General features: G+C 37.9%; 28 protein-coding genes and 3 pseudogenes. 17 read left to right on the top strand and 14 right to left on the bottom strand.

Going from position 1 to position 47,660, the window contains the following annotated elements; translation table 11 throughout:
* Window positions 1-17 precede the first annotated feature (17 nt).
* The 6 genes from RTL34_RS10210 to RTL34_RS10185 all read right to left on the bottom strand — a co-directional run bounded on the left by RTL34_RS10210 (window position 18) and on the right by RTL34_RS10185 (window position 17,333).
* On the bottom strand, window positions 18-3,194 hold the full coding sequence (locus tag RTL34_RS10210) for an NACHT domain-containing protein (RefSeq protein ID WP_312116680.1): 3,177 nt from the start codon (window positions 3,192-3,194) through the stop codon (window positions 18-20).
* 117 nt (window positions 3,195-3,311) lie between these two features.
* Entirely contained in the window at window positions 3,312-6,947 is a 3,636-nt protein-coding gene (locus tag RTL34_RS10205) for an NACHT domain-containing protein (protein WP_312116677.1), read from the bottom strand.
* 359 nt (window positions 6,948-7,306) lie between these two features.
* Window positions 7,307-8,469, bottom strand: a protein-coding gene (locus RTL34_RS10200; RefSeq protein WP_101965291.1) for an IS3 family transposase whose coding sequence is annotated in 2 segments (ribosomal slippage) — window positions 7,307-8,196 and window positions 8,196-8,469 — 1,164 coding nt in all. Because the reading frame shifts where the segments join, the coding sequence is not laid out codon by codon here.
* Between the two features lie 56 nt (window positions 8,470-8,525).
* On the bottom strand, window positions 8,526-9,608 hold the full coding sequence (locus RTL34_RS10195; protein ID WP_203172757.1) for an McrC family protein: 1,083 nt from the start codon (window positions 9,606-9,608) through the stop codon (window positions 8,526-8,528).
* A gap of 23 nt (window positions 9,609-9,631) precedes the next feature.
* Entirely contained in the window at window positions 9,632-11,842 is a 2,211-nt protein-coding gene (locus RTL34_RS10190) for an AAA family ATPase (protein ID WP_159772966.1), read from the bottom strand.
* A 16-nt stretch (window positions 11,843-11,858) separates the two neighbouring features.
* Window positions 11,859-17,333: a UvrD-helicase domain-containing protein gene (locus RTL34_RS10185; RefSeq protein WP_203172758.1), complete on the bottom strand. Its 5,475-nt coding sequence runs from the start codon at window positions 17,331-17,333 to the stop codon at window positions 11,859-11,861.
* Window positions 17,334-17,478: 145 nt separating this feature from the next.
* Here RTL34_RS10185 and RTL34_RS10180 point away from each other — a divergent pair, with 145 nt between their 5' ends.
* Window positions 17,479-18,765 (top strand): hypothetical protein, encoded by a 1,287-nt coding sequence (locus RTL34_RS10180; RefSeq protein WP_203172759.1) that lies wholly within the window; start codon window positions 17,479-17,481, stop codon window positions 18,763-18,765.
* Window positions 18,766-19,060: 295 nt separating this feature from the next.
* Window positions 19,061-20,068 carry a RepB family plasmid replication initiator protein gene (locus RTL34_RS10175; protein ID WP_203172760.1) on the top strand — a complete coding sequence of 336 codons (1,008 nt, stop codon included), beginning with the start codon at window positions 19,061-19,063 and terminating at the stop codon, window positions 20,066-20,068.
* Window positions 20,069-20,083: 15 nt separating this feature from the next.
* On the opposite strand, the gene RTL34_RS10170 is transcribed toward RTL34_RS10175, so the two are convergent.
* Both RTL34_RS10170 and RTL34_RS10165 read right to left on the bottom strand, forming a co-directional pair.
* Window positions 20,084-20,302 carry a helix-turn-helix domain-containing protein gene (locus RTL34_RS10170; protein WP_159773002.1) on the bottom strand — a complete coding sequence of 73 codons (219 nt, stop codon included), beginning with the start codon at window positions 20,300-20,302 and terminating at the stop codon, window positions 20,084-20,086.
* Entirely contained in the window at window positions 20,292-20,540 is a 249-nt protein-coding gene (locus RTL34_RS10165; RefSeq protein ID WP_159772978.1) for a helix-turn-helix domain-containing protein, read from the bottom strand. The genes RTL34_RS10170 and RTL34_RS10165 overlap by 11 nt, the downstream gene beginning before the upstream one ends.
* 114 nt (window positions 20,541-20,654) lie before the next feature.
* Between RTL34_RS10165 and RTL34_RS10160 the strand changes: the two genes are divergently transcribed.
* The 6 genes from RTL34_RS10160 (at window position 20,655) to RTL34_RS10135 (ending at window position 24,671) form a co-directional block, all read left to right on the top strand.
* Window positions 20,655-20,870, top strand: a complete 216-nt coding sequence (locus tag RTL34_RS10160; RefSeq protein WP_100274233.1) for a hypothetical protein — start codon at window positions 20,655-20,657, stop codon at window positions 20,868-20,870.
* Between the two features lie 11 nt (window positions 20,871-20,881).
* Window positions 20,882-22,102, top strand: coding sequence for a tyrosine-type recombinase/integrase (locus RTL34_RS10155; RefSeq protein ID WP_312116668.1), 1,221 nt, complete (start codon window positions 20,882-20,884; stop codon window positions 22,100-22,102).
* Window positions 22,102-22,404, top strand: a complete 303-nt coding sequence (locus RTL34_RS10150) for a hypothetical protein (RefSeq protein WP_159772984.1) — start codon at window positions 22,102-22,104, stop codon at window positions 22,402-22,404. Before RTL34_RS10155 ends, RTL34_RS10150 begins: the two co-directional genes overlap by 1 nt.
* Window positions 22,397-22,822, top strand: a complete 426-nt coding sequence (locus RTL34_RS10145; RefSeq protein WP_159772987.1) for a hypothetical protein — start codon at window positions 22,397-22,399, stop codon at window positions 22,820-22,822. Before RTL34_RS10150 ends, RTL34_RS10145 begins: the two co-directional genes overlap by 8 nt.
* Window positions 22,823-22,989: 167 nt before the next feature.
* Window positions 22,990-24,063: an HNH endonuclease family protein gene (locus RTL34_RS10140; protein ID WP_203172762.1), complete on the top strand. Its 1,074-nt coding sequence runs from the start codon at window positions 22,990-22,992 to the stop codon at window positions 24,061-24,063.
* The gene (locus tag RTL34_RS10135; RefSeq protein WP_203172763.1) at window positions 24,063-24,671 is read left to right on the top strand and encodes a class I SAM-dependent methyltransferase; all 609 of its coding nucleotides are present in this window, start codon (window positions 24,063-24,065) and stop codon (window positions 24,669-24,671) included. Before RTL34_RS10140 ends, RTL34_RS10135 begins: the two co-directional genes overlap by 1 nt.
* Before the next feature lie 35 nt (window positions 24,672-24,706).
* Here the strand turns inward: RTL34_RS10135 and RTL34_RS10130 are convergent, their stop codons facing one another.
* The 5 genes and pseudogenes from RTL34_RS10130 to RTL34_RS11545 form a co-directional block, all read right to left on the bottom strand.
* A complete protein-coding gene (locus RTL34_RS10130; RefSeq protein ID WP_203172764.1) occupies window positions 24,707-27,931 on the bottom strand; it encodes a tyrosine-type recombinase/integrase in 3,225 nt (1,074 codons plus the stop codon).
* A gap of 379 nt (window positions 27,932-28,310) precedes the next feature.
* Window positions 28,311-30,536 (bottom strand): hypothetical protein, encoded by a 2,226-nt coding sequence (locus tag RTL34_RS10125; RefSeq protein WP_203172765.1) that lies wholly within the window; start codon window positions 30,534-30,536, stop codon window positions 28,311-28,313.
* A complete protein-coding gene (locus RTL34_RS10120) occupies window positions 30,526-31,107 on the bottom strand; it encodes a hypothetical protein (RefSeq protein ID WP_203172766.1) in 582 nt (193 codons plus the stop codon). Before RTL34_RS10120 ends, RTL34_RS10125 begins: the two co-directional genes overlap by 11 nt.
* Window positions 31,108-31,949: 842 nt before the next feature.
* Window positions 31,950-32,159: pseudogene (locus RTL34_RS11550) on the bottom strand (transposase); the annotation flags it as partial.
* Window positions 32,152-32,316, bottom strand: a complete 165-nt coding sequence (locus RTL34_RS11545) for a hypothetical protein (protein WP_409034785.1) — start codon at window positions 32,314-32,316, stop codon at window positions 32,152-32,154. The pseudogene RTL34_RS11550 and the gene RTL34_RS11545, both read right to left, overlap by 8 nt.
* A gap of 462 nt (window positions 32,317-32,778) precedes the next feature.
* Here RTL34_RS11545 and RTL34_RS10110 point away from each other — a divergent pair, with 462 nt between their 5' ends.
* The 4 genes and pseudogenes from RTL34_RS10110 to RTL34_RS10095 form a co-directional block, all read left to right on the top strand.
* Window positions 32,779-36,054, top strand: a complete 3,276-nt coding sequence (locus tag RTL34_RS10110) for a helicase-related protein (protein WP_312116657.1) — start codon at window positions 32,779-32,781, stop codon at window positions 36,052-36,054.
* A 131-nt stretch (window positions 36,055-36,185) separates the two neighbouring features.
* Entirely contained in the window at window positions 36,186-36,911 is a 726-nt protein-coding gene (locus tag RTL34_RS10105; RefSeq protein ID WP_312116656.1) for a DUF4391 domain-containing protein, read from the top strand.
* Between the two features lie 11 nt (window positions 36,912-36,922).
* Window positions 36,923-37,657 carry a hypothetical protein gene (locus RTL34_RS10100; protein ID WP_312116653.1) on the top strand — a complete coding sequence of 245 codons (735 nt, stop codon included), beginning with the start codon at window positions 36,923-36,925 and terminating at the stop codon, window positions 37,655-37,657.
* Window positions 37,658-37,693: 36 nt separating this feature from the next.
* Window positions 37,694-38,119: pseudogene (locus tag RTL34_RS10095) on the top strand (site-specific DNA-methyltransferase); the annotation flags it as partial.
* Between the two features lie 31 nt (window positions 38,120-38,150).
* Here the strand turns inward: RTL34_RS10095 and RTL34_RS10090 are convergent.
* A protein-coding gene (locus tag RTL34_RS10090) for an IS3 family transposase (protein WP_101965291.1) occupies window positions 38,151-39,313 on the bottom strand; the annotation gives its coding sequence in 2 pieces (ribosomal slippage) (window positions 38,151-39,040 and window positions 39,040-39,313; 1,164 coding nt in all).
* Between the two features lie 78 nt (window positions 39,314-39,391).
* Between RTL34_RS10090 and RTL34_RS10085 the strand changes: the two are divergent.
* The 5 genes and pseudogenes from RTL34_RS10085 to RTL34_RS10065 form a co-directional block, all read left to right on the top strand.
* Window positions 39,392-40,984: pseudogene (locus RTL34_RS10085) on the top strand (site-specific DNA-methyltransferase); the annotation flags it as partial.
* Window positions 40,985-41,002: 18 nt separating this feature from the next.
* Window positions 41,003-44,284 carry a type III restriction-modification system endonuclease gene (locus tag RTL34_RS10080; protein WP_312116649.1) on the top strand — a complete coding sequence of 1,094 codons (3,282 nt, stop codon included), beginning with the start codon at window positions 41,003-41,005 and terminating at the stop codon, window positions 44,282-44,284.
* A gap of 53 nt (window positions 44,285-44,337) precedes the next feature.
* Window positions 44,338-45,810, top strand: a complete 1,473-nt coding sequence (locus RTL34_RS10075) for a DUF3375 domain-containing protein (protein ID WP_076775510.1) — start codon at window positions 44,338-44,340, stop codon at window positions 45,808-45,810.
* Between the two features lie 33 nt (window positions 45,811-45,843).
* Entirely contained in the window at window positions 45,844-46,836 is a 993-nt protein-coding gene (locus RTL34_RS10070) for a DUF4194 domain-containing protein (protein ID WP_312116646.1), read from the top strand.
* Between the two features lie 225 nt (window positions 46,837-47,061).
* Window positions 47,062-47,610 (top strand): hypothetical protein, encoded by a 549-nt coding sequence (locus RTL34_RS10065; protein WP_312116644.1) that lies wholly within the window; start codon window positions 47,062-47,064, stop codon window positions 47,608-47,610.
* Window positions 47,611-47,660: the final 50 nt, after the last annotated feature.

Here is a 47,660-nt window from a genome sequence, read left to right as displayed (position 1 = left end):
TTAATTGATTATGTAGCTTATCCTAGCATATTTTTTAATCGTGAACAGGTTCTAAAGTATAAGTCAGCCTTTACGTCATCAAATCTTCTATACAAAACGGTTATAAGTTTCTCCGTTTTCTGACTTCTCCTAGATTTTGATAAGGCAGGCAGTAAAAAATATTGGGCTTCTCCCCAGTAACTTTTTCCGAAATATCCATATTCTTTTCTGACTTGTAAACAGTATTTTATTTCATCAATTGGTCTAGAAACCCCAATTTCGATAATATTGTTTTCCAGTTCTTCGAAGTTTGAATCAGAACAATGTTTTGAGAATTTCTCGATTAACTTACTTGGTAAAATCCATTCAGGTTCGATTGAATCAATTCCACAGGCTAAGCGTGTTTGATTATTATTTAACAGCCAGTCTATTACTTTATCACTGTAATCAATATCAAGATTCAACATCAAAGTGGCGATGATATGCTCTACTACAATATGAGTATGGTCTAAGAATGGACTAAGATTTTCCCATAATTCACAGTTATTGGATTTTAACTGTTCACCCGCCTCAAATATTAATTTTTTTAAACCTTCAGTAAGGGAATATTTTTCATCACTTAACCTGTAAGAAAACTGATTAAACCAAATATTTTCTGCCATTCTCTCATCAGTATCATTAATAATTTCTATTGCTTTAGGTAAAAGACGAGTTAAAACTACCTTGGGCTGGTTTAAAGAAATTTCTTCTAAAGTATCTATTTGACTACCTTGCCAGACATTATATTTTTTTTGGCTTAATTTATTCGCTTCAAAATTATCATCCTTTAAAAAATCAGTGAATAAATCGATGAGGATTTCAATATAATCAATTGCCCAAATTGGCTTAGCTGTGACAAAATCAGCCCAACTCATGTATTGATTACAATAGCCCTGCCTTAGTAATGCTTTTCTTATTTCGAAAATTTCAACACTATCTTTGCTTGGTGATTGCCAAATAGCGTTAAGATAGCGATAATTCCATTCATCAGATTGATTGAAATATGGATTCATATTTTGTATCAATAAATCTGACCTTGCTTCAATCACAGAACGTAAAAGTCTAATAGCAAGGTCGATATTTTTCTCATCGCCACTGGCAAGCCATTTGGAAATGTAGTTTTGATTGCTCAAAAACTCTACTAATATCGGTGAACCAAAACAACAATTATCGATAAAGTTTTTTTCTAGAGTAGCGTCTTGTAATATATTGTTTATAAGTTTTTCAGTAGGTTTTTTAATCTCAGTAACTTCTTTGAGCATTTTTAAAGCTAAATATTTTAGATGAAACCTTATATTTTCACTGGTAAGTAATGACCAAATTACATCGGCAAATCTTTTTTGCTCAGTTTGTAGTATTAGACTTAAAGCATATTTAATGTGCTCACGTCTGGTCAGTAACTGTTGTGATTTATCTCCAAATGCATAAAGAAACTGTTCAGTTGATACAAGTGCATATTCATAAAGCTTCTTACCTAACTGATAATCATAAAGGGCTTGATGAAAAAAGCTAATTTTGCCATCCTGTTTTGCCAGTATACTTGCAGAAATCATAGCTTGATAAATTTTAGAATATTGGCTGTCGAGTAAGTTTTCAGGTATACCATTTTGCATGACGTGACTACCAGTCGTAACTAAGTGTTCAACGGCTGAATTAATCTCGGGTTGAGAAAATCCTAATTGGTTTAAGGCTTGTATTCGGTCTTCCCAATATTTTTTGATAAGCTCTAATTTGTTAACAAAAACAGGTGCCTGTTTGTTCTCATTTGCAATAGCTAAATATATGCTTAACCATAATGGAATAGTTAGAATTTTTTGTTTTTCTAATGAAAGTATTTTAAAGCTTTCATAAGGCTCAATCAGCTTTTCTACTATATCATCGCTAAGATTGGATAGCTTAAATTGTGAAATATCCTTATCATCAATGCTATCCAGCCATGTTTTTAACCCTATATCTTCATTTAGGTCAAAATCTCGAGAAACTAATATTAAATGAATTTTCTTTCCTGCTCTTTGATAGGCTAGAACTTCTCTAACAATATCTTTGCATACTTGTAATGCAGTATGCGAATGATTTGCTGTCCATCTGATAGCGTCTAATTGGTCTAAAATGATAACCGCTTTGTTGTCTTCAATAGTCAAGTTTCGTAGTGCATGAACAGGAGACCCACTAAAACCTAAACTTTCACCAAAATGCTTGGAATTATTTTCAGCCTTATTGCGATCTAGTCGAATAGGCAGTGTTAGAATATTATCATCTACAAGTTTCTGCTGAACCTGCAAAAGAAAGGCACTTTTTCCCATACCTGCTTCTGCTTTTATCATAATAATTGGATGAGTGTTCAAAGCTTGTAAGCACGCATCTATTTCAGGTCGAGGTATTAATTGTTGACCTATCAAATAAGGCTCAATGGAATCAATAAAATTTGTTTGTAGAGTTTTGACTATAGGTAAGATTCTGGGGTCATTCTCAAATGACCTAAGTGTAAAATTTTCTGCTTCAAGGTCTGATTTAAGTTCATTACAAGTGATGAATTTTCGATATTTATTGAAGCCCGAGCAATAATTTTTTAGAAAATCAATAACTTGATTTGCTCTGTCTATAAATAATAGGTTTGAAGTATCATTTAGAAAATCACGTTGGGGTTTATCACTGACAAACTGTGATACTTCAAATTTTCGTAAAAAAAGTAGAATATCTCGCTTACCATCTAAATCTCTCAAATCAAGTTTTAATTTTTTAGCTAAGTCAACGATAAATTTCTTATCTTCTTCACTAGTGACTTGATGTTCAAAAAAATCATCAATATTAATTGTTGTGTTTTTGGCTTTCCAGCTAATGTCAGAAAGCACTTTAAAAGACAAAGGGGAAACGATACGAAACGAATTGTTGGTACGTTTAATTTGATTAGAAGCTTTGCTTAGTACACCAGCTTCATTAAGCCTTGATAAAGTCCAAACTTCATCATTACCATTACCTGCTTTACACTGTTGATATTCCTGAGTTCCATCTAAATTTCGAATAATGATATCTACACCAATTTCGTCATCACCTAACGGTTCAACTTGAACAGCTAGGATTTTTTCTTGAATCAAATTTAAAAATTGTTTAGTAACCCATGATTTTTCATAGTCATTCCCTAATTTTTCCGCAATACCACCAGCTTCAAGTGCCATGATTTCCTCTATTCATCCCATATCGTAATGAGGTGGTTAAAAATAATCTTCAATATTTAGCTTTCTAATGTCACTAAACTGGGTATAGATTATTCTTTCAAATAAATAATGTCATATTCAGACTAAAGAGCGACTAAAAATACTAAATTTAATAGATTCAATAATTTCAGCCTTATTGGATACTTCATTTAAATCAGTTAATAAACTTATTAATGCTTCAAAATCTTGGCGTGTGCCATTTTCTGACAAGACTATATCGACTATTTCTAAAGCTTGCTCGCTTTGTTGATTAGCATACCAATCAAATAAAGTTAGTAGCAATTCATCATGTTTCCAACCTAAATCCATATTTTGCTTGAACCAATAATATTCAAATGAACTTCGTCTTTTATTTACTGCCTCATCCAAATCTTTAGTACTAATTTGAGCGTACCTAACACGACTTTCTTGAGGTAATCGCGGTAATAGATAAGTCACTAAGAAATCTCGCCAATCATTTTTTAAGCACGTTTGACAAAGATTTTCTAAGAAAAAGCCATCAAAATATGGCAAATAATCTTTTAATGCTTCTAATTGCTGTAAACTTTGAAGGAAGTTGATACTTGTATAGTTTCTGCTCAAAGTAAATTTAGCTTGCTCAAGGATAAGAGATTTATCAGATTCGGATTGTGACTCAAGTGTATGAGCAACAAGTTCTGTTAAACCTTTAGTTGCAAGCCTTAATGCGATTCCAATAAATTCCGGATGGCTGGAGAGGTTGTGCCAATTATCGATAAGTATTTTTTCAGCCTTAACTACTGGCAGTTTTTCAAATAATTCATGAACTATCCAGAAAAAATTATTGCCACTATCAGGAGTAATGCTAGAGACCTGTTCTTCCAATAGCCGTTCTAATTTTTCATGCCAAATATATCTAGCACATTGCCACCAATAACTAGGATTATCCTTTATTTTTTTAATCAATTCATCAATAACTGTCAAATCTCTTCGTCGTGCTCTTCCCCAGATTGAAATGGGATAGCAAATATCATTTGGTGAAATTCGCTGACAGATAACAATATCATTTTCGCTAATACTCATTTCCCAAAGTTTGAAAGCGTACTTTCTAAATAGCTCGTCATTATTGGTGTTTTCAAATAAACCTTGTAACCTTGCTTTGCTCTGATCTGATATGAATGATTCTTTCCATACAGTTGGCTTAAAAGTTCCCTGACCTTTTTCACGTTTTTTTGCAGGTCTTTCAAGCATATTAAAAACTAAAAAAGTATTATCTGGATTATTTTTATCTCTATTAGCTAACTCCCTTGCTTGGTATTCGAAAACATCTGGTTGATCTACTTCTCTCAAAAGTACGAAAATTTCCCACTTGAGTTTTTCTCTTCTAAGAGATTGTTCTAAAATATAATGAATAGCGTTTAATGGAATATAATCTCTAAACATCCAATCTAAACTGTAGTGAGCAAAATCTCCTTTTTCACTTCCTTTGAATTCATCTTCTTCATCAGATAAATTTTCCCAATAGTTAAAAATTGGACCAAGCAGTGATTCAGGGTCGTCATCACAAACCCTTGCACCCGCCCACATAAAAATTCGATAGTCTTTTTCATTTTCGGGAATCAATACAAATGCCTTTCGTACACTATTAGCAAACTGCTTATCTCCTGTATAACCTATTAATCGTAGAGCTAAATGCTTCAATTTTGAAGGTGTCGTTGAAGAACTTAAAAGAGCTTTAATTTCTTCAATAATATCAGTATTTTGTTGATATAAAACAAATCGAACCAAATCATCTAAGCCATTAACAGTTAGACCGAGTTCATAATGAGCTATCAATCTTAACCCATTAATCAAGTCCCCATTTTTAAAAGCCGTTTCATAAAAAATTAAGTAATGGTCAGAAGTTGGATAAAGAGCGAGAATTTCATTAACTGTTGGATGAATTACATCATGTAATATGACTAGCGATTTAAATCTATGACTCGATTTAAATTTTAATAAGGTATTTGGCTCACTGAGCCAATCCTTAATACATGAGACAGCCGTAGGTATATAGTCTATTCTTAGTTTTATCGCATGGGCAAACGCATGGAAAGCAACTAAAGGGTTTTTTGTGCAAATTTCCCGCAATTCATTTTTTGGTAAGTTTGCCATGACACAAGACAAACCAATTATTTCCGCAAAAAATAACTCACTTTTATCGAAAAAATTGTCCGCTAAGGATGATTTGATGGCTTTAGCCATCAGGTAATTATGGATTCGATCATGTCTAGGTATAATTGATTCGTTATGAACTCTGTACAAATTTTCATCATTTAGAATGAGTCTAATAATTAGTCTATTTTTCTCAGAAACTAATTGATTCAACTCACGCACATTGGGACTTAAATTTTTCTGTTTAAATACATTAAATGCAAATTCAAGAATTGCTTCTTCAAGTTCATATTCGAAATAGTTTGCATTTTGATGAATTGTCGACTTTAAAGTTTGGTTAATGTATGAACCAATAATATCTTTATTATCATTATCCTCAGTTAAACTAACTAAAGAAATTAGTAGTGGGTCATTTCCCAAGTCTTTAACTATTTGCTTTGCGTGTATAGGGTTGATTTGCAAATTTTCTTGCTTATAGCGAGCAGATATAGCTCTAAACGCTTCATCGTCAGTATAATTATTTAAGTACTTAATAGTGATTTTTGAGTTTTCTAATCTTTCTTTTTTTTCAAAATCCAGCCTTTCTTGGTGGCGATTCCAAATTGGACATAGCATATACCAATGCTGTGATTCATTTGCCCACGAAACCAATTTCTTTATAAGCTCTGTAGGATTATGAGCTTTATTAGTATCCTCGACTAAAATTAATAATGGATTGTCATTAGTGCATAGTTCTAGACAATCTTTCCCCGAATTCGGTAATAAATCTGGTGAATATCGCTTTAACTCTTGCTCAATCGCTTCTTCTATAGACAAAGCATGAGCTATAGTTTCATTTGAAAGAACTAAGGCTGGATAATTTTTCTTTAAATGATTTTGCAGTAATCCTAGACAATAAGTCGTTTTGCCGACCCCTGAAACACCAACAACCAACAGATGTCCTTGTTTGAATCTATCATCTCTTTCAATGATAGGCGTTTCGATATATTTTAGATAACTCTGGATACTCTGTTGACTTACATGCAATAACAGTTCTTTAGATAATCTATTTGGTAGAGTATTGAAGTGGTTATATCGAATCATTTGCCCGTTGGCTTCAATATCCAAAAAATTTGCAAGATTTGATACTGACCACATTCGTAATTCAACGTTATTTGCTTGTGCTAGATTTTGTGCTTCAACACGAACTTCTAGGTCTTCTTCACAGTTATATGCCAAGGTAATGCAGGCTTTTAAATTAGGGTAGGTTTCACGTATTTTTCTTATTTCTTTGATAGCTTTAACTAAGTCACCATCATTTCCAGTAGGCTGACTTCCAGTTTTTCTAGGTGTAACCTTATCTAAATCTCTAAGCCACTTAGATTTTAACTGATGTTTTTCAGTAACTGTATGACCAACACAGACTAAGATATTTTCCCCTTGATAGAATTGCCAACCTACATTATCTAAAGGAGCTTTGACTGTTTTACCGTCTACATTTACCCCTTGATGAGAAATATATCTATATAACTCAGGTTCGGCATAACGTAAAATTGCAGTGGCAATTCTCTCGAATTCTCCAGCATCTGTTATATTAGCTAGTCTTGAAATAGTATCAGTCATAAACTTCACTTATGATTTTGTACAGATTTAATTAGGATGAGTATTCTCAGAGAATAAACTATTTAGCTCGGTTTATGATGCTAGCACATTATATAAACTGCAGTTTTGCTCTGGATGTAATAAAATCTGGTCATTATCAATATCGAAAGGTAGCACCCAAACATTTGCCATTTCATGACCAACTTGATATTGAAATTTTTCTAAGGGTGATTGGAAATTTTTATTTTTTGGAAAAATTAAGAAAATGTCACTTTTCAAATTTAAGTAGAAGTAGCTATAGGCGAACATCTGTTGCATATCACTATCTTTTATCCCGTATTTAGAACTCTAAGGTACTCCCCAATGTCTAGACCAAATAATCACAAAATTAAGATAGAATTGGGTTGATAAAACACAGAATTATCCGAACTATTGTTTAAATAAACCTGTGCAGGGGTATGGTACTCAAGCGACTGATGCAACCGCTCATAATTGTAAAACTCGAAATAGTCTTTCAAACCTGCTCTGGCTTGACTGACTGTATCAAACTGGCGTAAATACACGCATTCGTACTTTACTGACCGCCAAAGCCGTTCTACAAAGATATTATCGAGTGCCCTGCCACGACCGTCCATGCTTACAGCAATGCCCGAATCAATCAGCGGCGTGGTAAATCTTGGGCTGGTAAACTGCGAGCCTTGATCCGTATTAAAAATCTCACAGCGTAGACCATTGTGCAGTAATTTGCCCACCGTATCAATGCAGAAATCTGCTTCAAGTGTCGTTGATAGCGACCAGTCTAAAACATAACGGCTATACCAATCAATCACCGCCATCAAATACACAAACCCTTTAGACAGGCGAATGTATGTGATATCGGTACTCCACACTTGATTACAGCGGGTGATGGGTACATTCCTAAGCAAATAGGGATAAACTTGATGCTCAGGATTGGGCTTACTGGTGTTAGGATGCTGGTAGATGGCATCTAGCCCCATTTGCCGTAATAGTCTGCGTACTCGCTTGTGATTGACACGATAGCCTAATTGCCTCAAATACGCTGTCATTCGTTTGACCCCGTAAAATGGGGTTTTGGTATATTGCTCGTCAAGCAGGTTCATCAGGGTGATATCAAGCTCGCTGATGGGCTTTGGCTGATAATACAGACTTGAGCGGTTAATACCGAGCAGTTCACATTGTTTACGGGTACTGAAATCCTTATTGTCAGGCTCTAGCAGTTGTTTACGAGCATTCAAGGTAGCTGTGAGGACTTTTTTTTAAGCCAGTCTCGTTCACTAATGACTTGCCCTAATTGTCGATGAAGCTCATCGATAATGGCTTGCTGGGCTTGTTCGTTGTCGTGCTGTTTGGTGTTAAAGGCACTTGGTATAACAGCCAAGGCTTGCTTTTTCCAGTTGCTGATTTGGGTTGCATGAACACCGTATTCAGCAGTCAGCTCATTGATCGTTTTTTGCTCTTTAATTGCTTCAACAGCAACTTTGCTTTTAAATTCAGCATTATGACGTTTACGAACTTTTGTCATTAGATAGACCTCTTTTCTTAAGGGCTATTCTATCTTATTTGCTACGATTTTTTGGTCTAGTTTTCTGGGAGTATTATACTCCCCTGAGAAGCGTCAATTAATTTCCATTTAGTATCAATAATTAAGTCGTTTACATCCTTAGTTTTAGCTTCTAATAAAATATCAGGTCTTAGCAAAAACATCGGATTGTCAATTTGTTGACATAAGCTTTTAGATTTCACTTGGGGACGAACTTTATAATCTTTTAATGTCCTTTTAAGATGATAAAGCACATATTTTTCAAAGAGAACTTCCATAGGGAAAAGCATACTTATACCTTTCCAATTGCCTTTAGTAGCAAAGGGACTTAACTCGAATAAGATAATCTTACACCACGGTTTGATTCCTTCGTAATAACTCATCAGGCGTGAAGTTTGCCATTTTTCAAAGTCTTTGCTTATCTGCTGACTAGTTGGAAGCTCACTCGTAATAAGTCTTAATTCATTAGCTAATCGCCAATTACTTGGATTTTTAGTAATTTTGAGTATTTTCCTTAAAGCCGTCGCAATTAGTCGGTTTTCGGCTCGATTGGGATTGAACTCATCATAATTAATTGGAAATAAATGTTTTTGACAAGGCGATTGACGCATATGTTGTGAATGATTCAATCGACCTTTCAGATACTTTTCTTGGACATCAACGGCGTTATATTCGAATCTTAAGCCTTTTTTGATGAGTTTATCCAATTCTTGTAAAAACTGAGTAATGACCCATTCATTAATAGGGACGTTGAAGTGACTGATACTAGCTTCTCCTGCTGTTTTAGGTGTTATGTTTAGAGAAACCTTGAGCATTTTTTGTAGTAAAAAACGCTCTTTGCTTATGATAGTCTCATCATCAGTCATAGGGTCGACATGCTTTGGTAAAATTTCAATGACTGTGCCTGATGGTGTTTCAATCACCCCTACATACTGGGTAAGTTGAATTGTGCCTTTCCCTGCCAACCTAAAAATCGGGTTATCACTATCTTGAGTGAAAGCTGTACACAAATAATCAAAGTCTTGCAGTGAAATAACAGCAAACTCTAATGGTGCTTGTGAATTTTTTATCGATTGTTGAGTAGATAAGTAAGCAAACTCTCTGACTGTAATTATTTTCATGATTTCTTAACTAATAACAATCGCTATTTAATGATAGTCAAATAACTTTGGACATCTTCAAAAGCAGAGTCATCAATTTTCCAAAGTTCTCTGTTTTCGTAATAATTTAAATCGTCTTTAAGAGTTGTCGTGAATAACTTATCAATGGAAACTGATTCTTTTTTTAACATACCATTATCATTTAATACCATATTGATTTTTGACCAGTCTTCAAAAAAATACTCTTGTAATAAAGGCAAAACTTTTCTTTTAAATATATTTGCAAGGTCTTTCATTGTAGATTCGTGGTTAAGGGACATAAAATTTGCATGGCCAATACAATGTTCTTTATCAAGCAATACTTCAATTCTAAGATTAATTTTATGAAGCAAATTTTCTAGGTTAATTCCTTCAATCTCAATTTCTTTTAGTTCTTCAGGTTTAGGAGGCATTTCAATAAAAGTAAAGCGTCGGCGTAGAGCAATATCGATACCTGTTAGTGAACGGTCAGAGCTATTCATTGTGCCAATGATATAAACATTGTTAGGCACAGAAAACTTGCGTTTTGAATAAGGTAAAATCACAGAAATTTCTTCAGCCTCCCCCTTTCGTTTATCTGGTTCAATGAGTGTTATAAGCTCGCCAAAAATTTTCGAAATATTGCCACGATTGATTTCGTCAATAATTATCACAAAGTTCTCATCACTGAAATCGGTAATACTATCTTCTGATAATAACTCTGTAAGCTTTTGATGATCAATATGTGCAAGTTGATAAAAAGCAGGCATAGAGAAATTTTTGTTTGCTTTTAATAATCTTTCATTTGGGAGGCTTGGACTATATTGACGTAACCATTGAACTCGACGCATTTGTCTATAATCAGGTAGTTCATCATCCTCACTATCAAGAAACTCATAATCTCCAATAACTTTCCCGATAGCTCTAAATTTATGATTTCCATCAGAAACGATAACCAAATCATCCTTTTTCATTAAGTTTTTAAAATTATGAATAAAAGAAGCTGCTTTAGGAGAATTCTTTAAATATTCCTCGTATCCATGAGATTGCATGTAACCTTCAACTTCTTTGTAGTTATTGCAATTTGAAAAATTTAAATCTTCTCCCCAACCCAGTAATATACAACTGTTTTTCATGCAATATTCATAAATTTCTTCATCCTGTCCAGAACGCCCTAATGACATTTTCCAAGACTGAATATTCGCCAAATTAACAAAATCTTCTTCAGAGGGTTTTATTACTTTAGTTGTCGCATTTTTACAAAGTTCAAGAAAAACACCATCTTTAACAGGATACTCTAGAGTTTTAATTTTATTTCCATTTTCAAGTTCTGTTTCAAATGATTCTGCCCTAATTCCCTCAATAAAATCCTCATAGCTAAAACTTTGATGGAAAGTAACAAACTTGACCTGCCCTCTGGCAACAAATTCGTCAAATTTAATTTTTAACGTCTCTCTATCATAAGAATTATCTTCTGACTCTAATTCTTCAATTAGACTAGGGTCTAAAATCTTTAAAGCTTGGTCAATAGTATGATAGGTCTTACCTGTTCCCGCTGGACCAAATAATATTTGGTTGAGGGGTTGCTTGATAATACTAATGTTAAGTTCATTATCAGATTCTGGCTTATCATTCTGATTTTTTTCTGGAATGGCTTGTTTATATTTTTCGACCAAACTATTAGCGTAATCAAATAATGGTTGTTTTCCCATTTGTACTTTTAATTGTGAGTAAGCTAGTGGATAGGTTATTGAATTGTTTTTGGTAATAGATTTTAGCCACGATAAAGAAAATATCGGCATGATTATGGGGTTATCTCTGTCTTGATATAAAAATGCAATTTTCCATTTAACCATTGGGCTAATATCAATCTGGCTAAGTAAATTAATATCTTGAGCTTTTACAGCAGCAATAATTTTTAGAATATTATTTTTAATATTCTGAAAAGCTTCATCTTTAGATGAGCCATATTTACCATACCAAGCATATTGACTATCACAGATAATCCCATTTGCAATAAACTTCTTAGTTGTATTTTTTCGATTATAGATACCAAATTTAAGTGCAGTTGAGCCACGAATCTCAGCAATATTTCTTGTACCAACCTCAACCCAATAGGTAAATGTAGAGTTATCACCTGATTTAGTATATTGCTCTAAAGTCATTGATTTTACTTTATCAATTGGCCAATTTTTTAAAAATTCGTTCCATATTTCATTTGGTTGGTTAGTACTCATATTCAAATTCCTTCAGTTAGATTTTTATCATTACTTTCATGAAAGGCACTATCAGATAATGGGAAGTTTCGATACCATGATACTGATGCTTTTCATACCATGTCATATCCTGCTGATAGAAGTGAGTAGTAGTAAATCCTGCCAGTTCAATATTCATGTTGCCTAGTTTTTTGGTTAAATTGCTTGAAAATTGACAAATCAGCTGATTCTTTGGTGAATAAAAACCCGATGTCATTTTATGCTGATTCCAGTCTTTGATAATAAATCGACTAAACACATCATCTGATTTTCCCCAACCATCTTTAACAAAAGTATTAATAACAAACTGTCGTCCTTCTTCACTCACTAGGGCTTTTGGTGTCAATACAATTTCTTCCAGTTGCAAGAATCGATGAAAGCATAGATAGTTTGGCTTACTGACCGCTGGAATGGTAAGTTCTTGCCCTTGTTTAGCCAATAAATCCGCCAATATGTGATGATGATTTTGTTGGTGTTGTAAGACAGTAAGCGATTGTTTGGCTCGAGTGAGAGCTACATACAAAGGTCTGATTGTATCTTGGCTATTGTCTTGGTTTCGATGGTAGTTACTCACTTGGTCAATGACATAGATATGGTCAAATTCCATACCCTTAGCACTGTGATAACTGAGCAGATAAACCGCTTTTTCACTGTCATATTGGCTTATTTCAAGCTGTTGTAATACTTGCTCATAGGTGACATCAGCTAAGTCTGCGACACTCCCTAAGATAGCCTGCCACGCCTTATCCAAAGGGTTTAAATGCTGTTCTTTTCGCCAATTTTCTAAAAACGTGGTCACTTGTCCATTAATTATCGCCAAGCGTTCATTATCCAAAAACTGGTATAAAGCCTGTCCGATAAAGCTATTTAAGGGAATTAACTGTTCGCTTTCGTTATAGCGTTGACTATTGATGCCTAAGATTTCTAAATAATGCTGTATCGCATCAAAGTCTTGCCATCTGGGGGCTAAAATGGCGATGGTTGGCTTATGCTCTAAACTTTCGAATTCAGCCAGTTTGGCTTGAATATCGTGGGCGACCCAGCTTGCCATATCAATGCCTTTTTGCTGATGAAATGTGCCATAGCGAATCGGTAAATCTGGGTGAATATGAGTAGGCTTGATGCTATTATCAGCATCTTTTAATCGCTCTTCATTGGGGAGTGACTGGCTGATAAATTCATTAGCAAGATTGACGATATTATCGGCACTGCGATAATTATTGAGCAGATAATATTTCTGTGAAACGTCAATATGGTAGTTTTGTTCAAACTGCTGAATAAACTTGATACTTGCCCCACGAAACGTATATAGATTTTGGTCATCATCACCCACAACCATTAGATAACCACGTTGTTCATAGTTGCCTGACGATTGATTGTCAGTGGTCTCTTCTTCGGTTTCCGCTTCTTGCAAATCAGCTAATAACCCAATCAACTCGTATTGATACTCATCAATATCTTGGAATTCATCAACCATGATGTACTGAAAATACTGGGGGGTTTCTTTAAGCTGGGCAATCGCTTGTTCAATCAGCCATTGGTAGCGGGCATTATTTCGGCGTTTATCGTCATTTTTTTCTTCATTTAGATGAGCAATCCGAGAACAAATTTCATCCAATTGTTCATTGGTGGCATCTTTTTCTGACAGTCCTGTGATTTGGCGGGCTAAGGCATGGAAGGTCAAAATTGTCACACCATTGGCATTGTTTCCCACTAAAGCTTTTAAACGGTCTCGCAATTCACACACTGCCAAACGGTTATAAGCCAAAATCAGAATTTTCTCAGGCTTAATCTCTTCAATCATCAACAGATGGGCAACCCGATGCACAACCACTGTGGTTTTGCCCGAACCAGGTCCTGCCAAAATCATGGACGCACGGCTTTTATCTTCGATGATTTGTTTTTGTACATCGCTTAAATAGCTGGGCAAAATCAGTTTTTTATAATCTTTGAGGTAAGGGCGAGTGACATCGGTTTCTTTGGGGATATATTGCTCAATCACGTCGGTTAATGGCTTTCTAAAGTAGTCTTCCATCAGTGAGCGTTTGGTGTCCATGTCGCTACCCAGCCAATGATTTAACACATGAATCCGCATACAACGGTCTTCATAATGTTGTTGTAAGTAGCGATAAGCGACGGCGTTATATGGCTTTTTGGTTTTATTTGCACCAATAAAGAAAATCGCATTGGCATCATCGTCAAGCCGTGATAGCTCAATAATGCCCAGTTTTTGAAGTTGTTCAAGTTGGTGCAAAATAATTATTGGTGAAAGGTTAAACTGCTCGGCAATATCGTCCAACGAGAAATTTTCGCCGACTTCTTTCCCCTTCCCATCAAGCTTGGCAAAAATATACTCATCCAGCAATGGGGCAAGCTGATTCAGTTGCTGTTCAGCAAGAGTTAGCCAATTGTGCCAGTTATCACTAAGTTGCTCAATCCCTAGTTGCTCTTTGGTTTCGGCGGTCGAGCTGACAGTAAAATACTGGCGTGAATGATGGCGTGTAGCAATGATATTTAGCGCTCGCAACATTGGGAAAATGTCTTTAGCCGTGCGGAACTGATACTGATGAGACACAAGCCAATTATCTAGGGCTTTGCTATCAAAACGCTCAAACCCATCCACACTATCCATCTCTTGATAATGTGTTTGAAAAAAATTGCTAACAATAAAGGCTTTTAAGGCATCAAGCATACGCTTTTTTTTATTAAACTCACTTTTTAGATGTCTGACCGTATAGTTTAAGCGAATATTGACCACGATTTCCCATTGAGCAAATCCTAGTTTGACCAATTGACGAAGTAGGTTAAGTAACTGCTTGACCGAATAGCCTAACGCTACCGCAAGCTCGGGTAGATGATAACGATTGGGCTGTTTTTCAATGATTTTATAAATACTGGTTTGGGTCGGTAGGTTATCGTTAATTTGCTGTAATTGATTGTACAGTTTAAGCAGTTTATTATGCTCCACTGTGGGACTCTGCAATAGTTTAATCGTAATGAAAGCAGGTTGTTGTTCTTTTTCAATCAACAAGCCATAGCGTTCTAAAGCCAATAGAGCTACACGAATTTGGGTGTTAAGCTGCTCCGCATCATCGTCAATGCCCAAAATCGGCAACAGTAAATTGCCTGCAAACCATTGGTCACTAGGCTGTCTGCTCAGAATCGGTCTGATTTGTTCCCAACAGTTTTTTAAGGTGTCGGTATTGGGGATACGAGAATTACGTTCTTGTTGGAATTGATTTTCGATGTCGCTATTGTCCCACAGCATAAAAGCGTGGGCGTGTTCATGGGATTTTCTTGCCCCACGCCCGATTTCTTGCACATATGATTCAAGATTGTTTGGCACACCACTATGGATGACGGTATGAATCCCTGCTTTATCAATACCCATACCAAAAGCATTGGTACAAACAACCACGTCCAATTCATTATTTTTAAACTGTTGTAAGATTTGCTTTTTCTGCGATTCATCAAGTTTGCCATGATAAGCAACTGCTTTGAGATTTTGTTCGGCAAAGTGTTTGGCGTACTCTTCGCAGGCTTTGCGGTTTCTCAGGTATACAAGGGCAATACCTTGCTCTGGATGTTCAGGATGGTTTTGTTCATACAAGGCATGACGTTCACGCAAGATTTGATAAATTCTCGTCATGCGGTTTTCTTTAGGCACTTGTTCAAAGTGTGGCGTGATATTCTCTCGCCAAATTTTTAGGCTTTCAACAGGTGTGCCATACTGCACCAAAGGCTTATTATCCGTTAAAGCCATCAGTTTATTGACCAATTCTTTATCCAAATCTTCTTTGACACGGCTCGATGCAGTAGCGGTCACTAGGCTGACTTTTGGGGCAATGAAATCATAATCTCTAGCAGGCTCATCAACGGTTTTGGGCGTATCTTCTGCCAGCAGATCAAATTGACTGTCATGTTTACTAGGCTTTTTCGCTATTGCTTCAATGCTTGACTTTACTTTTTGAGCGATATCTGGGCTATAACAAGCGATAATATGGTCAGCAATGCGCAAAAAGTCAGGGCGAAAATCGGTGCCCCATTGGCTTAAGGTATGAGCTTCATCCAGTACCCAAAATGCAGGCGGGCGATTTTTAAGCAATTGACGAATACTATGAGTTCGCAAGCGTTCTGGGCTTAAATACAGGATGTCAATATCGCCTTGCCATACCCCTGTGATAATGCTTTTTTGCGTTTCGGGGGTTTGTCCTGATGTTAGGTAAGCGATACGACTTTCATAGTTGGGCAGTTGCGTATGTAGATTAATGACTTGATCTTCGATTAAGGCTTTAAGCGGTGAAATAACAACCGTAAGTTGGCGTTGATACTTACTAAAAATCAATGCAGGTAATTGGAAAGTTAAACTCTTTCCGCCTCCTGTTGGTAAAATTCCCAGTGGGATATCTTGATTGGCAAGGGTAGCTTTGACAATTTGCATTTGACCATCACGCAATTTGTCAAAGCCAAAAAACGCTTTGCATTGGCTGTTAATCCAATCTTCATTAGGCTCATGAATTTGCCAAAAAATTGATTCGGCCTGCTGAAAGCTGACTTTATACAAAGGGTGTTTGCTAATCCATACAGGACGGCGAGCTTGCGGTTTGGCAAAATAGCGAAGCCAGTTAACAAAACACGCTAAACCCAGATATTGCCAAGGATTGGTGTTCTCTTTCGGTGTGATTTTTTGCTGTTTGAGTGTATCACAAGCTTGCTTTAGCAATGCAATAAGCTCATATTGATTGCCTTCGGGCATTTCGCTCGTGATTTTATCCCAGTCAAAGATACAGTCATTATCGACATAAAAATACTGTTCGTTGGATAACTGCTCAAGATTGGGCAATAGTTGATGGTATAAAAACTGGCTATCCAAGGATAAATTATCCCATGCTGTTAGACACAGCTGAAATATTATCCGACTTTCGATACAGTCGAGCACAGGATTGTTATAAGCGGTATTGGCTTTATAGAGTTTGGCTAACGCATGGGTCGGCTGATGTGGAATCAACAGGCAACTAAGGATAAGCGTATCCCATGTTTTGGCTTGCCAATCAGCCAACGTGTCATTAGCAATATTCAACTGCTCAATACCGCTGAAAAAATCTACCAATCTTGGCAAATCAAACTCAATTAAATTATGCCCGCCTAAATAGTGAGCCGTCTGAAAAATCTCAAAAAGCTGGCTTGCATTGTTATTAAACAACGTTTTATCAAATTGCCAATATAAACCATTAGCGATAACTGCTCCGTCAAGCAGTTTTTGAGTGTCTGGATCAATTTCTAGGTCAAGCCACATGATAGTATCTGGCTTTAACTTAACTTGGTCTAAAATCGCTTGGATGTCGTCTACTGCGGTTAGGCTTTCAAAATAGTCGCTCAGATTGGATTGTATGTATTCACCTAGCCCTGCAATGGGATTAGGTTCTTTAGGGGGTTGTGAAATAGGTTCGATAAATTCTAAATCAGTCGTCATGGGCTTCATTTATTCGAAGTATTGAATATTAAACTTATATCTGCTATTTATAGCATAGCAGATATAATGCTAGATATTTTAATAATTATTGGTTGTAATGAATTGTTATGGATAACTTTTTAATTATTGGTCATAAGGAAATATCATGAAGTTTGTGTTGCATGAAGCACATCGCCCATTATCTGATATGGAAGAGATGAGAACGTTATATGAAAATCTGGTTTATTCTGACTTTCTACTCTATCAGTATCGAGAAGGCAACTTTACGCTTGATACACTTATAGACATGATAGCTCTACCAAATATAGCAATCACGGAAGAAGCGATTGACCAATTTAGTAAAAATAGTATTCAGGTAAACAATCTATTTAAAAATTGGTTTTTACAACTTGGCTTTTTTGAAGATGAAAAACTTTATCAACGAATTAATAGTCTCGATAAAATCATATTAAGTGCTAAGTATGGTAAGCCTTTTGCTTATCGCTATGAAAGCCTTGTACCAATTGAAAATTTGGTGCTCAATAGTAAAAGAAATTTTTGGCAACATTTTTACGGCATTGTCGGGTTATATCATCATAAAGAAAGCTTGGAGCGAAGAGATCATGCTAAGAGAAAATTGGTTGAAAAAAAACGAGCTGAAGCCAAAGAAATTGAGCCAATTCACTCATATAACAAATTTATTGAGTTTCTCTGTCCTGAGTTGAATGGACGGATTTTATTTTGGGGAGAATATAATAAGGCTCTTTACAACGCTGAACCCGAAGAACTAGCTACTTTTTTTAATTGGATAAATTTCTATCGAGAATTCATAAGCAATTCTCCAAAAATAGACTTTGAAAATATTGCTCAACATGAAAAATTGGTTTTAGCTTTATTAAAAGAATACGCTCAATCCTACTTTTCACTTTTATCATCCAAGCATTGGAAAGTTATTCTTGAATTCTTAAGAAAATATTCATCAAATGAAAGAAAGATTATCGAAATTGCAGGAGTATTTCAGAATGAGACTAAAAATAATGAAGCAGTCAGAGATTTTGAACGACTGGCTATATTTTTCGATGCCGATAAATATATGCTTTATACCACATATAATGGTCACTTATCTTATGATTTGAGCGTTGCGCACAGAAGAACATATGAGAAATGGGAATTGGAGAATGATAACTATTTAGATTATTTCGCAAAAGTCATAGCTTTGGCTGAAGAATCTCGTAATACCCATAAGGTTATAAATATTAAGACTTTAGAAAACACTTTCTCTGAAAGGTTACGCCATAATTTTTATCCTGTAAGCAAAAGCCTGGTCGATGAATGGATTGAAAAAAGATTGAATTACGAGCGTTACCTAAATGCAGAATATATAATCAAGGAAATTTCTCAATTTATCTTTGACAATGAGAGTTTTCTAAAAACTCATTCAGATAACATATAATCAATATTAATGTTATTAAATATTATAAGAGTTATCAGCAGGCTTTGTGCATAGAGAATACTTGCTTTAGAGCCTAGTAAATGTACAACTTGTTGAAATTAGATGTACAAATTATTGAAAATAGATGTACGGATTATTGAATTAAGATGTACAGATTATTGGTATAGGTGTACAAATTATTGAATTGAAAACTTGGTTAACTTTTGTAACCGATGTCACTTAAGGTCACTTACGATTTCATGCTTTTTTTGTCCATTCTTATAATTAAGCGAAATGCTTAATAACGAGTGGTATGATGGCAGAGGCAAATTTTTACTGTAAGAGTAGTGATAAAATCATGATTACCAAATCCAATACCTTAGTCGAAGCTGGCTATGACTTGACGATGGCAGAACATGATTTAATGACGCTTGCTATCAACAAAATCCATAAACTACAATCCGGTGGTAAGCAAGTGATGATTACTGCCAAGGAGTTCGCTGCCGCTAATCAGGTCAGTGACATTTACGCTTATAAAACGCTTAAAGATACCGCCAAAACACTGGGTGAAAAAAAACTAAAATTCACGCTTTATCGTGACCTTTCAATCATATCTGACAAAGAAGAAGATAAATTATCAGTGCTTAAACCGCCTCATAATAACTTTACAACACTTCGTGCGGAGTACAATTGGCTACAGGGTATCTCCTACCAAGACCAACAGGGATATCTGTTACTGCATTTTTCTGACCCATTGGCGTTTTTGATTGAACATACGGGTAAAGCATACACCAAATACGACTATGTCAAAACCGTAGCTTTCACAGGAGCAAGTAGTAAAAGAATCTATGAGTTAATAACCAAATGGCAAAAACTGGGTAGTACCCCTGAGATGTCTATCTTTGAGTGGAAAGATTTATTTGGCGTGGCTGACAAGTACCCGAAGGTCGCTGAATTCAGACGGCGAGTGCTAGACCCTGCTATTGAGCAAATTAACAAGCAAGGCGATTTTAAACTTGAGATCGCCCCAATCAAGGCAGGTCGCAACATCACTCACTTTCGTATCGATATTAGCGTTAAAAAGAAAACCGATACAGCGGAAATTAGCGAGTCGAGTGTCAAAATGCTTCATCTTCTAACAGCTTCACAAGCCAGTACCTTTGCAGTCAAGCTTGCCAATGATACCAATTTTGGCAGTAAATTTGCTCGTTCTGGTGAATCAATGAATGCCTTTATCAGTCGAATTTCTCAAGAATTACAGCGAGAGCAGGACAAGGTAACGTTATACATGCCGTACTTGTCAAAGCTTGGATTTAAATGCTAAACCATTTTTTAAACTTTACTTTGAAGCCTGTTCATCAGGCACGTATTCAAAAATTTCCCCCATTGTCACGCCCAAAAAATCACACAATTTATCTATCGTATCAAAATCAATTTGTGTTGATTCGTCTTTATAAATCTTATGCAACGTGGTTTTGCTAATGCCCGTCTGCCTTACCACATCTGCTACACGCAATTTTCTTTCAGCCAATAATAACGGCAAGCGATTATTTATCATCATTCACCTCTGGCTCTTTTAGAGCATCTTCTGTGTCATTAGGGATATGCTCAAACAGTTCATCAACAGTCACTTCTAAAAATGCACACAGCTTATCAATCGTCTCAAATTCTATTCTAGTGGATTGTTCATTATAAATTTTATGCAAGGTCGTTTTGCTGATGCCTGTTTCTCGGACGGCATCAGCGACTTTTAGCCTTTTTTCGGCCAATAAAAGCGGTAATTTACATTTAATCATAAAAAAGTACCATAAGAGTTGTAAAAAGTACTTGCTCAATTATAAAATTATGGTAAAGTATACCTCAGATAGAAAAAATACTATCTCAATTATACTTTTTATAAGGAGTCTATGATGACACAAACGTATCTTACCACAGAAGAGCTTTCTGAGCGTATCAAATACAACCCTCGCACGATTCGTACACGTCTAAAAGACAGTGTGTTGATTGAAAATATTCACTACATCCGTCCCTTTGGTGGTCGCAAAATTCTATATGTTTGGGAGCGTATCGAAGAAGATATGTGCAAACCTGCCATGAGCCTAATCAACGGCATGGCGCTACAATAAGGAGTAATGAAATGGCATCAATAAGAGCTAGGCATGGCGTATTAGTGGTGGATTTTCGCTACCACAATATTCGTTGCCGTGAAAAAACCAATTTGACTGATACACCTGCCAACCGCAAAGCCTTGGCAAAGATTATTGAAAAGATGGAAGCAGAAATCACATTGGGGATTTTTGATTATGCGGCTTATTTTCCCAAGAGCGACAAAATTGAGCAAATGAAACAGCTTGATGACCGAGTCGAAACGTGTGTCAGTCGCAAACCCATGTTTGGACAGTTTAGCCAGACTTGGTTTGATGAAAAGCAAGTCGAATGGCGACCAAGCTATCAACAGAAAATGCGAATTATGCTGGATAACTACCTTTTGCCATATTTTAAAACAAAGCCATTACATACCATTAAAAAGGCAGACTTGCTTGATTTCCGTAACTCCCTCGCCAAAGTTCGTTACGGTAAAGACAATCAAACAAGTCTGTCGGTAGCCAGAATCAATCAGATAATGATACCTCTGCGTATGATACTACAGGAAGCCAGTGACCGCTATGGCTTTGAAACACCTTTTAAAAATATCAAAAATTTAAAAGAAGAAAAGCCTGATGTTCATCCATTTACGCTCAGTGAAGTATGGCTTTTTCTAAATAAAGTGCGAGCCGATTACAAACCCTATTATACCACTCGTTTTTTTACAGGTATGCGAAGCAGTGAGATAGATGGTTTGAAATGGGAGAATGTCGATTTTGACCGCCGAGAAATCAAAATTCGTTCTGCGATTGTTGACGGTATTGAAGGTCCGACCAAGACTTACGGCTCAAACCGTGAAATTGCCATGTCACAGCTTGTATATGACGCATTAATAGAGCAAAGATACCATACTTATGGAAAATCAGACTATGTGTTCTGCAATTCACAAGGTAAGCCATTGGAGCATCGCAACGTCAATCGACGTATTTGGACACCCACGTTAAAGCTATTGGGGCTCAAACATCGCAGAGCGTATCAGACTCGGCATACCGCTGCTACCCTTTGGCTTGTAGCAGGGGAAAATCCCGAATGGATCGCCAAGCAAATGGGACATAGTAGTACCGAAATGTTATTTCGTGTGTACAGCCGTTATGTGCCTGATATGACTCGTCAAGATGGCTCAGCAATGGACAGCCTGCTATTGGCAAGCAAACAACTCGCTTCTGAAAGAAACAACAGTCAACAAGATAATGCTAAAAAGGACAATAACTAATGAACAATACAAATCAACTATTGCAGCAACTACTTGGACAAAAAAATGATTATGTGAGTGCTGAAGCATTACAGCTAGGAAATGAATTAATCAAAGAGTTCGATATCATGCCAACCAAAGAGTTAGCAGAGTTTTTGGAGATTGAGTTAGATGTAAACGGCCAAAAGGCGGTGCGTATTTGGACACAGCGTCAATTACATCGCATTGACCCAGATGAAACGGATAATGAGCGTTATCGGCAGTTACGCCATCTTTTTGATAAGCAGTTTCCAGAGTCAATGTTAGGAGGCTATGATGAGTAATAGAGAGCTAACAAGCTACAATATAATCTACGATCCAATATTGACGCCAGAGCAGGTTAAGGCGTGTAATTTTTACCTTACTCCAAATTTCGATGAGGAAAGCAAACCCACGCACATCGTTTTTATGAATATGGCCTGTGAGATTTATGGCATGACATCCGATGAGTTGGCTTGGGCATTGAGTAAATTGCGGTTATATAGCAACGATATTTTATGTATTCACTGTGGTATAAAATATTTGATTAATGAACCGATACAATATCATCAAATGCCTAGCGATTGGGAAAATTGGGAATGCGATACGTGTCTTGCATTTTTAGGGCAATCCATGCAATTTAACCAAATGATTGATTTATACCCTGTCAATAATAATGATTGGGAACGAGATGATGATAGTGACGATGTGCCACCTTTCTAAAGATCCACTAAATGACACTGACCTGACAAAAAAGCCACTAAGTTTTTAGTGGCTTTTTTTCTGTAACATCGCATGTTAACCCCTATAAGCTTACCTAGAATAATTTCAGCTAAAATATAGGTCGGGGTATGCTATAGTAAATCAAAAGCCTACCGCATGGATGTCACATGAATTTTGTCGACGTTGAACCCACCTTAGAGAATTACTGGCGAGCCATTATCTTATTTGGCAAAAATACCGCTTCTTACAAATTCGCTCTTGCCAAAAGTCTGATTGATGTCAGTCTTGAATGCCAATCCGACTTAATCAGCCTTGATGATTTAGCCTTGCCGTATGCCTTGCACCTTGCCGAACACCTTAAACACAGCCCCAAACAAAGTACCGGTAAGGTAGGTCAATTTATCCAAGCCTGCCAAGATTATAACGCTGGCAAAATCGATGAAGATAGACTGATTCAAATCACCAAAAAAGAAGGCTTTAAATACGTGCTCGATGCCTTTCATGTGGTTAATACCAAAGCCGTCACTGAGCGGTTTTATGATATGGTGAATGAAGAGTTTTTTATTGACGAGCGTAAATTTAACAAAGGTATTCGCTTAACGGATAATTTGTTTAAATTGTTTTATATCTATGACAACTCAGCCAAAGACTTAAATCAAGAAACCGAGTCGCGGTGGAATTTGGTCGAAAAAGCGTGGGAATTAAATATCAATAAAAATCTCATAGTGGTGGAATTTGACCAACAAACTAAGCAGCTTTTTACTCAAGATGCCAAGCACCGCAGAACCAATATTACTACTTCTCGGGGTGCGTTAAATGGCTATCAAAAAAGCCGTTGTTTTTACTGTTTTAAAGAAATTAGTATTTCATCAGATGACGATTTACTTGCTGACGTTGACCATTTTTTTCCACATTTATTAAAGCCAGACGTTGCCAACGCTGGGTGTTGTCGTCCTGTCAATGTCGATGGCGTCTGGAATTTGGTATTGTCTTGTGCCGAATGCAATCGAGGTGAGAGTGGCAAATTTGCCCAAGTGCCAAGTATTGAGCTACTAGAACGCTTGCACACTCGCAATGAGTATCTGATAGGCAGTCATCATCCACTGCGTGAAACGCTGATTATGCAAACAGGCACAACCGAGCGCGACCGCAAATACTTTTTAGATAAATCTTACCGTTTTTCCAAAGAACGCCTCATTCATAATTGGCAACCCAAGCCACAAGGGTTGAGCATTTTTTAATGACCACGTTAGATTACTATCAAACCCATGCTAAAGATTTTTTTAGCCAAACTATTGATGTTGATATGCAAAATGTGTATCAGCCATTTTTAGAGAACTTAGCAGACGGTCAGCAAAAAATTTTGGACGTTGGCTGCGGCTCAGGGCGAGATAGTGTATTTTTTGCTAATCAGGGATTTGAAGTTGTCGCCATTGATGGCTCACAAAATTTAATTGATTTGGCCAAGCAAACTGATACGCGTATTGACTGGCAATGTATGACATTTGATGAGATAGCCACACAAAGCTGGCAAAATCAATTTACCGGTATTTGGGCATGTGCATCATTGCTTCATGTGCCTTTTGATGATTTATCTAAAATTTTAAATGAATTAATCACTTGCCTAAAGCCCAATGGTGTCTTGTATGCCTCATTCAAATATGGTGATAGTGAACGAGAAAAAGATGGGCGCTTTTTTTGTGATATGAATGAAGGCAGATGGGAAATTATTGAAGGTCAACTGGAATCTGCCAAACCGTTAAAGATTTGGCAGACGATTGATAATCGGGTGGATAGACAGGAGATTTGGTGGAATATTATTTTACTTAAACTATCAAATTTAGGATGACTTCTTAGAAAATTTTTAATTTCAATTGGTTTTGCTTAATTCTTTTCCCAACCCATGATTAACAGCCAATGTACGATATGTTTTATCATCACTGAATTGGGCTGTTTTTTTGTGGGCTTACCTTTATCATTTGGGCGAATCATACTGAGGCTGAACCCGCTATAAATCGGCTTTTGGGTAATATCTCCGTTAAATTCAGCAAATTTTTCATTAAATTTTTTGATAGCATGTCTCGTTTCTTTGTTATCAATCGGCATACTAAAAGACTTTTTACCTGTTACCTCATTAATTACTGTGGTCGGTGTGTATTTACAAATATTGATACGCCAATACTCGCTTGGGAGTATTTTTAATGCCGTTTCAAGATAGCCATAGAACTGCTTGGTTTCTTTGAATGGAAACCGAATTTCTGGTTTTGAAGGTATGGTTTTTTCATAAAAAATTTGTACAAATTCAGCCAATTCGCGTTTACCTGCTTTAGACTGGCACAATTTTTCAATATTATCAAAGCAAAGGTTTGCTAGGGCAACCTCTTGGTGATAGTGCAATGGCGTTGGCGTAATAATGGGATGAGATGACAGTTGCTGACGTTTTTGACTGACAAATTTATAATTGGGTGAGCCGTTTTCATGGATAATCAGTTTTAGGGCATTTTGATAAATTTGCATCGCGTCGTTAAAGTCAATATTAAGTTGACAGGCACTCGATAAATCTATGCCTGATTCGATATCACTCAGCATTTTCTCAATGACCAGACGTTTGTATTGACCAAAAATCAAAGATGATGGTGGATCTTGTAATGTTGTTAGCAGAGGCGTCTCAACAGCTTCCACTTTTATGGGTTGCTTGGCATTAGACTGTAATTTTTGCGTTGAAAGTGCATTGTTCATAAAGCTGCGAATATGCCATAGATTAACGACTTCATTATCAAAATCTACTGCGTCCTTGTGATATTGGTTAAAGCTACGCCTTGCTTTACCTGATAATTTGATGACAGTGGCTAAAGGTAATTGAATTTTGGCTTTTGACAGTTGATGATGGGCGATAATATCCGCGGTATGAACGTAAGAACTAAACGTGGTGTTCAAATCAGCATGCCCGGCAAAATCTTCCAATACTTGCCAAAAATTTGGGCTGACTGTCCTTTGTGAACCCAATGCAGCATGGCGAATGGCTTGCACTTGTTCACGACTATAATCAGTAAAATATTCAATCACACTATAATTACAGCGTAATATTAGCGCCATATTTGAGATGGCATTGTGACGAAAACTGTGCATACTGATGTCATGATAGCGGTTTTGTAAAATCGGGTCAGTTAAAATCCCGCGAAAGGGTAGTTCTACACTGTTTCTATCGATTGGTTGAGCATGGTGTGGTAGGGTAAATAAATAATGAGCGTTCTGTCGTAATTTCTGATGGAAATATTTTGTGAATGCAGCCAGTTCAGTAGGTTGCAACAGCACATTGAGCATAAAACGGCGGGTGGCATCATCAGATTTTAAATCGCGTTGTGCATGTGGTCTTAAGACAATATTGTAATCAATAAACCCCTGATTATCATACTCAATATCTGAAAGCCTAATTGATAGCACTTCCATAAATCGCATCCCTGTGCGATACAATAGAATCAGTATCAGTTTTAGCACATCTCTTAGCTTGTCATTAATAGACGGCTGGTTCTCGAGTTGCGTGAGCATATGCTGATATAGCGCGACAGGAATTAGACAGCTATTAACGACTAAGGGGTCCTTATCTCGATTTAATCTCAGATAGGGGGCGTTAAATTCTCTGACCAGTACGTCATGTAAGGATGCTAGCACAGTTTGGGTATAGCCCATTTTTAAGGTATTTTTTGTACTTATAATTTTGTCATAAATAAATTTATATTCAAAATCTTGCCAACCAATAAAATCTGCATCACGAGTTTCTGCCAAAAAATCATTGCCAATCTCTGATAAATAGCGTTGTAACGTGCTAGGTTTATTGCCTTTTTTAGCTAAGTCTATGAGCCATTTCACCAGGCGTTGCTGGTTAGCTAATAACGGGCTTTCAACGTAAAACCGCGCTAATTGACTGACAATTTGACTCTTCTGACCATTTAAAATGTTGCGAATGACTTTAACAATATCATCCTTAAAATCGCCTTCTAGATCAGGTGTTTTAGCGCTACTGTTTGAGGTTGTAAGCTGATCAATCACTATAGTCGGCTCGTTGCTAGTGATGGTAAGCGAAGCTTTAGTACGTGCATCGATTTTTATGGGGCTAAAATAGCGCAGCAGTTGCTCAAAAGTGATAGCAGTATGGCGTTGTCGACCGACTAGGGTTTCAACCATTTGTTGGTCAATCTTTACATTGGGTAGGGTTTGCCAAAAGATATTGATATGATTGAGGAAATTGGAATTTGCAAAGTTATCGGCGTTAAACTTTTCACCAACCAGGTCGCTCAGTCTGCGAATACATTCTGCATAACTGGGAAATTTGCTGCTTTCAGTAAAATGCGTATTGAGGTACACCAGCCAGAGCCGACTAACATCATTTAAAAACACCCATCTTGAATAATATAATTGAACCTCATCAGGGTTGTCATTATCTAACCTTACAATACGATTGGCATACTCGGTTGATGTTAATTCAATCGGTAGTAATAGCTGTTCTTTACCGACGTGATAAATAGTTGTTTTGTCTTTTAATGCTTGATATACCGCTTTTATGATCAGCGCTTCGTTATAACCGCCAAAGACGATCTGGGAAAATAATAACCAAGTCACACTATCGAGTAGGGTAAAGCTATTCTTAACTTGCCAAATTTGTAGGGCATTATTAACGATTTGCTCGGCTGTTTCTAAATATAAAAAATTGTCTAGATCATTGGTATTAGCGGGACGTTTAGGGATATTGGCTATAACAGGGGTTGGGAACGGTTTTAGATTTGCCTTACTACGTTGTTTATTGATATTGTTGAAAAACTTTAAGCGGTGAGCCATTGCAGCAGGTAGTTGAGTAGCCTTAAGCTGCTCATTGAATTGTTTTAAGATCCTTTCATACAATTTATCAATAAGTTCATCTTTTACTTGAATTTTATAACCTTCAGCACTGTCAACTTTCATTTCATTTAGAAAGCTTTGCCATTCGCTTTCACAAACTTGTTGGCTAATTTCAATCGCGTGTCTATTGTCAACTTTTCGAGCGCTTTTAAGCGCTTGTTGTCGACGTTCATAACCAAATAACTCAGAATTGGGCATGCGTTGGTTTCCCATGTTTTTTAAACTCGCTAGTACTTTGGGGAAGCAAATGAATCGCTTGTAACTTGTGAATTGTCCATTCACATTTCTGGATAATACCTGTAAGGATATACATGATCCTGCTTGTCCAGTGTTCCTCGATGTTACATTTCAATTTTTACCTATCAGCTTGATATGTCGATGGTGTAAACACGTTATGACGGATATGTCGATTTTCATGCTAAAAATCGACATATCGTATTTTAGTGTCGATCCTATCGACATGAAAACTGCTTATGTCGATTTCCTGATGGAATTTCGACATATATTCGAGTGTTATTGCTGATGGAGATGGTCTATCACCTAAATTCGACTAAACTCGCTTACCACATACCTTAATTCTTCCAATGAGCTATCATGCAATCTGCTGTAATTGGAGTTTTTGAGCTAAATTATCGTAGACATGTCGAACCACGATGATATCACCCACACTCATTGACGAATGTTTTTGCCAGGTTTCTTGTCCAAACATCTCATGCGCAAATATGGCCGAAATAATGGCTTCATCAACTTGCTGCTCTAGCAAAAAACGTTGCCCAACATGACGTGTCCAATCTGCTTTGAACTTAAAATTTTCTGCTAATTGTTTTTGAATAATCGCAGGTCGCATACTTGCCATATTGCCCTTGGTATCTAACCAATTAATTAAAGGACGTTTAGATTGTAGAATTTGCTCAATCTGCTGAGCTAATGCAGGATTTAATCGTCCAAACTTGGCAGAAAATTTTGACAAAAATTCCAAGTAATCTTGTATTGCTTTAACCAGAAAATCACAGATTGGTACAAGGCGTTGGGCATTGGTGGTGAAACGTTCTTCTTTGTCTTGAATCCAAGCGATTTTTCGGCTTAGATTAAATTGCTTCAAAAAGCCAGGTGCACTTTCCACCGCACGAATAGAAGTTAGAATTAGCGACACATGCCAGAGCCATAAGCTATAAGCATTAAACTTATCAATGTAATGCGTCTGGGTAATAAGCTGTTTGTGTAAATGCTCAAAGAAGCGTTTTACCAATGAATATTCAGGCGTATTTTGGCTACCGATACGAAAATTAGCATCTGGCTTCGTGCTGAAATAACCTAAATCTAAACAACTACGTTGATTCAGCAGTGCAATCGCTTGTTGATAAACCTCGAAAATTTGTATTTGTTTAAGAGAGGTATAAGATAGATCAGCACGTTTGCGAGCATTTCTGCCTGTAATAATACTAGCAATCTGTGTGGTCGTAATTTTCTGAATAAGTAAGGTATAAAATGCCTTTTCGATACGGGCTAAGCTTAGGTAGGGTAAATCCAATTCGTGACGTAAATCACCAATGACCGATTCAATCCATTGTGCCATCGGCTCACCTTTATATGCCAAAAAACTTGCCAACTCAGGAGGTAGCGGTAATTTTATTGATGACAAGCGATTTGCTAGAACATTCTCAATACCTACCTGCCGAATACGCAATGGGGTAATATCAAGCTTTATAAAAAAATCAAATTGTTGAGTTCGATTACTAACATCAACAATTCTTTTCTCATTATTATTAATATCAATGGACAACTGTTGGATCGAATAACCGGTGTGTAACGAAAGCAGTAAATAAGCCACAGCGCGCTTTTTATCTCTCTCGATATCTGCTTGATGAAAATACTGCCACAGCTTGCTACAAACATTTTGTATCACGAAAGGCGGTAAATGACGGATGTTGATCAGACTAAATAGCTCATTGCGGTTAGCATGGGAAACTTTTGCCTTGGTTCGAAGCTGAATTTGTTTTGGGGAAAATTTTTCGGTGGCTTTTAGGCTACGTTGTTCAAGAACGACGTAAGTAGGCAAATTATTATCAAGACGCTCGCGCAACGGATCAATATCATTCTGCGTTGATTCAATCTCTCTAACCTCTACCAATTCATCGGTATCATCATCAATATCATTGACAGCCAACGTTTGGGTATAGCTCTCGTCAATTTTTGGTTTTGCTCGCTGCTTTCTACCTTGAGTCTTTCGAGTAATGGGTTGGCGATGATGATAAGCAAATTCAAGCGTACGATAAATTGACTGTAGTTTTGATAAATTTGGGTGATTAGCGTTTTCGAAAATTTCTAGTTGTTGATGAACGTTTAAATAGGTTTGCTCTAGTGTATCTGCCTGCCAATTTTGATAGCAGTTTTGCCAGAGGGATTGATAACTAGACTTGGGTGTAAGCCACTTTCTTGCTTCAATCGCAGTTTCAGTGATTCGCCGAGTCAGCTTATTTTGGGCAAAATATAACAGCAAATGGCACAGTTTGGCTATCCAACGCCACTCATCCGAAGGGGCAATAGTATCTAGCGGGGGTAATACAAAAGTACTGCTAATAAACGTTTTGACCTCATAGCCTGTCTTGGTGGTCTTGCCCTTATAGCTGGCAAAAATCTCTTCAAGCGTATCTTGATTGAGCAGTGTGGTTGGTCTTTTTGGGATAGAAAAACCAATGAACTCTGAATCCTGAAGATTTAAAATCGTATAGAAAAAGTCTCGCAAATCCTGGGTATATGAATCTTGCTGTTCAGGGATAAGCAAGGCAATGTAATTATCCAAATCATCAAGCTTCATTTTGCATTTCTTCCGCTATCAAGTCCACAAATAAAGGCAAGGCATGCGGTTTTTTGCTTTGTTGCAATCTAGCTTGATAGTCATAATGATGCCTATCTAAGCCTAGTTCTTTTAACACGTTTGCAATCGTTAACTCATCCTCAAAAATCTCTTTAGCTATCTCATTCGGCATTGAACTTTTGATTGCTTGGTAGATTGTTGGATTAATGGGTTTTAACGCTAAAAAAGCATTCAGTAAATATGCCCAAGCTCTTCTTCTAATATCTATATCAGTCAACGCAAGTTGCCGAATCACAATCGTTTGTTGGTTCTGTATCAAACCCACCGATGCAAAGTCATCAAAAAAATAAAAGATTTCTTGATCTTTATTTGTAAGATCTTTAACTACATCGAATGTTACGGTTTTAGGCGTAAGTATTTTACGGTTTTGCCTAGGTTTGATAATTTCAAATAGTTCACAATAAATTTGATACTGTCTACATGCTAGTTCATGAACAACAAAGTTGTGAGCCGCGACAGATAGGTTCTTGGTGGGGCTTTTAGGCTTTTTCTGGGTAGTGTTTCTTGTCATTGGCGTATGTTACCTAGATCATCTCATTTTAGCTTTACCTAATGCCGTGAGGCGATATTGTGGGGGTATGGTCATTTCAATAAGTCCTACTACTAAAGCGGGGTAAAGGTAGACTTTTTAACGCATACCCCGCTTGCAAGTCTTCAACACTATTAGGCAGCTTAGCATTCTTGATCCTTACCTTTTCATTTAGAAAATATTAAATAAATATCGATAGAGAATTAATTTGACCTATCATTCCTTAAAAATACTATTAAACGTATATTTTAATTTTATTTAATAAATATTTAAGATAATATTTTAAATAAATTTTTAAATAAAAATTTATATATTTTTAATAATATAATTTACAAATTTTGCAAGAATAGGGTAGGGCAAAAATAGGTCGGTGTCATTTTTGATTTTATACAGCAAAATTAACGTGACCAAAAACTATCAAATATACATAAATATACACTAAAATTTTGAAATAATAAAGATAATAAAAAAGCTGAAGCCCTTTTAGATAAAGGAATTCAGCTTAATGTAAATTTAAGTATTTTAGGTGTACGTCATTGCCAAGGTCGGGGTATCTTAAGTGATTAGCAAAAAAGCCACTTTATAGCAAAGTGGCTTTTTTATTGCTTTAAAATCAGCAAATTAGATAATCTATTTTATTTAATTAGTACTCATTTGCTGTGACCCCGTTTTGTCACTAAGGCACATAAAAAAATCTTTGTGCCATAATTGTGCCTTAAATGTGCCATGGTTATTTCTCGACCAATCCGAAATCTGACTACAACCTTGATTTTTTTATTTAGATTGGCTTAACAGGGTTGCTTTCTGATAAATAAACTATGAGCTCATTGGTCATGCTTTTCAAACTTATCTCGAAGATAAATTAAGGCATGTCCCTCATTCACTTGAGCTTGGATTATTAAGCAAGCAAGGTAAATCATCGACTTAAAATTACGAGCTAATTTCTCATATTTCGTGGCCATACTACGAAACTGCTTTAACCTTGTAAACGTATTTTCTACTAAATGTCTGAGCTTGTATAAATAACTATCCAAATTGGGATTTGGCTGTTTGGCATTCTTGCATGTTGGTACGACAGTTGTCATAAATGGATTTTTGTAGTTCGTCCACCATGGCCTTGTCCAATTGGTTTATCAAAGCCCGCCCTAGCTCCACTTGCATGCTGATGACACCGTATGTAGCTTCCGTCACGGTACGAGTGTTTGTAGTGATGTAACACCCATTCTACGTCAAGGTATGCTCTACCTGCTCCCATAGTTCATCTGTCAGTGCGATTCATGCCATTTTTTCCTATACTAAATCCTATGAATCTAGGTGTATTTGGCACTTTTTATTTGCTTTTTGAAGTGAGGATATAGCCTAGTGAAAAATAAAATTATTTACCGTAAAGCTTTAAATCAGCGTTTTAGCTACATTGGAAAGAATAATTACCTGTCGTATGTGTTTCAATTGGCTCGTATTCATGATTCGGTTGAGGAGAAAAGGCAAGTGAGTGGGAATTGGAATAATATGAGTAATTATCTAAATGAGCGCCAGTTATAAACTTATATAATTTAGAAACACGACATTAAATTTGTTTGAATTTTATATTGACTTACACCCTAAAACCTTAATAAGCTCAATAAAATCCAATTAAATAAACTCAGATTATTTATGAAACTTATCGATAACATCAATAGCACTTTGGGAATAGATATTGGCAAGAATCTTAATAATCAATCTAAACTCAAAATTGCTGCTTCCTATTTTTCAATTTACGCTTATGCGGCCTTAAAACAAGAATTAGAAAAAGTTGATTCCCTTCAATTTGTATTTACATCACCCACATTTATTACGGAAGATGTAACCGAAAAACTCAAAAAGGAAAAACGAGAGTTTATTATTCCAAAAATTGATCGTGAAAGTAGCCTATATGGTACCGAGTTTGAAATTCATCTAAAAAACCAATTATCACAAAAGGCAATCGCTAAAGAATGTGCTGATTGGATAAGACGAAAAGCGATATTTAAATCAAACACTAGTAGTGCACCTATGCAGGAATTTATTAGTATTCAACAGCCCGAGACATCTCTGACATACATGCCAATTCAAGGTTTTACCCCAACAGGTTTGGGCTTTGAAAAGGGCAATGCCATATCTAACATGGTTAATTGCTTTGATGAGCAATCTACGACACAAACTTTTATCCAGCTTTTCAATCGGATTTGGCATGATCCGACCAAAGTAGAAGACGTTACTAGCCAAATCGTGCAGCATATCGAGTCTGTATATCAGGAGAATCCACCTGAACGGATTTATTTCTTAATGCTCTATAATATCTTCAAGGATTTTTTGGAGGATATCAGCACGGATGTCATACCCAATGACTTAACTGGCTACCAAGATACGGTAGTATGGAATAAGTTATTCAATTTTCAAAAAGATGCCGCTTTTGGAATTATCAATAAATTAGAAACTTATAATGGCTGTATTTTGGCAGACAGTGTCGGTCTGGGTAAAACATTCACCGCATTGGCTGTGATTAAATATTATGAGCTACGTAATAAAAGCGTATTGGTACTTTGCCCTAAGAAATTGGGGGCAAACTGGACCAACTATAATGCCAACTTAGTCACCAATATTTTTGCCAACGATCGCTTTAGTTATGATGTCCTTTATCATACTGACCTATCTCGAAACAATGGTGAAACGTTAGGGATTGATTTGGCGAAAATTAATTGGTGTAACTACGACTTAATCGTTATCGATGAATCGCATAATTTTCGTAACCGTGGTGCGTATAAGGAACGAGAATCGCGTTATGATCGTTTAATGAACAAGGTCATTCGTCAAGGAGTAAAAACCAAGGTGTTGATGTTATCAGCGACGCCTGTAAATAATCATTTTACGGATCTCAAAAATCAGCTAGCCCTGGCATACGAAGGCAATGCAGACTTTATAGAAAGTAAACTTGACACTGAGCGCGATATTGAGACTATCTTTCGTAGGGCACAAGCAAGTTTCAATACTTGGGCAAAGCTAGAACCTGAAGAACGTACAACCCAAGCAATCCTAAACTTGCTTGATTTTGACTTTTTTAAACTGCTTGATAGTGTGACAATTGCTAGATCGCGCAAACATATCCAGACATTCTATGACACTACAGCTATTGGACAGTTTCCTACGCGTCTTAAACCCCTATCATATCGCACTCCCTTATCCAATGATAAACAGGCTGTAACGCTCAACCGAATTTATGCAGAGCTGTCATTAATTAAAATGGCGGTCTATGCGCCTGTCACGTATATTTTCCCTAGCGCCTTGCGTAAATATGAGGAGATTTTTGATACTTTGGTTGAAGGAAAAGGGCGACTGAAGCAGGTTGATCGTGAGCGTAGTCTGCAAGCATTAATGACGGTCAATCTGCTTAAGCGTCTTGAAAGCTCAATCCATGCATTTAGATTAACGCTAACTTTTCTAGAGAAAAGTATCAGCAATGTGATTGCGAAAATTGATGATTTTGACGCGCGTGCGGCAGATGACGAAGTAAGTATTGCGCCTTTGATGGGCTATGATCAAGATGAGAACGGCGAACTGCTTAATCCAGAAGACTTAATTGGCAATAAGTTGAAAATTCATTTGGCGGATATGGATCGCTTATCTTGGCGAATGGATCTTGATGGTGATCGAGAAATCATCAAAGGGTTGTTACGGATGATTGCTACGATTGACACTAAGAATGATGCTAAGCTACAACACGTTAAAAGTCATATCATTAAGAAGCTACAGCATCCCATTAATCCCGGTAATCACAAAGTAATTATATTTACCGCCTTTGCGGATACCGCTAATTATCTATATGAAAACATTGCTCCTTTTTTATTGGAGAACTATGGATTGCATAGTGCCAAAATTACAGGCAACGATAATACGTCTACCATCAAAACCCGCGTTAAGCGTCGACAGAGCTATGATATGCAGGGCTTATTAACTTTGTTCTCACCAAAATCGAAACAAAAACGAGATATTTTTCCAGAAGAATCTCGGGAGATTGATATTCTGATTGCGACTGACTGTATTTCAGAAGGTCAGAACTTACAAGATTGTGATTATCTCATTAACTTTGATATTCACTGGAACCCGGTACGAATTATCCAGCGTTTTGGACGGGTAGACCGCATTGGTTCATCAAACAGTGTGATTCAATTGGTAAATTATTGGCCAGATATCAGTCTTGACGATTATATCAATCTAAGAGAGCGGGTGGAAAATCGCATGGTTATTGTCGATATGACCAGTACAGGGGATGATAATGTCTTAAGTGCCCAAGCTAACGATATGGCATATCGACGTGAGCAGCTGCAAAAGCTACAAAATGAGGTGCTAGACCTAGAAGACGCCAATACAGGTGTGTCTATTACAGACTTGGGGCTTAATGATTTTCGTATGGATTTATTAGGGTATTTAGAAGTGCATGAGGAACTAAAACGTCTACCGAATGGGCTGCATACCGTAGTACCCGCACAGCCAGAAATTGGCTTAGAAGCAGGCGTTATATTTACATTAAGAGCAAGAAACCCCCAGATGGCAGGTAATCAAGCCAATCGTTTGTATCCGTATTACTTGGTGTATATCAATCAAAGTGGCGATGTGGTATATGATTACACCCAAGCCAAATATCTGCTGGATGTCGCTCGTAAAGCCTGTCGTGGCATAGACCAACCCATACCAAAAGCGTATGAGTCTTTTAACCGCAAAACCGATGATGGACGAAACATGGGACAGTATTCGGCATTATTGGATATTGTGATTCATTCGATTCGGCTGCTAAAAGATGAGAAAGATATTGATAGCTTATTTTCAGGACTGTCGACGACTGCCTTGGTGGATATGGTATCTGGGCTTAATGACTTTGAACTGATTAGCTTTATTGTGATTGAAGACAATTAGACAACGATGGTTTCTTACTTACGACATTAGTGGTAGGGAATAGTTGGCTATTTGAGTATAAGAAGTCGTACTGAATGAATTTCTTTATAGGGTATTTGCACAAGTTTTCTATATAACTAAGGAAGTTACCCATGCTATATCACTATCCGTCAACGGCTAAAGTGGATAAAATTATTCCAAAAAATAAGTTCTACCAACGAGGCAGTGCCAATCACCGTATCGAACGCTTGTTTGTGGAGCAAGTGGAAAGTATCCGATGGGCGTATAAGCTCTCACCGCATACCATTAATCTAAACGATAGCGAGACAATTAAAGAAATCCAAATTTTTAGTATCGTCAGTCGTGTTGAAAGGCTAGATACGGAAGTTTTGCAGTTTATCGATAAATTGATACCATCACCGATTATCTTTGAGATTCTCTTTGAAGATAAAATCAAAGTCATCGCAAACTATAAACGTCAAAGCCAAGCAGACAGCCAAAAATTCGTCCTAGGCAAATACTACGCAACTGATTGGCAGGACCTAACACAGCGTGAAGATTTACCGATTGTATTTGGAATCGCGGATTTGTATGAGTATTTTATTGAGCAGCTACTTATTCATACCAACAAAACGACAAATAAAACGTCTTCGAATGTCTTTTTGTCGCCAAACGTCGGAGCTAACCTATCTACAACGCATCAAAAGATTGCTAGTATTGAAGAAAAGATTGCCCATACCGAAAAAATGGCACTGCTTACCAAACAAATCTATGAGTTGCAAAAACGCATGTATAAAGAAAAGCAGTTTAATCGGCAAGTAGAGATGAACTTGCAGTTACAAACGCTACAAAAACAGCTCAAAGATTTAACCCGTTAAAAGGTCAATGAATGATTTCAAATAATGATTGTGAAACGGTGCTACGCCTTCAACAATTAATTGCTGAAGAAGAAATGTTATGGTTAAAGCAGTTTGATAGTTTGACAGATACAGAAGCCGAAGTGTTAATCCTTGCCAAGAAAATGGGACAAATTACCAATAAAGATATTCGAGAGAATATTGGATTAGATACACTTCAAGCGAGTAGTATTTTACGAAAATTTTGTAAAAACAACTATTTATTACAACATGGTAAAAGTAGTAACAGCTACTACCTTTTAAATAGTTGCTATACTGACAATTGTAATAGCTTAGCAGGTAATGACCAAACTTTGGCAGGTGCAAGCACTGGTCTTAACGAGCCGAGCTACCCTAATAACGAGCCGAGCTACCCTAATAACGAGCCGAGCTACCCTAATAACGAAGTTGAAATTTCCGATAATACCCATCTTATTAGTATAGCTACACCTGCAAGACTAAAGAAAAGACTACCCAATGACGAGCTTAGGGCGATTATTCTGCAACTGTGTCAGCATGATTTTTTAAGCCTTATCAAAGTATCGGATTTGATTGCAAGAACGACTCAAACCACACAAAATCATTTAACTGCTTTGGTTAAAGAAGCCAAACTCGCTAAAAAATATCCCCAAGATACGCACCCAAGCCAAGCCTATCGCACAACCGACAAAGGGCGAGCGTATCTAGAAACGCTAAATGATAACCCACAGCAAGACTTGCTTATTTAATCCAAATAATTCATTCAAACTCTCAAGGACTTCCCCATGACTACGCTAAAAATGCACACCCCAAACCTAGTCGATAGCAATATTGAGCGTCTTGCCGAGCTGTTCCCCAACTGTGTCACCGAGAAGCCAAAAACCGATGAGCAAGGCAAGGTTATCCGTGATATGAACGGTGAAGTAGTGCTTGAGCGGGGCATTGATTTTGAATTGCTCAAGCAAGAATTATCGCATTCGGTGATTGATGGGTCGCAAGAGCGTTATCGCCTTGACTGGGTTGGCAAGCGTGAGGCGATTGTGACGGCGAACAGTCCGATAGCCAAGACGTTACGCCCGTGCCGTGAGGAGAGTGTGGATTTTGAGACAACGGGCAATTTGTTTATTGAGGGGGATAATCTTGAGGCGTTGAAGCTATTGCAGGAGAGTTATCTTGGCAAGGTGAAGATGATTTATATTGACCCGCCGTACTAAGGTACTCCCCAATGTCTAGACCAAATAATCACAAAATTAAGATAGAATTGGGTTGATAAAACACAGAATTATCCGAACTATTGTTTAAATAAACCTGTGCAGGGGTATGGTACTCAAGCGACTGATGCAACCGCTCATAATTGTAAAACTCGAAATAGTCTTTCAAACCTGCTCTGGCTTGACTGACTGTATCAAACTGGCGTAAATACACGCATTCGTACTTTACTGACCGCCAAAGCCGTTCTACAAAGATATTATCGAGTGCCCTGCCACGACCGTCCATGCTTACAGCAATGCCCGAATCAATCAGCGGCGTGGTAAATCTTGGGCTGGTAAACTGCGAGCCTTGATCCGTATTAAAAATCTCACAGCGTAGACCATTGTGCAGTAATTTGCCCACCGTATCAATGCAGAAATCTGCTTCAAGTGTCGTTGATAGCGACCAGTCTAAAACATAACGGCTATACCAATCAATCACCGCCATCAAATACACAAACCCTTTAGACAGGCGAATGTATGTGATATCGGTACTCCACACTTGATTACAGCGGGTGATGGGTACATTCCTAAGCAAATAGGGATAAACTTGATGCTCAGGATTGGGCTTACTGGTGTTAGGATGCTGGTAGATGGCATCTAGCCCCATTTGCCGTAATAGTCTGCGTACTCGCTTGTGATTGACACGATAGCCTAATTGCCTCAAATACGCTGTCATTCGTTTGACCCCGTAAAATGGGGTTTTGGTATATTGCTCGTCAAGCAGGTTCATCAGGGTGATATCAAGCTCGCTGATGGGCTTTGGCTGATAATACAGACTTGAGCGGTTAATACCGAGCAGTTCACATTGTTTACGGGTACTGAAATCCTTATTGTCAGGCTCTAGCAGTTGTTTACGAGCATTCAAGGTAGCTGTGAGGACTTTTTTTTAAGCCAGTCTCGTTCACTAATGACTTGCCCTAATTGTCGATGAAGCTCATCGATAATGGCTTGCTGGGCTTGTTCGTTGTCGTGCTGTTTGGTGTTAAAGGCACTTGGTATAACAGCCAAGGCTTGCTTTTTCCAGTTGCTGATTTGGGTTGCATGAACACCGTATTCAGCAGTCAGCTCATTGATCGTTTTTTGCTCTTTAATTGCTTCAACAGCAACTTTGCTTTTAAATTCAGCATTATGACGTTTACGAACTTTTGTCATTAGATAGACCTCTTTTCTTAAGGGCTATTCTATCTTATTTGCTACGATTTTTTGGTCTAGTTTTCTGGGAGTATTATATACAATACGGGGAATGATTTTATTTATAACGATGATTTTGCGGCGGATACGGCTGAGTTTTTTGAGCGGTCGGGGCAGGTGGATGGCGATGGTAATCGCTTGGTGGCGAATACGGAGAGTAATGGGCGGTTTCATAGTGATTGGTTGTCGATGATGTATAGTCGGCTGAAATTGGCGCGGAATTTGTTAGCCGATGATGGCGCGATTTTTTTACATATAGATGAAAATGAATACTCAAATTTGGAAAAAATACTTTGTGAGGTATTTGGCAATCAAAATAATTTAGGTACTGTCATTTGGGATAAAAGAAATCCAAAAGGAAAAGTGGGTGGTGTAGCCCAACAACATGAATTTATTATAATTTTTTCCAAAGATAAAAAATTTTTTTTGCATCAGAATAATTTAATAAGAAAAAAAGAAAACGCAGAAAAGATGCTAAAGAAAGTTAAAGAATTAATAAAAAAATATAATGGGGTAAACGATAATACTAGAGAAGAATATAAAAATTGGCTTAATTCTATCAATGATAGTCTAAGTGGAGGTGAAAAAGCCTATTCCTTTATAGATGATAATGGAAGGATATTTCAACCAGTATCCATGTCTGCACCAGATAAACCAGAAACTCGTTCACACAGACCACTCATACACCCTAGGACTGGAAAACCTTGCCCTGTACCTGAAAAGGGGTGGCGTTATCCTGATGCAACTATGGATAAACTACTCTTAGCAAACAAAATTGTTTTCGGAAATGATGAAAACACTCAACCAAGAAATAAATATTTTTTAGATGAAAATTTGTTGGAAGCATTACCATCGCTTTTGTACTTTGGCGGAAGTGACACAGCATTAGATATGCCTTTTGATAATCCAAAACCAATTTATGTTGCAAAAAAATTTCTTGAAAGTATTACTTCAAAAAACGATTTAATCCTAGACTTTTTCGCAGGATCATCAACAACCGCTCATGCGGTGATGCAGCTTAACGCCGAAGACGGTGGCAACCGCCAATTCATCATGGTACAAATCCCAGAAACCACCGACCCAAAATCCGAAGCCTATAAAGCAGGCTACCCAACCATCGCCGAAATATCCAAAGAACGCATCCGCCGAGCAGGGGCAAAAATCCGCCAAGACAACCTAGACAATGCAAACAAGGACAAAGATTTAAGCCATCTTGACACAGGCTTTCGAGTCCTAAAAATCGACACCAGCAACATGAACGACATCTACTACCGCCCCCAAGACTACAACCAAGACCTACTCGCCACACTCGAAAACAACATCAAACCCGACCGCAGCGACGAAGATTTACTATTCCAATTCATGCTAGACACCGGCGTGCCGTTATCCTTGCCCATTGAACGCACTGAGCTTTCTAGCAAATCAGGCGGACACACCATCTACCAAGTGGGCGGCAACTCACTGATTGCCAGCCTAGACCATATCGACGCCGCCATGGTCAATGACATTGCCGCACTCAATCCACTCAAATTCATCACCAGTGAACGCGCCATCGCCACCGACAGCGACAAAACCAACATCAAAGAACGCTTTAAACAACTATCACCGCATACCGATGTACGCTTTATCTAAGGGAAAAAGGAGAAAAACATGAAAATTACCTTTAAACCCTTAACCTACCAACTCGATGCCGTGCAAGCCGTCGTCGATGTGTTCCGTGGACAACAGCAGCTTATCGGGCAAACCCGCTATACACTCGATAGGGGCATACAGCCAACCCCCAAACGCGTGACACAACAGGCAGGGCTAGATTTTGGCGAAACTGATATATTGCAAAATTCTGCCTTACAAACCTATGATATGTTAGACGATGAAAATATCGGCTTTGCCAATACGCCGTTATTTGACTTGAATGAAATTCTTAAAAACATCCAAACGGTGCAAGCCAATAGACCATTACCAAAATCCACCGAGCTTGTCACAGCTGACAACAAAAAAGGCGACAATCTCACCACAAGCCCGCTTAATCTCAATATCGAAATGGAAACAGGTACGGGCAAAACCTACACCTACCTACGCACCATCTTTGAGATGAACAAACAATACGGCTGGAGTAAGTTTATCATCGTCGTGCCCAGTATCGCTATTCGGGAAGGCGTGAACAAAAGCATTGCCATGATGGCGGATGACTTACTGGCAGAATACGGCAAAAAGCCACGAGCCTTCATCTACGACTCCAAAGCCTTGCACCACCTAGAGAGCTTTAGCTCGGATGGTGGTATCAATATCATGATTATTAATGTGCAAGCCTTTAACACCATCAAAGAAGGGGCGAACAACGAAGCATCACGCAAAATCTACGCCAGCCTAGACGAATTCGGCTCTCGCCGTCCCATTGACGTGATACGCCGTAACCGTCCTATTATTATCCTAGATGAACCGCAAAAAATGGGCGCGGACAAGACCTTACAAAGCCTTGCCAACTTTAACCCGTTATTTATCCTACGCTATTCCGCCACCCACAAGCGTGACTATAACCTAGTGTATCGCCTTGACGCACTGGATGCCTATAACCAAAAACTGGTCAAAAAAATCACCGTTAAAGGCATTGAAGTCAAAGGCTTGACGGGCACAAATGGCTATCTATATTTGCAAGACGTGATAGTCTCAAGCAAAGCGCCCATTGCACGGCTAGAGCTAGAAATCAAATCAACCAAAGGCGAGTTTCGACGTGAAATCCGCAATATTGAGAAAGGTAGAGATTTATTCGATATTTCTGGTGAAGCCGAACAATACAAAGACCGCTATACCGTCACCCAAGTCACCGCCGATAGTATCGAATTTGCCAATGGCATTGTGCTACACGTTGGGCAGGGGAATGTGGACGATAAAGACTTACGCCGTATCCAAATCCGTGAAACCATCCGTTCGCACTTGGATATCGAACAGCGCTTGTTTCACAAAGGCATCAAAGTTTTAAGTTTATTCTTTATTGACGAAGTCGCCAAATACCGCCAGTACGACATGGACGGCAATGCGGTGAATGGTGAGTATGCGGATATCTTTGAACAAGCTTATACCGAAGAAGTAGGCAAACGCATTGATTTAAACCTAACAAATGACCCATACCAGGACTATCTTAAAGCCATCACTGCTCAAGGTACGCATAACGGCTATTTTAGCCTTGATAAAAAACGCCACATGGTCGATCCCAATGTCAAAAGCGTTAAAGACGAAGAACTGGGCGAAAAAGTGCTGGTCGCTGATGATATCGATGCCTATGATTTGATTTTGAAGGATAAAGAATCCTTGCTTGCCTTCCCCGAACGGCTCGATAGTGACGAACAAATCGCTCGTAAAAATGTGCGTTTTATCTTTTCGCATTCTGCCTTGCGTGAAGGCTGGGACAACCCCAATGTCTTTGTCATCTGTACGCTCAAGCACTCGGATAACGTCATCTCTCGCCGTCAAGAAGTGGGACGTGGCTTGCGACTTGCAGTCGATAGACATGGCACACGCATGGACAGTGGCTACCTGCCACTCGGTGAAGTACATCGGCTGAATAACCTAACCGTGATTACCAACGAAAGCTATGTTGAATTTGTCGGTAATCTACAAAAAGAAATGCTCGAAAATCTTGCAACTCGCCCGAGCAAAGCAAATCCACAGTACTTTACGGGTAAAACCTTGGTGAGTGAACTGGGTGGGCAAATGGTCGTTGATGCAGATACAGCTAATGAAATTTTCTTCTATTTACGTTCGCATGGTTACACGGATAAAGCAGGTAATCTGTCAGAAAGCTATCATCAAGATAAAGAAAACGGCAAATTGCCAGAATTACCAGAAGAATTAAAACCATTTGAAAATTCCGTTCATAAGTTAATTGGCAGCGTTGTTAATCCCAACGCCTTTGATAGCATGTTTAACAACGGTAATAAACCCAAAAATACCATCAACCCAGACAATCTAAACCGTAAAGAATTCCAAGCCCTATGGCGACGCATCAACCAAAAATCGATTTATCAAATCCAGCTTGATAGCGAAAAATTAATTGCTGAGAGTATCAGCGAAATTGATAAAGTTAGCCGTGAGCGTAACAACAACTTTGTCCAGTCACTCACCTATACCGTCAAAACATCTGAGCAAAAAGATAGTCTAGATTACGACACACTCAGACAAGGTGACAGCTTTGGGCAAGTGCAGTCTAATCGTGAGCAGTACAGTGTCAATGTACAAACGCCGATTCGCTATGACCTTATCGGGCAAGTGGCAAGCCGTACCAATCTGACCCGTGGCACCGTCGTTGCTGTATTGAGTAAAATAAACTCAGCGGTCTTTTCACAGTTTAAACATAACCCAGAAGCCTTTATCAGCGAAGTTAGCCGTCTCATCAATGAGCAACAGGCCAAACTGATCGTGCAAAATATCGCGTATGAATTGACATCTGAGCGGTATGACAGTAACGATATCTTTGTGAGTAATATTCCGTTGTCAGATACCGCCATTAAAGCCAATCGTCATGTCTGGGAGTATGTGGAAACAGACTCGGATGTTGAACGCAAATTCTTGGCAGAGCTAGAACAGCACATCAATGAAGTTGTGGTGTATGCCAAACTGCCCAAAAACTTTGTCATCCCCACGCCATTTGGCGGTTATAACCCTGACTGGGCGATTGCCTTTAATCAAGACAAGGTACGTCATGTCTATTTTGTCGCAGAGACCAAAGGCTCTACCAGCGAAATAGACTTGAGAGAGACCGAAAAACAAAAAATCGCCAGTGCCAAAGCGTTTTTTGCCAAACTGCAACAGACACAAGGTAACAATAGCGAATTTGAACAAGTGGATACCTTGGCGGCAGTTGAAAAAATGCCAGTTAGCTATGAAGTAGTTAATAGCTTTGACAGCTTAATGCAAATCGTAGGGATGAAATAGACAGAGGGCGTATCGCATAAGCCCAAACAACATAGACTAAAAAAGGCATCATCATGAGCTTTATGGCAAAATCGGCAAATTACCAACGTCACTTTCGAGAGTCGGCTGCATGGCGACTACTGCGAGCCGATAATGCCCCATTTATTTTAGCTTTTATTGCTACTGCTTTTGAGACCGACAATGAAATTAGTTATGGGCAAGCTAGAATATTGCTCGATAATGCTTTGGATGAAGCACGGCTTGATGGCAGTTGGCAAACCGAATCTAACGCAATGACCTATCTGAATGATTGGATAAAAAAAGGTTGGCTTAGAGAAATGGATAACCGCCTGACAGTCACTGACGCTACTGATAGGGTATTACGGTTTTGCCAAAGTTTTGATGAGCGGATTATCAGTACATCTGCATCGCATCTGCGGATTGTCCAAGAGTCGGTTCGAGATTTGGCGGTGATGATGAGTGAAAATACGGCCGAGCGTATCGCTATTTTAGAGAAACAAAAAGCCCAGTTAGAAAGCCAAATCAATGACTTAAATGTAGGTAAAATGGTCTATCTCAATGACTATGAGAAAAAGGAACGAATTCGAGAAATTTATAACCTTGCGTACAGTTTAACAGGGGATTTTCGGCTACTTGAAGAAGAAATCCGCAAAATGGATAAGACCTTACGCGTACAAATGATTGATGATAACTTGAGTAAAGGCGAGTTACTGCAAAAAGTATTTGAACAAGAAGACTTACTTGCCAAAACTGATGCGGGTAGTGCATTTGATGGATTTTTTCATTTGTTATCCGATGACAATCGCTTAACCGAGTTTACCGAGCAGATGCGAAGTGTGCTCAAAACCACTGATAAAAACCAACTTGCCCCACATCACCACCAGTTTTTGAGCACCATTATTTCAGAGCTAACACGAGAAAGTGATAGAGTATTTCGTATCAGACGACGTACTGAAGAACAGTTAAAGTCTTACATTGAAAGTGGCGCAATGAGCGAGAATCATGCAGTCGATAGGCTAATTAGTCAACTTGAAAAACGGGCAATTGCCTTTAAAGACACGCCAAAAATTATTGATAAAGACCTGAATCTAACAATTAAAGTCGGCAAAATGCCGTATTCATCGCCTGATAGTATACGGCTCAGAATTGCTGAAGAAAAACTTGATTTAAGCGACATTCAAGAGCATGAAAACAATCACACCCTAAGCCAAAAAACGTTAGAAAATTTAGAAACCGTCCAGGTCGTTGAAGTCGCCAAAAAAATCTATTACACCTTAGATCAATACGGTGCGATGAGCATAGCGAGTATCAATAACTATATGCCAATTCAAGCAGGACTTGAGGAATTGGTCGCGTTCATCCGTATTGCAAAAGCTGTCAAAGCCACCGACATCGGACAAACAGAGTTGATTTTGGTCAATGATAAATTTGGTAATCAGCTACAAGCAACTATACCTAAGCTAATTTTGACAACTGAGCATTTCCCTCAAGATTTTATCGATAATCCGATGGCGTTAGCGTTATAAAAATCTCTTACAGCGAATAAATCTGGAAAAATAATGACAAACAGCTTTTTTAACATGGTAACTAGCACCGATAATTCGACCTGTTTTGACACCCAACAGCAAAATGATTCAAAGGCTTCGAGAGTATCAAGCCAAAATATTGATCATGGTAGCGATAGGCAAAAACTGAACACACAAAAGATGGATGAAAATGGGTCATTCGATGCGCGATCAGATGCTCAATCGACCGCTATTACTGAGAGTGACATGCCAGCTGACGCACGCCGAGCGTTGATTTATTTATCTCAGCAAGGCGTGATACTGCACAGTGCCAAACCGCAATTATTTGACAATATTGTGCGTCATCAAACCAGTATTCGCCGTCATTTATCCGAGATCTATTGTAGCTTAATTATTGATGAACATAGCGGGGTTGCTTTCGTAGCGAGAGCGGATTTTGTCGCAGAAAACCATGAACAGCTTACAGGGCTAGATAATTTCGAAAATGACACCGAGCAAGCTGAACTGGATGGCGAAGATATTACATCCATGATTCAAAAACGTACGCTCAACGTATATGACACGCTTTTATTGCTCAATTTGCGTAAGTACTATCAAGAACGCCAAAACTTGGGCGAGACTGAAATCATCATCGATATCGAAAAACTAGAAAGTTTAATGTCGCCATTTTTGCCACTCACCGACCACGGTTCAAAAGATAAGAAAAAACTCTCAGCGAGACTGGAGCATTTTGCTAAAAATCATAAATTGGTTACTCTCAAACGGGGCAACGTTGAACGCTATGAGATCACACCTATGATACGTTATGTCGTCAATGCAAGCCTATTACAAGCCATGCTCAATGAATACATCGCATTGCTTGGTGAGATGCCAGACAAGTATGACGATAAAGAACACAATCTAGAACAGTCGAGCAATGCTGTCACTAATCAAGTGAAAAATGACACAGTAGTAGAACTTAACTTGCCAACAAAAAATACAGCAGGGGACACGCAACTATTCGGACAGCAGGACAGCCTATTTTAATATTAACACAGCACTAGAAATAAATCTTATAAGTAAAAAGAGATATGTCATGGAAGCCACGCTACTTAATCAATCCGATAACGGACAAATAAAACTACGAGAAATTTCGCTATTTAATTGGGCTTTAATAACCAATCCTTATTAAACTCACTGCTTTCTCAACAACAAACGTTCAAAACTCAACTTGTCGAACAAGGAAAAATACTCGCACAAGCTCGCCAAGCCATGACCAACATAGAAATATTAAAAAATCGTTGGCACAAATTACTTGAAACCAACTGGGATGATATCAATGCACCGTTTTGGCAAACCCAACTCGATTACCAACAGCAAGAACTTGCCACGCTTGAAAATGCCCAAGGCGATATTGCCAAAGCAAAACAACTATATCAACAAGCTGAACAAAATCTTAACGAGTTACAAAGCCAGCTAATTAAACTTAATCGCAAAGAAGGGGCGAAATCTCAAGAATTAAAAAGCCATCAGCTTAAAATCACCCAAAACGATATCTTAGCCAACCACCCGATGAGCGAAGCCATCATAGAGCAACTGGATAAAAAATTTAAACAACTCGCTCACAATGCCGATGTATTAAAAACTCGCCTTAATGAAGACATTGAAAGTGCTAGTAATCGTATCAGTCGAGACAGTAAGTCAGCGATTGGTATTATGGGTAATTTTAAAGGCAATGAAAAATGGCAACCTATCACGTCAGATTGGTCAGCAACTGAGCAAGGTATGCCAGATTTTCTTGCCCATTATGACCATCTATAGTTAAAACCGAATTATACCAAGCAACTTTCAACACAATCCTTAAGCGTATC

Origin of the sequence: Moraxella sp. CTOTU47915 (genome assembly GCF_031986685.1) — a bacterium.
In the GTDB taxonomy this organism is placed as follows: Bacteria; Pseudomonadota; Gammaproteobacteria; order Pseudomonadales; family Moraxellaceae; genus Faucicola; species Faucicola tetraodonis.
The sequence above is the reverse complement of the archived record's forward strand: the minus strand, read 5'-3'. Positions and strand labels throughout refer to the sequence as shown.

Bases quoted from the DNA above. Each gene is read 5' to 3' on its own strand.
- RTL34_RS10210 (WP_312116680.1), bottom strand. From the start codon at position 3,194: ATGGCACTTGAAGCTGGTGGTATTGCGGAAAAATTAGGGAATGACTAT.
- RTL34_RS10205 (WP_312116677.1), bottom strand. From the start codon at position 6,947: ATGACTGATACTATTTCAAGACTAGCTAATATAACAGATGCTGGAGAA.
- RTL34_RS10195 (WP_203172757.1), bottom strand. From the start codon at position 9,608: ATGAAAATAATTACAGTCAGAGAGTTTGCTTACTTATCTACTCAACAA.
- RTL34_RS10190 (WP_159772966.1), bottom strand. From the start codon at position 11,842: ATGAGTACTAACCAACCAAATGAAATATGGAACGAATTTTTAAAAAAT.
- RTL34_RS10185 (WP_203172758.1), bottom strand. From the start codon at position 17,333: ATGACGACTGATTTAGAATTTATCGAACCTATTTCACAACCCCCTAAA.
- RTL34_RS10180 (WP_203172759.1), top strand. From the start codon at position 17,479: ATGAAGTTTGTGTTGCATGAAGCACATCGCCCATTATCTGATATGGAA.
- RTL34_RS10175 (WP_203172760.1), top strand. From the start codon at position 19,061: ATGGCAGAGGCAAATTTTTACTGTAAGAGTAGTGATAAAATCATGATT.
- RTL34_RS10170 (WP_159773002.1), bottom strand. From the start codon at position 20,302: ATGATAAATAATCGCTTGCCGTTATTATTGGCTGAAAGAAAATTGCGT.
- RTL34_RS10165 (WP_159772978.1), bottom strand. From the start codon at position 20,540: ATGATTAAATGTAAATTACCGCTTTTATTGGCCGAAAAAAGGCTAAAA.
- RTL34_RS10160 (WP_100274233.1), top strand. From the start codon at position 20,655: ATGACACAAACGTATCTTACCACAGAAGAGCTTTCTGAGCGTATCAAA.
- RTL34_RS10155 (WP_312116668.1), top strand. From the start codon at position 20,882: ATGGCATCAATAAGAGCTAGGCATGGCGTATTAGTGGTGGATTTTCGC.
- RTL34_RS10150 (WP_159772984.1), top strand. From the start codon at position 22,102: ATGAACAATACAAATCAACTATTGCAGCAACTACTTGGACAAAAAAAT.
- RTL34_RS10145 (WP_159772987.1), top strand. From the start codon at position 22,397: ATGAGTAATAGAGAGCTAACAAGCTACAATATAATCTACGATCCAATA.
- RTL34_RS10140 (WP_203172762.1), top strand. From the start codon at position 22,990: ATGAATTTTGTCGACGTTGAACCCACCTTAGAGAATTACTGGCGAGCC.
- RTL34_RS10135 (WP_203172763.1), top strand. From the start codon at position 24,063: ATGACCACGTTAGATTACTATCAAACCCATGCTAAAGATTTTTTTAGC.
- RTL34_RS10130 (WP_203172764.1), bottom strand. From the start codon at position 27,931: ATGGGAAACCAACGCATGCCCAATTCTGAGTTATTTGGTTATGAACGT.
- RTL34_RS10125 (WP_203172765.1), bottom strand. From the start codon at position 30,536: ATGAAGCTTGATGATTTGGATAATTACATTGCCTTGCTTATCCCTGAA.
- RTL34_RS10120 (WP_203172766.1), bottom strand. From the start codon at position 31,107: ATGACAAGAAACACTACCCAGAAAAAGCCTAAAAGCCCCACCAAGAAC.
- RTL34_RS10110 (WP_312116657.1), top strand. From the start codon at position 32,779: ATGAAACTTATCGATAACATCAATAGCACTTTGGGAATAGATATTGGC.
- RTL34_RS10105 (WP_312116656.1), top strand. From the start codon at position 36,186: ATGCTATATCACTATCCGTCAACGGCTAAAGTGGATAAAATTATTCCA.
- RTL34_RS10100 (WP_312116653.1), top strand. From the start codon at position 36,923: ATGATTTCAAATAATGATTGTGAAACGGTGCTACGCCTTCAACAATTA.
- RTL34_RS10080 (WP_312116649.1), top strand. From the start codon at position 41,003: ATGAAAATTACCTTTAAACCCTTAACCTACCAACTCGATGCCGTGCAA.
- RTL34_RS10075 (WP_076775510.1), top strand. From the start codon at position 44,338: ATGAGCTTTATGGCAAAATCGGCAAATTACCAACGTCACTTTCGAGAG.
- RTL34_RS10070 (WP_312116646.1), top strand. From the start codon at position 45,844: ATGACAAACAGCTTTTTTAACATGGTAACTAGCACCGATAATTCGACC.
- RTL34_RS10065 (WP_312116644.1), top strand. From the start codon at position 47,062: ATGACCAACATAGAAATATTAAAAAATCGTTGGCACAAATTACTTGAA.